The organism is Staphylococcus caledonicus, assembly GCF_016238465.1.
Taxonomy (GTDB): Bacteria; Bacillota; Bacilli; order Staphylococcales; family Staphylococcaceae; genus Staphylococcus; species Staphylococcus caledonicus.
This window is the reverse complement of the sequence record NZ_JABTXV010000001.1, coordinates 1,210,375-1,268,045: the sequence shown is the minus strand read 5'-3', so window position 1 is coordinate 1,268,045 and position 57,671 is coordinate 1,210,375. Positions and strand designations below refer to the sequence as shown.

Below are 57,671 nucleotides of genomic sequence, written 5' to 3'. Positions count from 1 at the left end.
TGTATAATGTAGGCTAATACGACGACCTACACCATATTTACCGCCAGTCCAGCCTGTATTTACTAAGTATACATCTACATCATGTTCATCGATAAGTTCACCTAATAAATCAGCATATTTAATTGGATTCAATGGTAAGAATGGAGCACCGAAACATGTAGAGAATGATGGTTCTGGTTCTGTTACACCACGTTCTGTACCTGCTAATTTAGAAGTGAAACCACTTAGGAAGTGATACATAGCTTGAGCTTTCGTTAATTTTGAAATAGGTGGAAGTACACCAAAGGCATCAGCAGTTAAGAAAATAATTGTATTAGGGTGTGCTGCTTTAGATGGTAATACGATATTATCGATATGATGAATAGGGTAAGCTGCACGTGTATTTTCAGTATGTGTATTATCGTCAAAGTCTACACGGCCACGTTCGTCTACAACAGTATTTTCTAAAATTGTACCGTATTGAATCGCGTCATAGATTTGAGGTTCTTTTTCTTTAGAAAGGTTAATCGCTTTTGCATAGCAACCACCTTCAATGTTAAAGATACCGTTTTTATTCCAACCATGTTCGTCGTCACCAATTAATTTACGATCTGGTGAAGCAGATAATGTTGTTTTACCAGTACCTGATAATCCGAAGAATAAAGCTACATCGCCTTTATTACCAACGTTAGCTGAGCAATGCATACTCATAATATCTTGCATAGGTAATAAATAGTTCATAACTGAGAAGATACCTTTTTTCATTTCACCAGCGTATTCTGTACCACCAATTAAAATGACTTTATGTTTAAATGAAATAATAACAAACGTTTCAGATTTAGTGCCGTCTACTTCTGGGTCAGCTTTGAAATATGGTGCTGAAACGATTGTGAAGTTAGCTTTAATATTTTGAGCTTCTTCTTTAGATTCAGGGCGGATGAACATATTTTGTGCGAACAAGTTATGCCATGCAAGTTCATTGATTACTGTTAATTTTAATTGTGTATCTTTATCACTACCAGCGTAGCCGTTGAATACATAAAGTTCATCTTTTTGATCGAGGTAAGTTAAAACTTTATTGTAAAGTTTTAAGAATGTTTCTTCATCGATGGGTTGGTTAATATCGCCCCAAGCAATATTGTCTTTGTAAGAAGGTTCAGTTACGATGAATTTATCTTTTGGAGAACGTCCTGTATATTTACCAGTGCTTGCGTTAACAGCACCTAGTTCTGTTAATTCGCCTTCGTTGTTGTTTAAAATCTTGTAATAAAGTTGAGTAGTAGAAAGTTGAAATAATGAACTTTCTTTTTCTAATAAGTGTTTAATTTTAGGTGTTTCGCTATATGTATCTACTGACATACCTTTCCCTCCAACATCAAATTATAAATATTTCGTGTAAGCCTTTACATTAAAGTAGTATAACACAATACAACGATTATTCCACATGGAAAAGACAAAAAATCATTAAAAAACAAAATTGACATTGATAAGTGAATTCGGTAGTATAGTTCTTAGCGGATTCTCTTATCCTGAGTGGTGGAGGGACATGGACCCAATGAAACCCAGCAACCTCTTTTTTATTAAAGAAAGGTGCCAAACCGTTTGCAGACAAATATGGTCTGAACGATAAGAGCGAATGGACGTATCTGAGCCTTCTCTCTATCTTATTAGTGAAGAAGGCTTTTTTATTTTTTTAGCTCATAATTTTAAAGAGAATTTTCGTAAATATAAGAAAAAAGGAGCCAATCATGACTTATAATAAACGTTTATTTACTTCAGAATCAGTTACAGAAGGCCACCCGGACAAAATTGCTGACCAAGTCTCTGATGCTATTTTAGATGAAATCTTAAAGGATGACCCAAATGCTCGTGTTGCGTGTGAAACTTCAGTAACTACTGGCATGGCTTTAATTTCAGGGGAAATTTCAACTTCTACATATGTGGATATTCCTAAAGTTGTACGCGAAACAATTAAAAATATTGGTTATACACGTGCTAAATATGGCTACGATTATCAAACAATGGCTGTACTAACAGCTATTGATGAACAATCTCCTGACATCGCTCAAGGAGTAGACAAAGCATACGAATATAGAAATGATATTTCAGAAGAAGAAATTGAAGCGACTGGTGCAGGAGACCAAGGTTTAATGTTTGGTTATGCGACTAACGAAACAGAAACATATATGCCTCTACCAATATTCTTATCACATCAACTTGCGAAACGTTTATCAGATGTACGTAAAGATGGCATTTTAAAATATTTACGTCCAGATGGTAAAGTTCAAGTAACAGTTGAATATGATCACAATGATAAACCTAAACGTATCGACACAATCGTTGTATCATCACAACATGCGGATGATATTGAATTAGAACAAATTCAAAGCGATATTAAAGAACATGTCATTTATCCTACAGTTCCAGAAGGACTTATTGATGAAGATACTAAATTCTTTATTAATCCAACAGGCCGATTTGTAATTGGTGGACCTCAAGGTGACGCTGGTTTAACTGGGCGTAAAATCATTGTAGATACATATGGTGGTTATGCACGTCATGGCGGTGGTTGTTTCAGTGGTAAAGATCCAACAAAAGTTGACCGCTCAGCAGCATATGCAGCACGCTATGTCGCGAAGAATATCGTAGCAGCCGGATTAGCTGATCAATGTGAAGTACAATTAGCCTATGCGATTGGTGTAGCTGAACCCGTTTCAATAGCGATTGATACATTTAACACTGGTAAAGTGACAGAAGCACAACTCGTAGAAGCAGTGAGAGCAAACTTTGATTTACGTCCAGCAGGCATTATCAAAATGTTAGATTTAAAACACCCAATCTACAAACAAACTGCAGCTTATGGTCATTTCGGTCGTACTGATGTATTATTACCATGGGAGAAATTAGATAAAGTTAATGTACTAAAAGATGCGGTACAAGCTTAATTAACGCTTTAAGCAATTTGATATGCTAATTGTCGAAATTATAGATATTTTCTATTATAATGAACATAATTGACAGTTTAAAAGGAGCGTTGTTTTAATGAATTCATTCGGACCAGTCGAGATTGGTTTAATTGTAGCGGTAGTAATTGCTATTATCTGCCTAATATTATTCTTAGTTGCTTTGAAAAGTAAAAATAATATTCAACAAAAAACCAAAGAAGAGTATGAGCATAAAGAGAAAGAAATGAGAGCTACTCACGAAGAAGCTCTTGAAAAAGAACGAATTGAGAATAAAAAGCAAGTGACGAAACAAAAAGAAGATTTCGACGCAACCGTAAGTGGTAAAAACCGTGAAATCGATGCACTTAAAGTATTCTCAAAAAATAAAAGCGAATATATTACTGATATGCGTTTAATTGGTATACGTGATCGCCTAGTTAATGAAAAACGTATCAGACGTGAAGATATGCATATTATGGCGAACATCTTCTTACCAAGTAATGAATTTAACGATGTTCAACGTATTAGTCACCTTGTATTAACACGTACAGGACTTTACATTATTGATTCTCAACTGTTAAAAGGTCATGTTTATAATGGTATTAGTGGTAACCAATTCCAAGAGTTACCTTTAATGGAGCAAGTGTTTAATACGTTAGATTTAGACGCTACATCTCCACAAACATTAGTGCTAGATCAAAACGACGATAAACACTCATTATCATTTGTAAATTATTCCGACCAACTTGCAGCAATTGAAAAGTTAGCGACAGATTTACAAACTCAATTAGGTGCTAAATATACACCAACATCTATTTTATATTTCAATCCTAAATATGAAGGCGATGTCACTATTTCAAACTATGCACAAAGCTCAAGTGTCAAAGTATTAGTTGGTTCTGAACAGTTAGATGAATTCTTTAATAAGTTCGTCTTCCACGGACGTATCCAATATAATGTAGATGAACTACAAGATGTGATGGATAAAATTGAAACATTTAATTAAATAACTAATGACTACACATATGATAGGCTAAAGATGATTTCGAACAGAATTTATCTTTAGCCTATTTTTAATACAAAAAAACAGTTTTTATATACTATTATTTAGGGAATATGAAACTATAATAATGTAAGAAGAGGAGTGAATACTATGGAGACAATTGAATTCTATAATGGCCATAAAATGCCTAAGGTTGGTTTAGGTACATTTAGAGTTGCTAATAATGAAGAATGTAAAGAAGCAGTGAAACATGCTATTGAAGCGGGATATCGTAGTATTGATACAGCTAAAGTATATGGTAATGAAGAACAAGTAGGGCTAGGTATTAAAGAAGCACTCGAGTCTACTGGTTTAAACCGTGAAGATTTATTTATCACTTCTAAATTGTATTTTGAAGATTTCGGTCGTGAAAATGTGGCACAAGCATATGAAACAAGTATAAAAAAATTAGGCTTAGATTATTTAGATTTATATTTAGTACATTGGCCCGGGACTAACGAGGCACTCATGATAGATACATGGAAAGGTATGGAAGATTTATATAAAGATAATAAAGTAAAAAATATTGGGGTAAGTAATTTTAATGCTGACCATTTTGAAGCTTTACTCGCACAAGTTTCTATTAAACCAGTCATTAACCAAGTTGAATTTCACCCTTACTTTACGCAAAAAGAACTTCGAAAATATTTAGAAGTACAAAACATTTATATGGAATCATGGTCACCATTTATGAACGCTCAAATTTTAAATGATGAAACATTAAAAGAAGTGGCCAATGAACTAGATGTTTCTACTGCACAAGTGATTGTACGTTGGAACATTCAGCACGGGGTCATCGTCATTCCTAAATCAGTTACACCTAGTAGAATAGAAGAAAATATCAATGTCTTTAATTTTGAATTATCTGAGGAGCAAATGAAGAAAATTGATAATTTAAATAAGGATAAACGAGTGGGACCAGATCCAAATACATTTGAAGGTAAATAAGTAAACGAAAACACTTCATAATTAGCGACGATGATAGCGTTAATTATGAAGTGTTTAATTTATCGAATATCCTATATAGCAAGCGATAAAGCCCACAATAAATTGCAATAGTGTATAGCTTATAAAACGCAATGGCTTAAATTTCGACGTCATCATTTGAACAAGTTCATAAGACATCGTTGAGAAGGTAGTTAATCCACCTAAAAATCCTGTCACGACAAGCATACTGAACCATTGATAGTGTAGCGTCACGCCAACTACTAAACCAATTAAGAAACTGCCACACACATTCACTATTAACGTAGCAATAGGGAAGTTTGGAGACCATTTCTCCTTAATATAGTCAGATAGCCACGCTCTCACCACTGCACCTAAACCGCCACCTAACATAACTAGTAAACCATTAATCATCATGTGCGACCTCCTAGTTTAACACCAAGCCAACACATTACTATACCAGCGATATAACTCGTTAGTCCGTATATTAGCAACAAACTAAACGACTCATGATGGAACATTTTCACAAGTTCAAATTGAAATGTTGAAAATGTGGTAAGCGCACCTAATAATCCAGTTGTTATTCCTTTTTTTATCAAAGGATATTTTTGAAATAATTGTATAGCAACAGTGGACAGGTAACCCATTAAAAAAGCACCTACTAAATTAGCAATAAGTGTGCCAATGGGTAAGGAAGATGTGGGATTAAGCGTAGATATTAAAAATCTAAGCAATGCGCCAACCATACCACCTATAAAAATAAAAACGTACTGCATTTGTATATCACCTTTACTCAATATTGTGAAATAGTGCTTAACATGAATTATGATAAAACGCCAAATGTACTAATGGAAGCGTAAATGTGGAATAAAATCACTATAAGAATAATAAAAGGTAATAGTTTGCTACAAATTCTAAGCCAACCACGTTGTTGTTTATCTAAATGTTTAATTGCTTTATCTGAAAATATAATTGCAACGATTAAAATAATGACATTGACGATACTACACGCTATTAATAGGTATTTAACAGATGTAATTTGTTGACTTAAAAATGGATTAAATGTATTAAAGTAAAAACTAATGATTAATAATACGACTGAAATAAAGAAGTATTTTTTTGATTTCGACATATATATCCTCCTACTCGATATCACTAAACAATATTACCATATTTAGAGAAAGATATAATAGTGTCATTAATGTTTCTTTTCATAGGGAATTCATTTTCAAAAGAGCAAAACATTCGCTAACAGTCTTTAAGAATGATATAAATAAATTATAAATGTTTAATTTATACGGAATAGTAAATACATCATGTGAGACAGGACATTATATACATAGCAATTTAATTCCATGATGATGGAATTTGACTATATTCGTAATGTGACATATAGGAGGAAATTAATATGGCTAAAGGTAATCTTAAAGTAGAAGTATTTGCAGATGGTGCAGATATCGAACAAATGAAATCAGCTTATAAAAATAAAGAGGTTGATGGTTTCACAACGAATCCTAGTTTAATGGCTAAAGCAGGTGTGACTGACTATAAAGCATTTGCTGAGGAAGCGGTTCGTGAAATTCCAGATGCTTCAATTTCATTTGAAGTCTTTTCAGATGATTTAGAAACAATGGAGAAAGAAGCAGAAATCTTAAAACAATACGGCGATAACGTATTTGTTAAAATTCCTGTGGTTAACTCAAAAGGTGAATCAACAATTTCATTAATTAAAAAATTATCAGCTGATAATGTACGTTTAAACGTTACTGCAGTGTATACAATTGAACAAGTAAAAGAAATTACTGAAGCAGTTACTGCCGGCGTACCAACATATATCTCTGTATTTGCTGGTCGTATAGCTGATACTGGCGTAGATCCATTACCATTAATGAAAGAATCTGTTGAAGTGGCGCACAGTAAAGATGGTGTTAAATTATTATGGGCAAGTTGTCGTGAATTATTCAATGTCATCCAAGCAGATGAAATTGGTGCTGACATTATTACATGTCCAGCCGACGTTGTTAAAAAAGTAAATAACAACTTAGGACGCGACATTAATGAATTATCTGTAGACACTGTTCAAGGTTTCGCAAAAGATATCCAAAGTTCAGGTTTATCAATTCTATAAATTTTATAATTCATCTCCGTGAAGGGAGGTATTAAAGCATGTATTATGTAGCGCTTTACTATCGCTCCTTTCACGGAGTTTTTATTTGGAAAAATATATACTTTAAACGCTTGTGTCTGTTAACAAATCTCGTTAAGATTTACTCTAAGAGAGAAAAAGGAGAGACAACACGGTATGAAACAAGCAGCTTTTGAACAAAAAGTAAAAAAACAACTGTGGTTTTTAAATAAGAAAGAAAAGACATTATTGCAAGATAAATTATACGAGTATAGTCAAAATGACCATGTAGAAGAGAATACTAAAAAATATAACAAACCTATACAATTTGCGAATAACTTTTTAAAACAAAATATTTTTAAAGAAAAGAGTGTATCTAGTACATCTTTACTCATTTTATTAATAGGTATGGTGCTTATTTATGCATGTTTAATGGGAGTGTTTCTCGCAGGCTTTATTACAAGTCTGACAGCCATCCATTACTTTATAAATCCCCAGGTATCGATGTCAGTTATTAACGTAATCTTAATTTTAATTGGGTCAATACTCCTAGCATTAGTAAGTCTATTACTCATCAAATCGGTAACCGCATTATTTACTAAAAAGCTACTTGAATATAAATTTAATAAAATGAGGTAGTTTTTTGGACTAAATGCATTAAGAGTATGCATTCTTGCCATTTTTTATATACTAATGTATAAGGCTCAGTCACGTAAAATGACAAATTATTTTCAAAAGTAATAAGCGTTCCATCCTTATGTGAACTTAATCCTATCACGGTGAAGGCATTAATATAAACTTGTAGGGGAGCGCGTTGATGTTTAACAGGAAATAACACAACTTTTTCAGAAATATACAAAGGTACTAATTTATTAATTGTGAGCAGACGTTTCGCCAATTTTACTTGTTGTAAGTAAGATTTATGATGTTGCTCCAAATAATAGATAAGTACTTTTTTTATAGGAAAAGGAAGAACCATGTCATATGTGGTAAAGCAGCACTTAGTTTTAAGCGAACTACTTTTTAAAGTTTGGAGATATAATAAATTATAGGAATTATGAGGTAACATACTATACACCTTCATGATAGTAGTTACGGAGTTTCATAAGCGCATTCGTTTTATATTTTTTAATCATCGAAACTGATACATGCATAAATTGAGCTATTTCGTATTGTTTATAACCTTGAATATAATAATTAAGCCATCTATATTCACGAGGCGTAAGAAACAGTTTAACATCATTCAAATAACATGCATGATAATCTTCGGAAGAGATAGGTAAAGTGGACATCATTTGAGTATCCATAGTCATTGCTTCAAGTTTTAGATTTTCTTTTCTGAAAAGGTCAATAAGATAGAATTTTAAGCGAGTGTATAAAAAGGAAGCCATTGTAATGTGTGAAGTGGGATGATATAACGTGGATAAATGCCATAATTTAATTAATAACAATTGATAAAATTCATCATAATTATACTTGATGTGATATTGTTTTAACAAATAGTGAATAATTTTATGATGTTTAAGATATATTTCTTCAAAATTCAATGCTAAATTTTAATTCTCCTTGTTTATGTACATAAATTAAATTTTCCGGATAAGAAGATATTAAAATAAAAACAATGAAATATCATTTGCGTAATTTAAAAAATAGGTGTTAAATAGTAAACATAGAATAGCTAATATTAGTGAAAATTTGTCTAAATTCGTTTGTTTGAACGTGATTCGACATTTATATAGAATTGTACCTAACATTGGTAAATTAATTGAAACTATAGGCTAAAGGCCAATCTAAAATATGGGAGGTATAGCGTTGGATTATGCACATTTAAATCTTGAGCATTTTTTTGCAAGAAATGATGAGTTAGACATTATTAGAGATCGTTCAGAATTTGTAATGATTAATAATTTTACTAATGAAATGATGTACCGTGACGGTGAAATCGAAGGAACAATTGATTTGAATCAATATTTTTACAAGAATAGATCACAAGCAGCAAGTTTCATTATGATGGATTATCGCAATGAAAATAAATAATTTTATAAAATCGACGGACTCGTATTAAAGTAATGAAATTAATCTTGTTTCATTACTTTTTATTTTATTAAGTTTCAATTTGATTACTTTTATTTTATGAATTTGTAACATTGTAACTATAAAATTGTTTAAAGGTATTAATAATGTTAAACTTTATTATCATGAAAGACTTTAAATAAGATTACAACAATGACCTAAGAGGTGTGAATATGACGAAGCACAAGAAGGGCTCTATTATAAGTTTAGTAGGGTTGCTTATTGTTTTAGTAGTAGCGGGTTTTGTCTTTTTCTCAATGATTTCTGATCAAATATTTTTCAAGAACGTTGATGAAGAAGAAAGTGTAGAACATTTAGATGTTACATTAAATAAAGCTGCTGAGAAACAAATCGATAACTACACAAGTCAACAAGTCTCAAATAAAAATAATACAGCGTGGCGAGATGCGTCAGCTGGCGAAATTAAATCAGCAATGGATAGTAGTAAATTCATTGAAAATGACAAACAAAAATACCAATTTTTAGATTTATCAAAATATCAAGGTATTGATGAAAATCGTATTAAACGTATGTTATTTGATAGACCAATGTTGTTGAAACATACTGATGCATTTATCGAAGCGGCGAAAGAAAAGCATGTTAATGAAGTATATTTAATTTCTCACGCATTATTAGAAACAGGATCAGTTAAAAGTGAACTTGCGAATGGCGTAGAAATAGACGGTAAAAAATATTATAACTTCTATGGCGTCGGCGCTTTAGATAGTGACCCAATTAAAACTGGTGCAGAATACGCTAAAAAGCATGGTTGGGATACACCTGAAAAAGCAATTAAAGGTGGAGCCGATTTTATACATCAACATTTCTTATCACATAATGACCAAAATACATTATATAGCATGAGATGGAATCCTAAGAACCCAGGTGAACATCAATATGCCACTGATATTAAATGGGCAGAAAGTAATGCTCAAATTATCGCAGATTTCTATAAAGAAATGAAAACTGAAGGTAAATATTTTAAACTTTATGTTTATAAAGACGATAATAAACATAAATAACACAAAAACCAACGTATCTCTGTCAAATCGGACTGATGGGCTCAATTAAAGAGATTAAGTATATAAAGTATAGAGTATATAATTTTATGATTACCTAAATGACTATAGTCTTATAATCATAAGACATTTCTTAATTTATTTTATTAATATTTATTAAATGATGAGGAAAAGTGTATTGTTTTTTAGTATTTTAATATGGAATTATGTATAAATAATGTAGTATTGTTGGCGAGACTCCTGAGGGAATAGGATGAGTGTCGAGACCGTGGCTCGACCCATCCCCTAGGAAATGCGAGCCAAACAATACGAAGTGTTGATAAAAAGAGAAGCGTAGAGGCGATTCATGATTGAATCATCTCTACGCTATTATTTTGGGATTTATGTCCCAGACTCTTGTTTTTTTAAATGTTTATAGTTATTCGGCTTTATTTTTTCTACTTAACCAACTAAAAGCAATCACAAAAACTAAAGTAACTTTAATTAAAAATTTCATTTATTTCACCTCAATATCTAGATAATAACATATCCTAAATGGGTTAAAAATTATATAGAAAGGCTATATATAGTAAGTATAATTCATTTTATAGGTATTAAGTTATTGATATAATACTAGAATAGTTAAATAAATATAGAGTTCAACTGAAGGATGATGTTAAATATGCGTGTTGCAATTATTGGAACGGGCACAGCTGGAGTGAGTGTGCTTAGACAACTGGTGAAGTATGATGAATTTAAAAATCTACAAGTAGATGTATATGATAATGCTAAAAACATGGGACAGGGCGTCCCTTTTCAAAATGATAGTAGTCAGCTCTTGATTAATTTACCTACCAAAAATATGAGTTTAAATTTAGATGATGATGAAGAGTTCTGGAAATGGTACCAAGACCAAACTAAATTTAAATTTGACAATCCTCAATACTTACCACGATTTGTATTTGGGCATTATATGAAATCGTATCTTTCAAACTATGAACATACATATAATAATCTCACTATTATCAATAAAGAGGTTGATGAGATATTTACGAAATCAGAAGTAGATGAAACGACACTCAAATATTACGTGTGTACGTCAGAAGATATGAATGAATGGAAAGAATATGACTATATTTTCTTAACAACTGGAACATTTGCATATCATGACCCATATGAATTGAAAGGTAAAAAAGGTTACATACCAACGCCTTATCCTACATATAATACATTGGACGATGTATCTCAGTCTGATGAGATTGCAATTATTGGCACCGGCTTAGCAAGTCTCGATGTTGTACGATATGTGACTGCACATCATTCGAAATTGCCTATTACTATGACGAGTCGTTCGGCTTATCTGCCTAGTGTTAGAGGGAAGATGATTCCTATTACTTTTAAACACTTAACTAAAGAGAATTTTAACAAATTAAAAGCGCAACATTATGGCAATGTGCCACTAGAACGTGCGTTTGAACTGTTCCAGTCAGATTGTGAGCTTTATAAGATTGATTTAGAACATTTAGCACATCGTCGTACTGGAAATGTGATAGATGATTTAGAGTATGATTTACAGCACCCTGAAGAAGTAGGGGCTTTCCAAAGCTTAATTGAAAATGTTAAAGAGAATTTAAATTGGATTTGGAATAGTTTGAGTAACGAAGATCAAAAAGAATTCGATCAACGTTTTACAAAGATTATTCAATTAAATTCTAATCCTATGCCACCGAGAACTGCAGAATTGATTATTGAATTGATAAATAATGACTCACTTATTATAAAAAGAGGATTAGAAGATATTTCACATCAAGATGGTCATTTTAACTTGAAATTTAAAGACGATGATACAGAATATCACTATGATATTGTTATCAATGCTACCGGTGCAAAAACGCATTTAGCAGATTTAGATGAAGATGATCAGCTTATTTTAAATCTTGAAAATCATCGTATCGTACAACCTCATCCAATGGGTGGTATTCAAATCATTCCAGAAACGAACCAAGTTATAAGTCCAAGATATGGCACGCTTAATAATATGATTGCTATTGGCCACGTTACGAATGGTGTTAACAAATTACGTAATGGTGTGAAAATGATTGTTGATCAAGCTGTTAGTACAGTTGACTATCTTTACAAAATACAAAGTCATTTTGACCACAAATAGTAAATCTTTACACTTATTTAGCTGAACTATTCATTAAATAGCGAACTCTCACTTTTACATGGTTTCTACATTTGTAATTTATAAAAATTAAGGGTATGATTATTTTGTAGTAATTAATCTACATTAACTCAATAATCACAATTTCATAGTAATTCTTTCGGGGCGGGGTGCAATTCCCAACCGGCAGTAAATCAAGCCTGCGACCCGAGCATGTTGGTAACGACATGCTCGGTTGATCTAGTGAAACTCTAGAGCCGACAGTAAAAGTCTGGATGGGAGAAAGAATGAAGACGTCATTGAATAAAGACGTTTGTTAAGCGTGCACATTTATAAAATGTCGTAAGCTTATTTAAATATACATGTAGACTCCCTATGCCTAATAATTACATTACGGTATAGGGAGTTTTTAGTTATAGAGGTGATGAGTTGAGTAATTTTATGCAATACGCAATACAACTTGCGCAAATGGTTGAAGGTCAAACTGGTATTAATCCTCCAGTAGGATCAGTAGTAGTCAATGATGGACGCATCGTAGGTTTAGGTGCACATCTGATGCAAGGCGATAAACATGCCGAAGTTCAAGCATTGGATATGGCTCAAGACAAAGCAAAAGGCGGTACAATTTATATTTCATTAGAACCTTGTACGCACTATGGTTCAACACCGCCATGTGTCAATAAAATCATTGAATTTGGACTTAGCAAAGTAATATATGCAGTCAAAGACACTACTTTACCTTCTGAAGGAGATGCAATCTTACAAAAAGCTGGAATTGAAGTTGAATATCAACATTCAACTGAAGCGGCACAGTTATATGAAGACTTTTTCAAAGCAAAAAATGACAAAGTACCTGAAATAACTGTAAAAGTATCAGTAACCTTAGATGGTAAACAAGCGACTGATAATGGACAAAGTCAGTGGATTACTAACCCTGAAGTCAAACAAGACGTCTATCGCTTACGTCATACTCATGACGCAGTACTTACTGGCTATGGCACTGTTGAAGCGGATAATCCACAGTATACGACGCGAATTCAAGATGGAAAACATCCAACGCGCATTATCTTATCAAGAAAGGGAGATATTGATTTTTCGAAACAAATCTTTCATGATAATTTGAGTGAAGTTTGGATTTACACTGAAAATGAATCGCTAACAAGTCCAGATAATCATATTAAAATTATACATTTAGCAGATTGTAAATTAGATAATATTTTAACTGATATCTACGAACGAGGCGTAGGTAAACTATTAATTGAAGCAGGTCCTCGTGTTACTTCAGCATTTCTCCAATCTAAATACTTAGATCAACTTATTATTTATTACGCCCCGAAAATAATAGGTGGTCGTGGAACACATCAATTTTATCAAACAGATCATGTCATTGATTTAGACCAGGCCACACAATTTGAAATTATTTCTACTGAGTTAATCAATCAAAATATAAAAATGATAATGCGAAAGAAGTGAATAACAATGTTTACAGGTATCGTTGAAGAAATAGGTACTGTGAAAAACATTCGTACACAACAATCCGTAAGAACGCTAGACATTGCATGTCATAAGATTTTAGAAGATATGCAGATTGGTGATTCTATTAGCGTCAATGGCGCATGTCTAACTGTTATCAACTTCCAAGATACTTATTTTACTGTACAAGTAATTAAAGGTACGGAGGATAAAACATATTTATCTCAAATTAAGCAACATGATGAGGTGAATTTGGAGCGTGCAATGGCAGGAAATGGACGTTTTGGTGGACACTTTGTATTAGGTCACGTCGATCAAAAAGGAGTGGTGTCGCATATTAATGAAACGCCTAACTCTCGAATTGTGACAATCAAAGCACCTGATACGATTATAAAACAGTTGGTGAAGCAAGGGTCTATTACGGTTGATGGTGTAAGTCTTACCGTTTTCGACTTACATAGTAATAGCTTCGACATTCATTTAATCCCTGAAACGAGACGCTCTACGATACTCTCTGCCAAGAAGATTGGTGACAATGTGCATCTTGAGACGGATGTTTTATTTAAATACGTAGAAACTATACTTAATAGAAATGATACAGAATTAACAGTTGATAAATTAAAAGCGTTTGGATTTTAGGAGGCGTAACCGATGAAATTTGATGAAATTAGCGAAGCAATTGAAGCTTTAAAACGCGGTGAAAGTATTATCGTTGTAGATGATGAAGACCGTGAAAATGAAGGCGACCTAATTGCAGTTACTCAGTGGATGAATGATAATACAATAAATTTTATGGCACAAGAAGGGCGTGGCCTAATTTGCGCGCCAATCAGTACGCACATAGCTCAACGTTTAAACCTTATGCCAATGGTCGAACATAACACGGATGGTTTCGGTACTAATTTTACAGTTAGTATTGATCACGTGACGACTTCAACAGGAATTAGTGCCTTTGACCGTATGGCCACCGCTCGTGCTTTAATTGACTCAGAGTCTACTGCAGAAGATTTTCATAGACCGGGTCATTTATTCCCATTAATCGCTAAAGATAAAGGTGTGCTTGAAAGAACAGGTCATACAGAAGCGGCAGTGGATTTAGCTAAATTAAGTGATGCTGAGCCAGCAGGTGTGATTTGTGAAATCATGAATGATGATGGCACTATGGCTAAAGGCGAAGAACTTCAACGCTTCAAAGAACGTCATAATTTAAAAATGATTACAATTGAGAGTTTAGTTAAATTTCGTAAACATAATATGAATGAAGTGAAATTAAAAGCACGTGTACAAATGCCGACTGATAATGGTGACTTTGAAATGTATGGTTTCCAATCAGAATTTACTGATGAGGAAATAGTTGTACTTGCGAAAGGTGAACCTCGTGCCACTGAAAATGTTCGAATTCATTCAGCGTGTTTAACAGGGGATATCTTTCATAGTCAACGATGCGATTGTGGGGCTCAATTAGAAGCCTCAATGGATTATATTAATAAGCATGGTGGCTTAATTATCTACTTACCTCAAGAAGGTAGAGGTATTGGGTTAATTAATAAATTGAAAGCTTATGAATTAATCGAGCAAGGTCATGATACAGTTACAGCAAATTTAGCTTTAGGTTTTGATGAAGATTTAAGAGATTATCATATAGCTGCTCAAATTTTAAATTATTTTAATGTACAGCAAGTTAATTTATTAAGTAATAATCCTAAGAAATTTGAAGGCTTAACAGAATATGGAATTAAAGTAGCGCAACGCACAGAAATTATTGTGCCGGAAACTGCACATAATCATGTATATATGATGACTAAAAAAACTAAAATGGGACATTTATTATAGGAGGCTTTTAATATGAATTTTGAAGGTAAATTAGTAGGTACGGATCTAAAAGTTGCAATAGTAGTAAGTCGTTTTAATGATTTTATAACAAATCGTTTATTAGATGGAGCGAAAGACACATTAATTAGACATGGTGTAGATGACAATAATATTGATGTTGCATTTGTACCAGGTGCTTTTGAAATTCCATTAGTTGCTAAAAAATTAGCTCAAAAAAGCGAATATGATGCAGTAATTACTTTAGGATGTGTAATTAGAGGTGCTACATCTCATTATGATTACGTATGTAATGAAGTAGCAAAAGGTGTATCAAAAGCGAACGATGTATCTGATACTCCAGTTATCTTTGGTGTAGTAACTACTGAAAGTATTGAGCAAGCTGTTGAAAGAGCAGGTACTAAAGCAGGTAATAAAGGCGCAGATGCTGCAGTTAGCGCAATTGAAATGGCGAACTTGTTAAAACAATTTTAATCTAGAAGAAAATGATAAATGAATAGCCCTAAGATGGTTTCTTTAATCAGAAATCATTTTAGGGCTTTTTTAATAAGAGTATTAATAATTTGTTTTAAATTTAGCGTCTAAAGAATTTTACGGCACCTGAAATCGCTGCGAGCGCACCTAAACCAATAGCACTAGTTAGACCCACTTTTTTAAGTGTTTCAGTAGATACAAACTCTTGATATGCAAGCGCTAAGTTTTGAGGACGTTCAGCAAGTCGACGCATGAAGTAACCAAACCAGTCATTACCATACGGTACATAGACTGTGAAATGATAACCTTGATGTGCAATTTCTTCTGCTAATTCACTACGGAAACCATATAACATTTGGAATTCAAAGGCGTCTTTTTCAATATTATTATCTTTAACAAATTGTTTAACGTGATTAATAATTTTATCATCATGTGTAGCGATAGATGTAAAATTCTTCGCGTTTAGAAGTCGTTTTTCGATGATTTTTATGTAATTAGCATCGATTTCTTCTTTCGTTTGATAGGCAATGCTTTCATCTTCTTTATAAGCGCCTTTAACCAAACGTAAACGCAATTCAGGATATCTATCAATTAAATCTAGTCCATCGTATAAATAGGCTTGGATTACGGTACCTACATTTCTGAATTCACCTTTTAAGCGATCTAGTACTTTGATGATTTGTTGTAAACTGTCATATTTTTCAGTATCAATATTAATATGCATCTTATCAAATTCATCAGCTTTTAATAAAATTTCTCTTAAATTCTGGTAGGCTAATTCAGTATCAAATTCTCCACCTAATGAACTTAATTTAACTGACATATGTGCGTCTACATCATAATCTTTAACGGCTTGCATAACTTCTAGAATTTCGTTTTTAGCTTGAGTTGCTAAGGCTTCAGTGCCTACAAACTCACCAAGATTATCTACCGTTACTTCAATATTTTTATCATTAAGATACTCAATTGTATCAATTAATTGTTCGATTGTGTTACCCGCTACTACCTTATTTGCGCCCATTCTTGGACCTAATTTTCGAGCAGTTTCATTTAAATAGCTACTATTAGATAAGGCAATAAAAAAGTTTCTGAAAAGTGACATACTAAATTCCTCCATATTCCCCATAATCTATTATTTATTAATAAGTTTAGCACGAAAAAGAGCTATAAGAAAGCGTTTCCATTACTGTATACCCTAATTAAATAGGTAGAATTACAATTTAATTTCAAAATCTCTAATTTTAAAATGTAAATTCCTCTGAATCATACATACGCATGAGTGCCAATTAGATGTAATTATTTGATATAATACTTGTGTTGAAATATAAGTGAGAAGGGATTAATAATCATGTGGAAGTGGGAAACTGAACACGACGCTAAAGGCGTTGTCGTTATATTACATAATATTTTAGAGCATACGGGTCGTTATGCTTATGTCATTACAATGTTAAGACGCAATGGCTATCATGTTATTATGGGTGATTTGCCAGGGCAGGGACAAACTTCTCGTGCCAATAAAGGTCAACTTAAAAATTTCGAAATCTATCATGAAAAGCTTATCGAATGGGTAAGTGTAGCTAATGAATATAAAATCCCAACTTTCGTTATGGGTGTAGGATTAGGCGGTTTAATTGTGTTAAATATGCTTGAAAAGACAGAATTACCGATTGAAGGCATGATGTTAATTTCTCCAATGCTTGAATTAAAGAGAAATAACAAAACTCGTAAAAACATGTTCATTTCAAATATTGGCAAAGGAAATAAAGATGCACGATTTAAATTAGGTATTGATTATAGTGAATTAACACGTAACCCTGAAGTGATTGAAGAAACAGAACAAGATGGCTTAATGCTTAAAAAAGTTACATATAAATGGTACAACATCGTGATTGAAACGATGAAAGAAACGTCACAACATATCAAAGATATAAAACCAATGCCAACGTTACTAATGTACGGTACTGAAGATAAATTATTAGACGTCAGAGCTATCGCTAATTTAAAAACTCAATTAGCAACATCAGAATTATACTTTAAAGCTTGGCCCGGTTTATATCATGAAGTTCACAATGAACCTGAACGTGATCAAGTGATGCGCTACGTCTTAACTTTCCTTAATAATAGTGTTAATACTATGGGATTTATCGTTAAAGAAGATGAAATTGAGGATATTTTATAAATGTATTAGGGTCATCTTTTAAATCATACAGTTTGGAACATACATCCAGGTTCTGAACTGTATTTTTTTAACTTTTGTTTAATAAGTGACACGCCTCGATAATTAATTAAATTAATATATTCAATCTTTTAAATAGCTAAAAATATGGGAAAATCAGGAAAGTTGAATGTAAATTGTGATATTGGTATATTCTAAATATAAAAAATTATAAATTTATTTAGTTATATTTAATTATAATTAAATAGAATGGGTAAATAATTAATATATTATGGGTGATTGATTATTTAAACAGGTGTCTAAATCGTAAGGGAGGGGTCAACATTGAGTAATCAAGCTGAAGAAAGCGTCACTATGATATTACAATTAGAAGAATTGTGTAAAGAAATCAACTCTATTTTCAAAGTCATTTATGAATCGTATGATTTAACTAAGGAAGAAGTACTTATTTTGCTTACTTTATGGGATAAAGGGTCCATGACGTTAAAAGAAATGGATAGCTATGTGAGCATTAAATCATACAAACGTACCAGTACATATAACAATTTAGTTCATGCAGGGTGGATTAATAAAGAACGCCCACTTGATGATGAACGCACAGTAATTATTCATTTTAATGAAGAAAAGTCTCAATTTAAAACTGAGTTATTAGAATTTATTTCTAAAATGATTAAGAAAAAATATGAATCCTTAGAGAATAGCTTAAATTCTTTAATGGGCGTGTAAATGTTTTCAAGTTAAACTGAATATATATTTAAAGCTCTGATGAAATTTTAAAATTCAATCAGAGCTTGTTTAATATATTATGATTTAGTACGATAGGGCATTTAGCTTGAAACCTATATGTTAGTCAATGGCGATGCCTTAACGTTTTTCAATTGCACATATAAATGGGGCATGATTCACTTGATTAATAAATTGATATTTTAAGATATGTGCCTTATTTTGATTAAATTGTTCTAAATAATTGAGAATGGCATCACGTTCAACTTGTCCTTCTTCATGGCCATGATAAATGACTAAAACGATAATACCTTCTACATTAAGCACATTAAAAATACTGTCAATTGCTTTAATAGTAGTTTCAGGACGAGTAACGATTGATTTATCACCTTTAGGTAAATAACCAAGATTAAAAATCGCTGCATCTACCATGCCACTTTTAGTTACATCTAAGTGCTCGACTATATTTTCATGTCCATCTTGAATTAGTGTGACATTATTATAGTTTTTAACTTTTTCTGCCGTATTTTGAATAGCACTTTTTTGAATATCAAAGCCATACACGTGACCATGTGGTACGTGCTCGGCTAAAAAGAGTGTGTCATACCCATTGCCACACGTTGCATCAATAACAATGCTATCTTCCTGTATATGACTGGTTATTAATGTTTTTGAAAATGGAAGAATACGTTCTAATTTCATGATTTAACTTTTGACTCCGCTTTATAGAATTTACCTTGATATGACTCTCGACGTGCTAATTCATTATCAATTTCATTTAAAACTTCCCATTTATTGACACTCCACATAGGACCGACCATTAAGTCTATTGGGCCGTCTCCGGTAATACGATGAATAATCATTTCAGGTGGTAAAATTTCAAGTTGATTACAAACTAAGTTTGTATAATCATCTTGAGACATAAACTCAAGCATACCTTTTTCATATTGTTTAACCATAGGCGTGCCTTTTAATAGGTGGAGTAAATGAATTTTAATGCCTTGCACATCCATTTGAGCTACTTCTTTCGCTGTGTCCATCATCATATTATAATCTTCACCAGGTAGACCGTTAATAATGTGTGTACATACATTAATGTTATGTTTTCTTAATTTAGCTACACCTTCATAATAAGTCTTCATATCGTGTGCACGGTTAATTAAGTCTGAAGTTTCTTGATGTACGGTTTGTAAGCCTAGTTCGACCCATAGATACGTACGTTCATTTAATTCAGCTAAATATTCCACTACGTCATCTGGTAAACAATCTGGACGTGTTGCGATAGATAAGCCTACAACGCCTTCTTCTTTTAAGACAGGTTCATATTTTTCTTTTAAGACTTCAACTGGGGCATGTGTGTTAGTAAACGCTTGAAAATACGCGATATATTTACCTTCGCTCCATTTTTCATGCATGCGGTCTTTAATCTGTTGGAATTGCACTTCGATAGGATCTGCTCTATTACCCGCAAAATCACCGCTTCCGGCTGCAGAACAAAATGTACAGCCACCATGTGCTACAGTGCCATCACGATTGGGACAATCAAATCCTCCATCGAGTGCAACCTTAAATATTTTTTGATTAAATTTATTTTTCAAATGGTAGTTCCATGTATGATATCGTTTGTTTTCAAAGGCATACGGGAAATAATTACCCATAAGACATTTTCCTTTCTATCTAACTTAGTTCTAAGTAAAGATTTTAACATACTTTAATGTTATAGTGTTTATTGTACTTCGATAAATATATAAAGAGGGGACATTAAATATGAATATACCTAGATCAGTATGGTGGCTAGTTATTGGTATGGCACTAAATATAACTGGCTCTAGCTTTTTATGGCCTTTAAACACGATATATATGAAAGAAGAACTTGGTAAAAGCCTGACAATTGCTAGTATCGTTCTAATGATTAATTCATTTGGTATGGTAGTCGGAAATTTACTAGGTGGCACGTTGTTCGATAAGTTAGGCGGATATCGAACAATCATGATAGGTACTGTTACATGTTTAATAAGTACTACGTTGTTAAACTTCTTCCATGGATGGCCTTGGTATGCATTATGGTTAGTATTATTAGGCTTCGGTGGCGGTATGATTGTTCCCGCAATTTATGCGATGGCTGGAGCTGTTTGGCCAAACGGAGGAAGAACGACATTTAACGCTATTTATTTAGCGCAAAATATTGGTGTAGCTGCAGGCGCTGCGTTAGGCGGGTTTGTAGCTGAATTTAGTTTTAACTATATCTTCATTGCTAACTTAGTAATGTACGTACTATTTGGTATAGTAGCTACTACGCAATTCAATTTAGAGTATCATGCTAAAGTGAGAGTGCCAGATAGCCTTGATATTCATGGTAAAGAGAATAAAAAGCGTTTCGTAGCACTTCTTTTATTATGTGCTATGTTTAGTATTTGTTGGATAGCTTATATTCAATGGGAAAGTTCAATTGCATCATTTACGCAAGAACTTAATATCTCATTACCTCAATATAGTGTATTATGGACGGTTAACGGCATTATGATATTAGTTGCACAACCATTAATCAGACCTATAATTACATTATTAAAAGGTAACTTGAAATCTCAAATGATAGTTGGGATTTTTGTGTTTATGTTATCTTTTCTAGTTACAAGTTTTGCTGAACAATTTTCAGTGTTCTTAATTGGTATGATTATTCTTACATTTGGTGAAATGTTCATCTGGCCAGCTGTACCAGCAATCGCTAATTATTTAGCCCCAGAAGGTAAGCAAGGCCAATATCAAGGCGTAGTCAACTCCGCTTCTACAGTAGGTAAAGCGTTTGGTCCACTTATTGGTGGTATTTTAGTTGATGCCTTTAATATGAGCGTCATGTTCATTGGAATGATCGTACTGTTATTCGTAGGTTTATTCTTTGTATCAATTTTTGATAGCGGACTTCCAAAAGGTAAAAAGAGACAAAATTCTTAGCACACGATTAAAAGTTAGCTCAACCACTTGCAATTAAGACGCGAATCTCATAATATTAAAATGTATTGGAGTAGTAGCTTAAATACTTTTCGAAAGAGAGCTAGTGGTGGTGTAAACTAGTGTTAAGAATTAAGTGAACTTACCGTTAAATAATTAAATTTTAAACATCTCTTACTATTATAAAGTGCACATCTTGATGTGAAATAGGGTGGTACCGCGGCTCTGAGTCGTCCCTACACAAATTGTAATAGTTTGAGATGTTTTTATATTTTAGGAGGAAAATGCTTTGGGTTACAATCACAATGAAATTGAAAAAAAGTGGCAAGCTTATTGGGCTGACAACAAAACGTTTAAAGCCAATGACAATTTAGGTCAAAAGAAATTCTATGCGCTAGATATGTTTCCATATCCATCAGGGGCAGGGTTACATGTAGGACATCCAGAAGGTTATACAGCTACAGATATCGTCTCACGTTATAAACGTATGCAAGGGTATAACGTTTTACATCCAATGGGATGGGATGCATTTGGTTTACCAGCTGAGCAGTATGCATTAGATACTGGTAATGATCCAAGAGAATTTACAAAACAAAACGTACAAACATTTAAACGTCAAATTCAAGAATTAGGCTTTAGTTATGATTGGGATAGAGAAGTGAATACTACTGACCCTGAATACTATAAATGGACGCAATGGATCTTCATCCAATTATATAATAAAGGTTTAGCTTATGTAGATGAAGTAGCAGTAAACTGGTGCCCGGCTTTAGGTACTGTACTATCTAACGAAGAAGTTGTAGATGGTGTGTCTGAACGTGGTGGACACCCAGTATATAGAAGACCAATGAAACAATGGGTACTTAAAATTACAGAATACGCTGATCGACTAATTGAAGATTTAGAAGAATTAGATTGGCCTGATTCAATCAAAGATATGCAATATAACTGGATTGGCCGTTCTGAAGGCGCGCGCGTGTCTTTTGAAGTAGAAGGATACGGCGAAACAATAGATGTCTTCACTACACGTCCAGATACAATCTTTGGAACAATGTTCTTAGTATTAAGCCCAGAGCATGCATTAGTTAATACAATTACAGCAGATGAAAAACAAGAAGAAATTAAAAAATACCAAGAAGATGCTTCTAAAAAGTCTGATTTAGAACGTACTGATTTAGCTAAAGATAAATCTGGTGTCTTCACAGGTGCCTATGCGATTAATCCTTTATCTGGAGAAAAATTACCAATTTGGATTGCAGATTATGTATTATCTAGCTACGGCACAGGGGCAGTAATGGCGGTTCCTGGACATGACGAACGCGACCACGAATTTGCTACTAAGTTTGAATTACCTATCGTTGAAGTAATTGAAGGTGGCGACGTTGCCAAAGAAGCATATACTGGTGAAGGCGCACATATTAATTCTGGAGAACTTGATGGCTTAGACAATGAACAAGCGATTGCTAAAGCAATTGAGTTATTGGAAGCTAAAAATGCTGGTGAGAAAAAGGTTAACTATAAACTAAGAGACTGGTTATTTAGTAGACAACGTTATTGGGGCGAACCAATTCCAGTTATTCACTGGGAAGATGGTACTATGTCAACAGTGCCAGAAGAAGAACTTCCATTATTACTACCTGAAACGGATGAAATTAAACCTTCTGGTACAGGTGAATCACCATTGGCAAATATCGATGACTTTGTAAATGTCGTTGATGAAAAGACTGGTATGAAAGGTCGTCGTGAAACAAATACAATGCCACAATGGGCAGGTAGTTGTTGGTATTACTTAAGATATATCGACCCACATAATGACAAAATGTTAGCAGATCCTGAAAAATTAAAACATTGGTTACCAGTTGATTTATATATTGGTGGGGTAGAACACGCAGTACTTCACTTATTATATGCAAGATTCTGGCACAAAGTATTATATGATTTAGGCGTAGTACCAACAAAAGAACCTTTCCAAAAATTATTCAACCAAGGTATGATTCTTGGTGAAGGAAATGAAAAAATGAGTAAATCGAAAGGTAACGTGGTCAACCCTGATGATATCGTAGCATCCCACGGTGCCGATACGTTACGTCTTTACGAAATGTTTATGGGACCTTTAGATGCTTCTATCGCATGGAGTGAAAATGGCTTAGATGGTTCTAGACGTTTCTTAGACCGTGTATGGAGATTACTCATTAACGAAGATGGCACGTTATCTAGCAAAGTTGATGACACTAACGATAAATCTCTTGATAAAGTCTATAACCAAACAGTTAAGAAAGTTACGGAAGATTTTGAAACACTTAACTTTAATACAGCTATCAGTCAATTAATGGTCTTCATTAATGAATGTTATAAAGTGGATAGTATTTATAAATCTTATGTTGAAGGCTTTGTGAAAATGTTAGCACCAATTGCACCACACATTGGTGAAGAACTATGGAGTCGTCTTGGTAATAATGACACAATTACTTACCAACCATGGCCAACATATGATGAATCATTATTAGTTGATTCAGAAGTAGAAATCGTCGTTCAAGTGAACGGTAAAGTGAGAGCCAAATTACAAATTCCTAAAGACTTATCTAAAGAAGAAATGCAAGATTTAGCATTAGAAGATGAAAATGTTAAACTATCTATTGAGGGTAAAGAAATTAAAAAAATAATTGCAGTACCTCAAAAATTAGTGAATATCGTTGTTAAATAATTATTAAAGGAGTTTTATATATGGAAAGTATTTCAATAGATCAATTAAAAGAAAAATTACTAGGGTCTAATCCTGTGAATGTCATTGATGTGAGAACTGACGAAGAAACTGCATTAGGTATCATTCCTGGTGCGAAAACAATTCCAATGAATGAAATTCCTGATAACTTAAATCACTTTAACAAAAATGAAACATATTATATTATCTGTGCAGCTGGCGTTCGTAGCGCTAAAGTTGTGAACTATTTAGAAGACCAAGAAATTAATGCTGTCAATGTTGACGGCGGTATGAATGCATGGGGTTCTGAAGGAACTGAAATAGAAAGTATTTAATAGATTCTTCGATTAGATGATATAACATATAAAATAATAGCTCGACGATGACTTCAAAAGTGACTTTGAAAACATCGTCGAGCTATTTATATTTATCACTCAATTTGAAATTAACTTTTTGTAAGCAATAACTTAATCTTCTGGTTTGAATTTACCCGCTTCATTTCCGGCTACATGTCCCGTCACTAACGCACTCGTGATATTATAACCGCCAGTATAACCATGAATATCTAGTACTTCACCGCATAAAAATAAGCCGGCTTGTTTTTTAGACATCATTGTTTTTGGCCATAATTCTTTAAGAGACACACCTCCACCTGTAACAAAAGCTTTTTCAATAGGAAGGGTACCATTAACGGTAAACGTAAAGCCTTTCAAATTATCAATTAAGCGTGTTAATTGTTGATTTGAAAGATGATGGTAGGTGGTATCATTGTCGATTTCTGATTGCTCAAGCATAAAGAGCAAGTATCGTTCTTCTAACAATCCTCTTAAACTATTTTTTAAATATTTATCAGGTTCATCTTTTAATAATTTTAAGATTTTTTCTTCTAATTGAGCACGTTTCAAATCTGGAAACACATCTAATTGCATTTTTATATCTTGCTTCTTTTGATTTTTTTGTTCTTTATATACGAATTGACTGCATCGTAAAGCGGCAGGTCCACTTATACCAAAGTGTGTAAAGATCATATCCATTTGATGACTTATACGTTTTTTACCATTTTTCTTTAAGACAGATAACTCAACGTCTCTTAAACTTAAACCCTTGAGTTGTTTAGACTTAATAAAAGGTTCACTAGAAGTAATAGGTACTTCAGTTGGGAAAAGTTCTGTAATAGAATGGCCGAATTGTTCAGCAAAAACATAACCATCTCCGGTTGAACCAGTTTGAGGCACGCTAGTACCACCCGTGGCAATAACTAATGACGTGGATTCAAAAGTTTCATTTTGAGTGTGAACTATAAAATGACCATTTTCCGCAATAGCAACATTCTTAACAACTGTTTCTTCTTTAATTTCCACATTATTCGATTTAATCGTATTCACTAATGTATCGACCACGTCCTGAGCCTTGTTGGACATAGGGAACATACGTCCATGATCTTCTTCTTTAAGTTTTACCCCACGCGATTCAAAAAATTCAATGATTGATTCATTATCAAAAACTGAAAATGGGCTATATAAAAATTTGCCATTACCTGGAATATTTTCAATAATTTCTGCATAGGGGAGACGATTAGTAACATTACATCTGCCACCACCTGAAATTTTAAGTTTACGACCTAGACCTTTTTTCTTTTCTAATAAAAGGACTTTATCACTATGTTCACTCGCTGCGAAAGCGGCCATAAGACCACTTGGTCCTCCGCCAATTATAATTGTTTGATACATTGCGTGACCTCCGTTTGCAATTTGTCTTCATCGTCAGTATTTGGTATTAATTTGAATTCTAAATAAAATTAGTTATAATTTAAGATTGGTTCTGTAAATTAAATTATATATGTATATTCGATATAGTGTTAGTTAATAATTTTAATGAAACTGTTAAAGATATGGGAAACAATAAGTATTTTGTGATATATTTTATATTAATGCAAGCCGTTAGAATGTGCAGATTGTAAATTAATTATATCGATTATTAAAAAGGTAGGAAGATTAAATATGAGTGAAAATAAGGAAATGGTACGTGGCACCTTTCTGATTACATTGAGTATTTTAATTACAAAAGTATTAGGCGTACTGTTTGTAATACCATTCTATGCGATTATGGGCGCCAATGCTGAGGAAAAATTAGCTCCATTTAACTATGCATATGTTCCTTACAATATTGCTATTGCCGTTGCAACTGCTGGGATTCCATTAGCAGCTTCTAAGTTTGTAGCTAAATATAATGCGTTAGGAGCATATAAAGTAGGGCAAAAGCTCTATAGATCGAGTTTTATTATTATGAGTATATCAGGGGTTATAGGATTTTTAATTTTATTTGTGCTGGCACCTGATATTGCAAGAATCACCTTAGGCCAAAAAGAAGGCGTAGGTGGATGGACTATCCAGGATATCACATGGATTATTAGAATCATAAGTGTAGTTGTAGTCTTTATACCACTATTAGCTACATGGAGAGGTGTCTTTCAAGGTTATGAATCCATGGGCCCAACAGCAGTGTCTGAAGTAACAGAACAACTTGCAAGAATTATCTTTATTTTAATTGGCAGTTACTTAGTTATCAATGTATTCCATGGTTCTTATTTAAGTGCAAATGGCGTAGCAACATTTGCAGCTGCGATAGGTGCTATCGCCGGGTTACTTACACTTTGGTACTATTGGAAGAAACGTAAACCACATATAGATAAGATGGTTGAATCAGATCATACAGGTTTAGAAGTTTCCTATACCAAAATGTATAAAGAAATTATTTCATATAGTATTCCTTTCGTTATTGTTAGTTTGAATTTCCCACTATTCAACTTAGTAGACCAATTCACACATAATAATGCGCTTGATGCAGTAGGATTCCATGCAAATAAAGACTATTTCTTTACTATCTTAAACTTCACAACTAATAAAATTGTGATGATTCCGACATCATTAGCAGCAGGGTTTGCGGTAAGTTTAATTCCGTTTATCACAAAAACGTTTGCTGAAGGACGCTTAACGGAAATGCATCGTCAAATTCAAACTTCAATTGGCGTATTAATGTACATAACTGTGCCAGCAAGTTTAGGAATAATGGCGTTAGCTTCACCGTTATACACAGTCTTTTATCAATATAATCCAGATGGTAACAAGATCTTATTTTACTATGCGCCAGTCGCTATCTTAATATCTTTATTAAGTGTTACAGCTTCAATGTTACAAGGTATTAATAAGCAAAAATTAACCGTATTTATTATTCTTGGAGCGGTATTAGTGAAATTGATTTTAAATATTCCTTTCATCATGTTGTTCCACACGCCAGGCGCTGTGTTAAGTACAGCAATTGCCTTATTAGTAGCGAATATTGCAAATTTAATGGTTTTAAAAGTTCATGCGAAGTATCATTTTACAGATACATTTGTTCAAGTCGCTAAGATATTTATTTATAGTTTAATCATGATGATTAGCGTTGAAGTAGTATATTTAATCTTAAGTTTATTTATTCCAGTAGAACGTAAATTTGGCGCTTTAATCATCTTAATCTTAGGTGTCATTGTCGGTGGCTTAATTTATGGCACAATCACGATTAAGAATCGTTTAGCAGATGAATTTTTAGGTGACTTACCTGGTAAAATTCGTCGTAAAGTTGGGTTCTTACGATGAGATTAGATAAATTTCTGGCCAATATGGGTGTAGGTACGCGCACTGATGTTAAACAAATTTTAAAAAAAGGTAGCGTAACCGTTAATGATAAAATAGAAAAACCACCTAAAACTCAAATTAATCCAGATACTGATGTTATCTTTGTGAATGGTGAAAAAATTGCGTATATCAATAATGTTTATGTGATGTTAAATAAACCTAAAGGATATATTTCTGCCACTCACGATAATTCAGCTCAAACTGTTATCGATTTGATTCCGGAGTATCAACATTTAGATATATTTCCAGTTGGACGATTAGATAAAGATACTGAAGGATTACTTTTAATCACCAATGACGGCCAATTTAATCATGATTTGATGAGCCCATCTAAACACGTGTCGAAGACTTATGAAGTTGTGTCAGCGACTCCAATCACCAATGATGATATTCTTGCTTTTGAAAATGGTCTAGAACTATCAGACGGGCCGGTCAAACCAGCAGAATTAGTTAAAGTTAACGAAAACCTATCACATGTGACAATCTATGAAGGTAAGTACCATCAAGTAAAAAGGATGTTTCATGCTATCGAAAATGAGGTATTAGAATTAAAACGTCTTAAAATCGCTAATTTAGTGTTAGATGAAAAACTTCAATCAGGTGAGTATAGATTACTCACTGATGAAGAATTAAAACTATTACAGCAATAATAAAGGAGAAGGTGTTAACTATGGCTAAAAGTACAGGTTTATTAAGAATTGTTGCTGGAGTTGGAGCAGCAGTTGCAGCTGTCGTGTTATCTCGTAAAGAAAGCAGAGATAAATTAAAAGAACAATATAATAAATATAAAGAAGATCCAGAAGGTTATAAAGAAAATGCTAAAGGTTTAGCAAATCAAATCGGTTCAAAAGCGAATGAAACGATTCAAGAGGTAAGAAATAATCCTCAAGACTATGCTAACCGTTTAAAAAATGATCCAAAATCATTTATTGAACAAGAAAAATCAAAATTTACTGATTTAAATTCTAATCCTAATAAAACGGATGATTTAGAAGAAGGTAAATTTGATGATGAAGGTGGTACAACTGTTAATAATAATTTAAGAGTTGTCACTGAAGAAGATTTAAAAAATAATAAAAATGCATTAGAAGATAAAGATTAAATTTTATTATAGCGAAGATGTTTTTGAGTGAGAACTTAATGTTCTCGCTCTTTTTTTATAAAAACTAATAAATATTCTGACATCTCACTGTAATTTATCGTCATAGTTATGTAAAATAAAGTGTAAATCTATTGAAAAGGAAGTTGATCTCGAATGTGGAAAGAAAAAGTTCAAGAATATGAAAGTCAGATTATTGATGACTTAAAAGGTCTACTTTCAATTGAGAGTGTTAGAGATGATTCACAAGCTACTAGCGAAACGCCAGTTGGCCCAGGACCTCGTGAAGCACTTGACTATATGTATAAAATTGCCGAGAGAGATGGTTTTTCTACACATGATGTAGACCATATAGCAGGAAGAATTGAAGCGGGCGATGGCGATGATGTTTTAGGTGTATTATGCCATGTCGACGTGGTGCCAGCTGGAGACGGATGGGATTCTGATCCATTTACACCAGTTGTCACAGATGACGCTATCGTTGCTAGAGGGACACTTGATGATAAAGGTCCAACAATTGCTGCGTATTACGCAGTTAAGATTTTAAATGACATGAATGTAGATTGGAAAAAACGAATTCATATCATCATAGGTACAGATGAAGAATCTGATTGGAAATGTACAGAAAGATATTTCCAAACTGAAGAAATGCCAACATTAGGTTTTGCACCCGATGCAGAATTCCCAGCAATTCATGGGGAAAAAGGTATTACAACATTCGATTTAGTCCAAACGTCTACGTTTGAAGATTCTAATGAACCAGATGATGAGTTATTATCATTCGAATCTGGTCAACGCTATAACATGGTGCCTGATCATGCCAAAGCACGTGTGCTTGTAAAAGAAAATATGACAGATGTAGTCCAACACTTTGAACAATTTTTAGATGAACATAAATTACAAGGTGAAGGCGTCGTTGATAGTGGCGAATTAGTATTAACAGTTGAAGGTAAAGCCGTACACGGTATGGACCCATCATTAGGTGTCAACGCCGGCTTATACTTATTAGAATTCTTATCAACATTAAATCTAAATCAAACTGCCAAATCATTTGCAGAATTCAGTAATCGTTATCTACACGAATCTCATTTTGGTGAGAAAATGGGAATGAAATTCCATACTGATATTATGGGAGATGTGACTACCAACGTAGGCGTCATTTCTTATGACAACAAAAATGGAGGCAGATTCGGAATCAACTTACGTTATCCTCAAGGTTTTGAATTTGAAGAAGCCATTGAACGTTTTACTAAAGAAATTAAAGAACAAGGCTTCGATATTGAATTAGGTAAAGTTCAAAAACCACATTACGTTGATAAAAATGATCCATTTGTACAAACACTAGTAGAAGTGTATAGAAATCAAACAGGAGATATGTCAGAACCTTATACAATCGGTGGTGGCACATATGCTAGAAACCTTGATAAAGGTGTAGCATTCGGAGCAATGTTTGCAGATTCTGAAGATTTAATGCATCAAAAGAATGAATATATTACTAAAAAACAATTATTCAATGCAACAAGTATCTATTTAGAAGCAATTTATGCGCTATGTGTGGAGGGTTAAACTATGACAAAAGTATTTATTAACGGTGAATTTCTTAATCAAGAAGACGCTAAAGTATCGTACGAGGACCGAGGCTATGTATTCGGCGATGGTATTTACGAATATATTAGAGCCTATGATGGCAAGTTATTTACAGTTACCGAGCACTTTGAACGTTTTATTAGAAGTGCAGGAGAACTCCAAATAGACCTTGGATATACAGTAGAAGAATTAATCGACATTGTGAGACAACTCTTAGAAGTTAACGAAATTAAAAGTGGTGGCGTTTATATTCAAGCTACACGTGGGGTTGCGCCACGCGAACATAGCTTTCCGACTCCAGAAGTGAAACCAGTGTTAATGGCTTTTGCGAAAAGCTATGATCGGCCATATGAAGATTTGAAGAATGGCATTAATGCTGTAACTGTTGAAGATATTAGATGGTTACGTTGTGACATTAAAAGTTTGAATCTTTTAGGTAACGTACTTGCTAAAGAATATGCCGTAAAATATAACGCTAGTGAAGCAATTCAACATAGAGGCGAAACGGTCACTGAAGGTGCTTCAAGCAACGTATATGCGATTAAAGATGGTAAAATCTATACTCATCCCGTTAATAATTACATTTTAAATGGTATAACTCGTAAAGTGATTAAATGGATTTCTGAAGACTATGAACTTCCATTTATCGAAGAAACATTTGACGTTGAATTCTTGAAAAATGCAGATGAAATCATCATTTCTAGTACCTCAGCAGAAGTAATGCCTGTGATTAAATTAGATGGTGAAACTGTTGGGGATGGCAATGTAGGACCTATTACTCGTAAATTACAAGAAGGGTTCGACAAATATATTGAGACTAGAAGTAATTAATTAAGCATCTAAAGATTGGGACAAAAGTTTTTAGGGTTTAGGCAAAACTCAATGATAAGCAAAAACTTGAATGTAATTTCCTAATCTATAATTATACTTTATTCATTTTCAGCCAACGTTACAGGAGCGAAACGAAGACATCTTCGAAATTACTTTGGATTTTTGTTCCGCTCCCATAATTATGAATAAATTTTAAAATAATCATCTATTTAACTTTTTGATTTAACTAGCGAGAGACCAAGCTTTTGCTGCTAGTTTAAATCGAGTTGAATAAGATGATTATTTTTTATTGGTTTTAAACGAAAATTGTCCGGCAAATAGGGTAATAATATGATATACTGTTACTTAAAGATTTAACGGAATTTTAGCCATCTCAGACTAGTAAAATGTATCTTTTTGTTTCTCATTTTCAGTTGAAAAATAAGGCTAAAAATTATAAAATCATCAATGAGTGATTAAAGAGACGTCATTAATATTTAAACGTCTAAGGGACAATAAAAACTAATTATTTTAAAATTAATATCTATGAAAACATAGTGTAATCGCGTTATTCCAACAACGGGATATAACAAATTAGAATATATGGCTCTTGAAAACTATATTTCTCGAGCCATTTTCTAATTGAAAGTGAGGTGAACGAGTTGGAGCAGTTTTATCAGTTAGGGTGGACGCTTGACTCAGCTGGAGGAGCTTCAGGTGAAGCATATATGGCTGAACAAGATGGTCAGAAGTTATTCTTAAAACGTAATTCTAATCCATTTATAGCAGCGTTATCAGCAGAAGGCATTGTACCTAAATTAGTATGGACGAAACGTATTGAAACAGGCGAAGTCGTTACAGCTCAACATTGGAAGAACGGTAGAGAGTTAGAACCTTCTGAAATGTATCAAACTAGAGTAGCTGAATTATTGAAAAAAATACATGGTTCTAAACCATTACTTAATATGCTAAAACGCATGGAAATGGAACCTATTACACCGACAATTATGTTGAAAAAAATTAATACTTCATTATCCAGAGAGGTATTAACTCATCATATCGTGCGTAAAGCTTTAACTTATCTAGAAGAGCATATACCAAATTTAGATCCACGTTTCTTTACAGTAGTTCACGGTGATGTTGATCATAATAATTGGCTGTTATCTGACAGAGATGAATTGTACTTAGTGGATTGGGAAGGCGCAATGATTGCTGACCCTGCGATAGACATAGGCATGTTGCTCTACAACTACGTTCCCAAGAAGAAATGGTCTCAATGGTTTAGCACGTATGGTGTCGAAGAAACGATTGATTTAAATAAACGTATGAAATGGTATACAGTTATTCAATCTATTGGCATGGTGCAATGGTATGAAGAACAAAAGAGATTTAAAGATATGAACACTTGGTTAAAATTTTTAAATGAAGTTATGAATAGTAACTTATTTATTTAAGGAGATATCACGTATGAGAGTTCGCTACAAACCATGGGCGGAAGATTATTTAAAATCGCATCCGGATTTAGTGGATATGGACGGCACACATGCAGGAAAAATGACGGAATGGTTTGATAAACAACAACCTATCTATATTGAAATTGGCTCTGGTATGGGACAATTTATTACGACGTTAGCTGCTAAATATCCTGAGATTAATTTCGTGTCTATGGAACGAGAAAAAAGCGTTATGTATAAAGTTCTAGACAAAGTGAAAGAACAAAACCTCACAAATTTAAAAATGATTTGTAACGATGCGATTGAATTAAATGAATATTTTAAAGATAATGAAGTATCTCGAATTTATTTAAACTTCTCAGATCCATGGCCTAAGAAAAGACACGCTAAACGTCGCTTAACATATCATACGTTTCTAGCGTTGTATCAACAAATTCTTGAAGAAGATGGAGAAATTCATTTTAAAACAGATAACCGAGGATTGTTTGCCTTCAGTTTAGAAAGTATGTCGCAATACGGTATGTATTTTACTAAATTAAATTTAAATCTTCACGATGAAGATGACGAAGATAATATCTTAACTGAATATGAAAAGAAATTCTCTGATAAGGGATCACGTATCTATCGTATGGAAGCGAAGTTTCATAATAATATTAAACATTAGTTAAGCTAGATTCACATTAATTACATTGGAAGACGCCAATGATTAATGTACTAGCTTATTTTTTATAGCTTTAAGAGAACTAATAAAAGCACCAAGCAACGATCTAAAGTTGCCTGGTGCTTTTTGGTTGTTTAGCATTTCTCTCTATATTTTGCTTTTAAAAGATATCGAAAATTATAATTCTTGAATATTTAAGATTTCACCTGTTTTAGCGTCTGCGTAGAACACGTATTCAATATTCTTATTATGTTTGTTTTGTGTAATGCCACCTTGGTAAATTAATCTTTCTGAATAGAGGTTATTGTCGACAAATGGCTGATGAAGAATGTACGAGCCTTTTATGTCCATGAAATAAGATTTCGCTTCTTCTAATATCTTGCCAGGGTCTTTAACTCTGTTATTTTCAAAAAGAAAATAAAACACAATCGCTGTAGATAAACCAAGTGTTAGAGCTACAGGAATGGAGATGTATTTATAAGTTTGACGTGTCATAATCCTTACCTCTCTATAATTAGTTCATATCATTAGTTTACCATAATCAAAATGATATAATACATTTAAGGAGCGTGTTTATAAGATGCAAAATGACAAAACTTTAGAACGTATTAAAACGTTAACAGAATTGCATGGCGCACCAGGGTTTGAAGAACAAGTGCGTGCGTTTATGAAAAAAGAAATGACACCTTATGTAGATGAGTTTGTGACGAATCACATGGGTGGTTTTTTCGGTATTAAGAAGTCTAAGAAGGCAAATGCGAAACGTGTAATGATTGCTGCACATATGGATGAGATTGGATTCATGGTGACGAATATTACTTCTAATGGGATGTTACAATTTACCAATCTTGGTGGCGTAGCAAATGATATTTGGCAAGGTCAACGATTACAGGTTAAAAATAGAAAAGGTCAAAATGTAGTCGGAGTGGTTGCTAATATCCCTAAACATTTTAGAACTGGTAACGAAGCAGCGCCAGAAATTAAAGACTTAATGTTAGATATCGGAGCTGAAAGTGATAATGAAGTAAGAGAACGTGGTATCGAAATCGGTGACACGATTGTACCTTACGCGCCATTCACACAATTAACTGAACATCGTTTTAGTGCTAAGGCATGGGACAATCGTTATGGTTGTGTCATTGCAATTGAAATATTAGAATTACTCAAAGATGTTGAGTTAGATGTTGATTTATATGTAGGAGCTAATGTTCAAGAAGAAGTAGGTTTAAGAGGTGCTAAAGCTTCAGCTGAATTAATTCAACCCGATGTGGCATTTGTTGTCGATTGTTCTCCAGCGAATGATATTAAAGGTAAACAACAATTATCTGGAGAATTAGGTAAGGGGACATTGATTCGAATTAAAGACGGTACAATGATTCTTCAACCTACGTTCCGAGATTACTTATTAAATCTTACAGAACGCTATGATATCAACCATCAATATTATATTTCTCCAGGTGGTACAGACGGCGGAGAAATTCATAAAGCAAATCAAGGTATTCCAACAGCTGTTATCGGGGTATGTGCAAGATATATTCACAGTACCAATGCGATTTTTGATATTCGAGATTACTTCTCAGCCCGTCAGTTATTAAAACAAGCAATAATTAACTTAGATGATAATCAAATTAATACATTACAATTTCAAAATGAAGGAGAAAATTTATGATTAAATTAGAATCTGAACAACAATTTGAAGATTTAAAACAGGGTCACACAGTATTTGAATTTACTGCGGGATGGTGTCCAGACTGTCGCGTAATTGAACCAGATCTACCTAAATTAGAAGAAAAATACACAGATTTTAAATTTGTATCAGTTGATAGAGATGAGTTTATAGATTTAGCTATTGAAAATGATATTATGGGTATTCCAAGTTTTTTAGTATATAAACAAGGAGAACTTGTAGGAAGTTATATTGGTAAAGAACGTAAATCAATTGAACAAATTGATGAATTCTTAAATCAATATAGTTAACTTTCATTCGAAATAGTATTGTTTTATTTCAGAAATTATATGCGATAAACCTTTTAGTACTTTAATTGATTAAAATGAATTCGTATATTAGATGAATTTTTCTGTAATTGAATGCTTATTTATTGTAAAATATGATAAGGTGCGAATATAGGAGTGTTGTTAATTATGAACGTCTTTCAAATGAGAGATAAATTAAAGCAACGTTTAAGCCATTTAAACGTCGATTTTAAGTTCGACCGTGAGGAAGAAACCTTACGTATATACAGACAAGACAATCATAAAGGTGTAACAATTAAGTTAAACGCGATTGTTGCTAAATATGAAGAACAAAAAGAAAAAATCGTTGATGAAATTGTGTATTACGTCGAAGAAGCTGTAGCTCAAATGGATGATGAGGGACTTTCACGTATGAGTGATATCCAAGTCATGCCTGTTATTCGGGCAACTAGTTTTGATAAAAAGACGCAAGAAGGTCACAAATTTATTATAGATGAGCATACTGCAGAAACTAACATTTACTACGCACTTGATTTAGGAAAATCCTATCGTTTGATTGATGAAAGTATGCTTGAAACACTTGGATTAACTGCGCAACAAGTGAAAGAAATGTCTTTATTCAACGTGCGCAAATTACAAAATAAATTTAAAACAGATGAAGTAAAAGGTAATATTTTCTATTTTGTGAATTCCAATGATGGATATGATGCGAGTCGTATTTTAAACACTAAGTTTTTAGATGATATCTATCAACAATGTGAAGGTGAAATGCTAGTAGCCGTGCCACACCAAGATGTGTTAGTCATTGCAGATATTCGCAATAAAACAGGTTACGACGTGATGGCCCATTTAACTATGGAGTTCTTTACTAAAGGACTTGTGCCGATTACTTCCTTATCATTTGGTTATGAAAAAGGTCATTTCGAACCTATCTTCATCTTAGGTAAAAATAATAAACAAAAACGTGATCCTAATGTGATTCAACGTTTGGAAGCGAATCGTAAAAAATATAATAATAAGAAATAAAGCAAATAGAGGAGAATAACAATGAATTTATTTTACAATAAAGAAGGCGTAGGCGACGTTGCGTTTTTACAAATCGAGCCTACTGATGGTCCATTTGAGTACAACACTAAAAATGATGTAGTTACAATCACTCATGAAGATAAAATTGTAGGTTTTAACATTTTTAATTTTTCTAACTATCATCAAATTGAAAATAACGGCCATATTAAATTAACTTCTGAACTTGTAGAAGCATTACAACAAGCAATTTCAAAAGCCGGTATCGACTTTAAACTTGATGCAGACTTATCACCAAAATTTGTAGTTGGATATGTGAACACTAAAGAAAAGCATCCAGATGCAGATAAATTGAGTGTGCTTAAAGTAGATGTAGGTACTGAAACATTACAAATTGTATGTGGTGCACCAAACGTAGATGAAGGACAAAAAGTAGTTGTCGCTAAAGTAGGTGCTGTAATGCCAAGTGGAATGGTGATTAAAGATGCTAAACTACGAGGCGTTGATTCAAGTGGTATGATTTGTTCAATGAGAGAATTAGACTTACCAAATGCACCTCAAGAAAAAGGTATTATGGTTTTATCTGATGACTATGAAGTCGGCAAAGCATTTTTTGAATAAAAAAGGAAGGGGGTAAGTGTATGAGTTGGTTTGACGATTTATTTAACAACAATAATGATTCTGATGAAGAATTACTAAGACGTAAGAACAAACGACGTCAAGACTCAAAAATGCAAGATGATGATGCACTACTTCCTGAAAATAATGATATTTATGATCGTCCTAAGGGCAAGTTTCGCTTTCCGATAGATATCGGTAGAGATACTGAAGATTACGAAGATGCTATTTATTATGATAGTGAAAGTGAAGAACCAGATTTTACAGAGTCACATCAACTTACTGATGATTATGATAATAATTATGCTTCTCATCATTCGAGTAAGGATAATGATATTAATCATTATGACAATGATTCAAATGAGACGCGTAGACGACGTAGAAGAACACACACTAATCATGATGATACTGGCATACCTTCATTTAAAAATAGAACACCTCAAAGTCGTACTTCGTCTTCACGTAGGAGCGATTATAATACTCATACAACAAGTACAAGTGCATCGAAGACAAAAGATACAAAGCACTCAGGAAGTTCTCAAAATCATAATCGTTTTAAATTACAATCAGAGCGCTTTAAATCAGATTATAAAATGAATTTTGATTTTACATATCATCGACCAAGCTTTAAAACGTCTGAAGTACCTTCAGCGATATTTGGAACTAAAAAACGACGACCAATTGAAAACGGAGTTATTCCTCCAGCTGACAATGACGTCAATAATGAGTCAACATCATCTAAAAAAGATGACAATGTAACGTTATCTTCTCATAGTCATAATTATGAAAAGAATAACGCACAATTGAACAACGACTCTACGTCTTCTACACAGAAAAGTAATAGTAGTAAAGTTGAACATCAGAATGATGTTAACAATGAAATTGAGTCATCTAAAAGTAAAACACCAAGTTACTCTCAAAGAGATAACACGGTCAATATTGAAAATATCTATGCTTCCCAAATTGTTGAAGAAATTAGACGTGAGAGAGAGCGTAAAGCTCAACAGAAACGTAGATTTAAGCAAGCGTTGCAACATAAGCGCCAACAAGTGGATGAAGAAGAAGATGGTATTCAAAAAGCTATTGATGAAATGTACGCGAAACAAGCCCAGCAATATATTGGTGAAAGTTCTCTAGATCATGATGAAGATAATGCGAGTCATTTTGATGAAGAACATGAAAATGCATTGGGTACTGATACTGAGCAACTCAATGAAAATAACCACGATGAAAATTTACAACAAGACAGTGAAGATGACGCACACTATAATTATGAAGAAGTTGATTTGAATCAAGTTACTAGTGTACAACAAGTGAATGATGAAGATGTAAAAGTTAGTGATGTCAATGCAAGTGAAGTGGCAGATGAGCATAATGAGGAATTTAACTCACCTGAAACAACTGACTCAGTGTCTAATGAGGTTGAAGATAATCAAGATGTTGTGGAAGCTACAGACTTTGATAATGAAACAAATCAACATGAAGATTCTCACAGTGATATAGATGAGGCGAACTATCGTGAAATTGAAAATAGCGAAGAGAATAGGGATGAAGATTTAGAGGTTCAATCCCATCCTTCAACTACTGATACTGCCGATAATAATGTTGATTTTGTGCAAAATGCGGTTGAATCAGATACTGAATATGCACCTAAACACCGTGAAGAAATGAATCATCAAGAACAAGCAGCTGTTACTGAAGATAGACATCAACCTAAACATAGTGTCGATAATCGTGAATATCATGATGAAGCGGAAGAAGAGCACTCACAAGACGCTGATATTAACCACGCAACATCTAGTGTTGAACCTAATAAAGAAGAAAGTATTAGTGTAGATAACGAAGATAATGTGGCTAATCAAAATGAAGATAGCGAGTCTAACGACATTAAAAATAATGAGACTGAAATAAAAGAACAGACAAGTACACCTAAACGTAATATTAAACCAGGAAGTAAACCGTTTAATGTTGTGATGACACCATCTGATAAGAAAAAAATGATGGATGCAAAAAAAGATAAACGAACACGTTCTAAAGTTGATGTACCTGAGTTAAAACCAGAAACTAAATTTGACTCTACTCATGCATCTACAGATACTAAATCACATTCTTCATCTTCTACTAAAAATGATACTGCAGACATCGACACACAATCGTTAAATAATGAGGATAATCATATATTAAATGATCAGTTAGAAGCATCACATGAAGATAATCATTTAATGGATAATGATTCTAATATTATTGAAAATCACGTTGAACAAGAAGATAACAATGAGGGAGAAACAATCTCAGATACGATTGCTCAACCTCATGATGAAGTTGAAGAGAGTCATTTTCAAAATGAAAGTGAAGAGACATCTATAAATCATAGTGAAACAGGTCAACATCAACAACAAGATTCTGTCCAAACATCACCTCAAACTGGTGCTAAAAGTACAATTAGAAGAGGGCCTAATATTAAATTGCCAAGTTTAGATTTATTAGAAGCGCCTGAAGAATATGATGTCGATGAAACATGGATAGATGAGAAAAAACAAGAATTGAATGACGCGTTTTATTATTTTAACGTTCCAGCAGAAGTTCAAAATGTGACTAGAGGACCGAGTGTAACAAGATTTGAACTCGCAGTGGAAAAAGGCGTAAAAGTGTCGCGTATTACAGCGTTACAAGATGATATTAAAATGGCTTTAGCGGCTAAAGATATTCGAATTGAGGCGCCAATCCCTGGAACGAGTCTTGTAGGCATCGAAGTTCCTAACCAGAACCCGACTAAAGTTAATTTGAAGTCGATACTTGAAACTCAGAAATTTAAAAATGCCGATTCTAAATTAACTGTAGCAATGGGTAATCGTATCAATAACGAACCACTATTAATGGATATCGCGAAGACACCACATGCCTTAATCGCTGGTGCCACAGGTTCAGGTAAATCAGTGTGTATCAATAGTATCTTAATGTCATTACTCTATAAGAATCACCCTGAAGAGTTAAGATTATTACTTATTGATCCGAAAATGGTGGAACTTGCTCCTTATAATGATTTACCACATTTAGTATCACCTGTGATTACTGATGTAAAAGCAGCTACGCAAAGCTTGAAATGGGCTGTGGATGAGATGGAGCGCCGTTATAAATTATTTGCGCAATATCATGTTAGAAATATCACAGCATTTAATAAGAAAGCTTCATATGAGCAAAGAATGCCAAAAATTGTTATTGTAATTGATGAGTTAGCTGATTTAATGATGATGGCACCTCAAGAAGTTGAACAATCTATTGCACGTATTGCACAAAAAGCACGTGCTTGTGGTATACACATGTTAGTAGCTACACAAAGACCTTCAGTAAACGTTATTACTGGTTTAATTAAAGCTAACATTCCAACACGTATAGCATTTATGGTTTCATCTAGTGTTGATTCTAGAACTATATTGGATAGTGGCGGCGCTGAACGCTTATTAGGTTACGGCGATATGCTTTATCTTGGTAGTGGAATGAACAAGCCTATACGTGTACAAGGCACATTTGTTTCTGATGAAGAAATTGATGATGTAGTTGACTTTATTAAAGATCAAAGAGAGCCGAATTATTTATTTGAGGAAAAGGAACTATTGAAGAAGAACCAAACTCAAGCACAGGATGAACTTTTTGATGATGTGTGCGAATTTATGGTTCATGAAGGACATATATCCACTTCATTAATTCAACGACATTTCCAAATTGGTTATAATCGTGCTGCACGCATTGTGGATCAATTAGAACAACTAGATTATATATCTGGCGCTAATGGTTCTAAACCAAGAGATGTATTTATTACTGAGGCAGATTTACAGAAAGATTAATTTAAAAGGAGTTTATGTATATGACGCATTATCATTTTGTTGGTATAAAAGGTGCAGGAATGAGTTCTTTAGCACAAATCATGCATGATTTAGGGCATGAAGTGCAAGGCTCAGATATTGAAAAATATGTATTTACAGAAGTAGCATTAAAAAATAAAGGAATTAAAATTCTACCATTTAGTGCTGATAATATTAAAGAAGGCATGGTAGTTATTCAAGGTAATGCGTTTCCTGATATACACGAAGAAATCGTTAAAGCTCATGAATTAAAATTAGATATTATTCGTTACCATGATTTCTTAGGTCATGCTATTAATCAGTACACATCTGTAGCCGTAACTGGCGCACATGGTAAAACCTCAACAACTGGATTGTTGTCTCACGTTATGAACGGAGACAAAAAGACTTCTTTCTTAATCGGTGATGGTACTGGTATGGGATTACCAGCGAGTGATTACTTTGCTTTTGAAGCATGTGAGTATCGCCGTCACTTCTTAAGTTATCACCCTGATTATGCGATTATGACTAACATTGATTACGATCATCCAGACTATTTTAAAGATATAGATGACGTAGCAAGTGCTTTCCAAAGTATGGCGCACAATGTTAAAAAGGCAATTATTGCATGGGGCGATGACGAACATTTAAGAAAATTACAAGCAGACGTACCCATTTATTATTACAGTTTAAATAATAAAGACGACGTTTACGCTGAAAATATTCAAATCACTGATAAAGGTACAGAATTTGATGTTTATATTGATGGAGAATATTACGATCATTTCTTAACACCTCAATACGGTGATCATAATATTCAAAATGCATTAGCCGTGATTACAATTAGTTATTTAGAAAAAATGGACGTCAACAACATTAAAGAAGCACTTGAAACATTCGGTGGTGTAAAACGTCGCTTTAATGAAACTTTTGTGTCTAAACAAGTACTTGTAGACGATTATGCTCACCATCCAAGAGAAATTAGTGCTACAATTGAAACAGCACGTAAGAAATACCCTAATAAAGATATTGTAGCTGTCTTTCAACCGCATACATTTTCTAGAACACAAGCTTTCTTAGACGATTTTGCTGAATCGTTAAGTAAAGCTGACCAAGTATTCTTATGTGAGATTTTTGGTTCAATTCGTGAAAATAATGGAGAATTAACTATCCAAGATTTAATAAATCGTATTGACGGATCTACTTTAATCGATGAAAATAATATTGACGTATTAGAAGAATTTGAAAATGCCGTAATTTTATTTATGGGCGCAGGAGACATTCAAAAACTTCAACGTGCCTACGAAGAAAAAGTCGGCATGACAAATGAATTTTAATATGTTTATATATAAATATGCTGGGTATTTATAATTAATGACTTTTATATTAAAAGCTAATTAGGAGGCGTTTTTAATGGATTGGATTTTACCAATTGCTGGAATTATTGCCGCGATTGCATTCTTAGTATTATGTATTGGAATCGTAGTGGTTTTACTTTCAGTTAAAAAGAATTTAGATCACGTGGCTAAAACACTTGATGGTGTTGAAGGCCAAATACAAGGTATTACTCGTGAATCAACGGATTTACTTCACAAAGCAAATCGCTTAACTGAGGATATCCAAGGCAAAGTTGAACGTTTAAATTCAGTTGTTGATGGTGTTAAAGGTATCGGCGACTCAGTTCAAACTTTAAATGGTTCAGTTGATCGTGTAACTAACTCAATTACACACAACATTTCTCAAAATGAAGATAAGATTTCTCAAGTAGTTCAATGGTCAAATGTTGCAATGGAAATTGCTGACAAATGGCAAAATAGACACTACCGTAGAGGAAGTGCAAACTACAGAAGTGGTTCTGTAGGTAATGATGCAAATCATTCAACACAGAATTATACTACTAACGTAGATAAAAACTTTTAATACGATTTAAACATATGCACTTAAATGAGGTTTGTACTTGTTTAAGTGCATTTCTTATAGGAGGAATTAGCATGAGTAAGAAATATAATAGAGATGCATATGAATCAAATAACTCAGGCAACGACTTGCATGGGCAAGGCGCAAACCAACAAGATGGTGCAGCACAGTCAAATGCCACAAAACGTTATGATAGAGATGCATTCGAAACAAATAATACAGGCAATGACTTACATGGTAGAGGCGCAAACCAACAAGATGATGTAGCACAGTCAAATGCCACAAAACATTACGACCGAGATGCGTTTGAAACAAATAACACGGGTGAAGATTTACGTGATAATGGCGTTAACCAAGTTAATGGAAAAGCACGCCAAGGCTTAAATACAAAACATTACAATAGAGATGAGATGGAAACAAATAATACTGGTAAAGATTTACATGGTAAAGGTGTAAATCAACAAAACAGTAGTCATGTTCAACATTCTCAATATAGCCAACATAAAAATAGCTCTCATAGCTCACGTAAAGACTTTGTAGTTAGCTTTATAACAGGTGCTTTAATTGGTTCTGCAGTCGGTTTATTTTATAAAAATAAAGCGGAAGAAAAAGTAGACCAAGCTAAAGCAAAAGAAGAAGAGTTTAGAACACGTTATAACGATATTAAACAACAAGCTGAAGGTAGCATTGAAAATGTTAAACAAAAAATAGAAGATTTTAGAAATAAAAAAGATGCTAAAGTTTCTTCTGAAGAACTTAAAGCACAACAAAATGCAATTAAAACAGAAACTTCAGATGATTTAGCAGATCAATCACCACAAGCGCAAGAAATTCAAGAAGCTAAAGCAGAAGCAACAACAGACAATAGTCATTTAAGAGATAACCAAGAAAATAGCGCAGAAGAAATTGTTGCACAACAAAACGCGATAAAAGCAGAAACATCTAGTGACTTAGCGGATCAATCACCACAAGCACAAGAAATTCAAGAAGCTAAAGCAGAAGCAACAGAATCAAATAATCACCAAAAAGATAATCAAGAGAATAGCGCAGAAGAAATTGTTGCACAACAAAATGCAATAAAAGCGGAAACATCAGATGATTTAGCGGATCAATCACCACAAGCACAAGATATCCAAGAAGCTAAAGCGGAAGCAACAACTGATAATTCTAATGACACAAGTGCTACAGAATTAGCTGCACAACAAAATGCAATAAAAGCAGAAACATCAGATGATTTAGCAGATCAATCACCACAAGCGCAAGAAATTCAAGAAGCTAAAGCAGAAACAACTACTAAAAATAACACTCAAAATGCTAAAGATTCAAAAGAGGTAAGCAAATCTGAATTAACTGCACAACAAAATGCAGTGAAAACAGAAGCAGCTGAAAATAACTTAGCAGACCCATCAGTAACTAATGAAACACCAAGAAATGCTAAACAATCATCTGCTGATAGATTAGCTTCAGCAGCAAAAGCTAAACAAGAAAAATTAAGCAATGATAAATCAGTAGCTAGTAAAACAAAATCTTTATTAGCAGAAACACCAATTGCGAAATCTACTAATAAAAAAGTGCCAAATTTAGTTACAAAAGAAACAAAAGATTTTAACAAAGGTGAAGCTAAATCTAAGAATAATCAAGCACATTCTTCAGCTAAATTTGACAATGGTGTCGTTACTCATGATACTAAAGATCAAGCATCAAAGACTAAATCTCAATCAAACAATAAACAATCAAATAGTAACAAACCAAAAACTCAAAATAAGAAAAATGTTCAAAATAATAAAACAGCTAAGCAAAAACAAAGAACTGAAAAAGCTAAAAGTAAAATAGACAAACGTACGTTTAATGATTAATAACTAATATTTAGAGCAATGCGATTGAATTTGCATTGCTCTTTTTTCAATTTTTAATGTAAAATAAGATTTATATAAAGATAGAATTCTCAAAATTCTGAAAACTAAATGCGTTGAACGGTTGAACATTCGGAATGTAATTGTTAAAATATTATCTAAATATAATTATTTTATCGCTTTAAAGTAATATAAATAAGTAAGTAAAATTTATTGAGGTGAGCAGTAGTGTCAACAAAGTTAGAACAATATAGAAATGAAATCATTTCTATTAATAATCAAATTTTAGATTTACTCTCTATAAGAGGGGAACTAGCGCAAAAAATTGGCGAAGAGAAGATTAAACAAGGTACAAAAGTTTATGACCCACAACGCGAAAAAGAGATGATTAATCATCTAATGGATCGTAACCAAGGTCCATTTAATGATAATGTCATTAAACAATTATTCAAAGAGATATTTAAAGCCTCCACTGATTTACAGAAATCAGAACATGAAAAACATTTATATGTATCTAGAAAACTTAAACCTGAAGATACAATAGTTAAATTTGACAATGGTGGAATAATTGGAGATGGCAATAAATCGTTTGTATTTGGCCCATGTTCAGTTGAATCTCAAGAACAAGTAGATGCTGTAGCAAAAGATTTACAAGCTAAAGGAGAAAAATTCATTCGCGGTGGCGCATTTAAACCACGTACCTCTCCGTATGATTTCCAAGGTTTAGGTGTTGAAGGACTTAAAATACTGAAGAATGTAAAAGATAAATTTGGTTTAAATGTAGTCAGCGAAATAGTTAATCCTGCAGATTTTGAAGTGGCAGATGACTATTTAGATGTCTTCCAAATTGGGGCACGTAACATGCAAAATTTTGAATTATTAAAAGAAGCAGGACGTACCAATAAACCTATTTTATTAAAACGGGGCTTATCAGCTACTATTGAAGAATTTACATTTGCTGCTGAGTACATTGCATCTCAAGGCAACAAAAATATTATTCTTTGTGAACGCGGTATCCGTACATACGAAAAAGCGACACGAAATACCCTCGATATTTCAGCAGTACCAATCCTAAAACAAGGCACACACTTACCTGTTATGGTCGACGTGACACATAGTACTGGTCGTAAAGATATTATGCTCCCAACAGCTAAAGCAGCTCTAGCAGTAGGCGCAGACGGAGTAATGGCAGAAGTTCATCCGAATCCAGCAGTAGCACTAAGTGATAGTGGCCAACAAATGGATTTAAATGAATTTAATGAATTTTATAGTGAATTAAAGCCACTCGCTGAATTATATAATTCAAAAAAATTAAAATAACTCACGCTAAAATTATTATAATGACCAATATCAAGCTATTCATTTTACTGAAAGAGATAAATGTTCTATACTATTATTTCTGGGAAAATGGATAGCTATTTTCTATTTCTATAGTTTGAAGACTATAATTTGATTATATAAATCTAGTTAAATTTAATTATGACATAAGTGAGTTTGCGACTAAAACAATTATTTAGCGTAAAATATTGACATAAATGTGAATTAATAATTAACGTATTTCGTACGAATAGATTTTATGATAAACTTTGAAAATAAAATGAAAACACTTTATAATAGATACTAAAGCGCTTACAAGGAGGAAATTATGACAGTAACTATATATGATGTTGCTAGAGAAGCTCGAGTGTCAATGGCAACTGTCTCACGAGTAGTCAATGGTAACCAGAACGTGAAACCTGAAACCCGTAAAAAGGTTAATGATGTAATTAAAAAATTAAATTATAGACCTAATGCTGTGGCAAGAGGACTAGCTAGTAAACGTACGACAACAGTAGGCGTTATTATTCCAGATATTTCTAATATTTATTATTCTCAATTAGCGCGTGGTATTGAAGATATTGCGACAATGTATAAATATCATTCGATTATTTCAAATTCAGATAATGATCCTGAAAAAGAAAAAGAAATCTTTAATAACTTATTAAGTAAGCAAGTGGATGGCATTATCTTCCTAGGCGGTACTATTTCTGATGAAATTAAAAGCTTAATTAATCAATCATCAGTACCTGTTGTAGTATCAGGCACTAATGGTAAAGATGATAACATCGCTTCCGTAAACATTGATTTTAAAGAAGCAGCTAAGGAAATTACCGAAGAGTTAATCCAATCTGGTGCGAAAGAGTTTACATTAGTAAGTGGTGATTATTCTAAAAAAGCACAAGATGATGTACTTAGTGGCTTGAAAGAAGTATTAAATCAACATCAACTTAAATTAAATGATACCGTTCAACTTTCAGGTTCAGAAAGTTATAAAGATGGTATTAGAGTATTTGAAGAAATCAAAGATAATTTACCTGATGCGATTCTATCTATTAGTGATGAACAGGCTATAGGAATTATGCACAGTGCTTTAGACGCTGGAGTTAAAGTACCAGAAGACTTGCAAATTATTACTTTTAATAATACACGTTTAGTAGAAATGGTTAGACCTAAATTATCAAGTGTCATCCAACCATTATATGACATTGGTGCAGTAGGCATGCGTTTATTAACTAAATATATGAATGATGAAGAAATTGAAGAACCAAACGTTATTTTACCTCATAGAATTGAATATAGAGGTACAACTAAATAATTCGACAGCAATAGGCTGACTTGAAAAAGCATAAATATACTTTTTCATTCCTAATAACAATCGTAGGAGCGTAACGATAAAATCTTGAAATTAAATAAGATTTTGTCGTCGCTCCTTTTTTATGTAATTATCCTACTAAAATTAGTTAAATTTTACACAAATCATTGGAAACGCTCTCAAAAATTCGACATCGCTTTCATAGTTAGTTATTATTAGTATGTAAGATTTAAAGAAGAGATTAAGACATTAACTGAATTTGTCACAATCTCATTCTTACATAAAAATAATAACTAATATTTACAAGGGGTTGAAATAAGTTGGCACATTTATCAGATTTAGATATTGCTAATCAATCAGAACTAAAACCAATTGGAGAAATTGCTAAAAACGCTGGAATTCCAGAAGAAGCACTTGAACAATATGGACATTACAAAGCGAAGATTGATATTAATCAAGTTAAACCTAGAGAAAACAAAGGGAAAGTTGTATTAGTCACTGCAATGAGCCCAACTCCAGCCGGAGAAGGTAAATCAACAGTAACAGTAGGTTTAGCTGATGCATTTAATGAATTAAATAAAAACGTTATGGTTGCTTTACGTGAACCAGCGTTAGGACCAACTTTCGGTATTAAAGGTGGCGCTACAGGTGGCGGTTACGCACAAGTGTTACCTATGGAAGATATTAATTTACACTTTAACGGTGACTTCCATGCCATTACAACAGCAAACAATGCGTTATCAGCATTCGTTGACAACCACATCCACCAAGGTAATGATCTAGGTATCGATGTTCGTCGTATCGAATGGAAACGTGTATTAGATATGAATGACCGTGCGTTACGTCATGTTACAGTAGGTCTAGGTGGACCAACAAACGGTGTACCACGTGAAGACGGATTTAACATCACTGTTGCATCAGAAATTATGGCTATCTTATGTTTAGCACGTAATATTAACGACTTAAAAGATAAAATCAGCCGTATTACAATTGGTTATACACGTGATCGTAAACCAGTTACAGTTGCTGACCTTAAAGTTGAAGGTGCTTTAGCAATGATCTTAAAAGATGCTATTAAACCTAACTTAGTACAAACAATCGAAGGCACACCAGCATTAGTTCATGGTGGACCATTCGCTAACATTGCACACGGTTGTAACTCAATCTTAGCAACTGAAACTGCTCGTGATTTATCAGATATCGTAGTTACAGAAGCAGGATTCGGTTCAGACTTAGGTGCTGAAAAATTCATCGATATTAAAGCACGTGAAGCAGGCTTTGAACCATCAGCAGTCGTTTTAGTCGCAACAGTTCGTGCGCTTAAAATGCATGGTGGCGTAGCTAAAGATGATTTAAAAGAAGAAAACGTTGAAGCAGTTAAAGCTGGTATTGTGAACTTAGAACGTCACGTTAACAATATCCGTAAATTCGGCGTTGAACCAGTTATCGCTTTAAATGCGTTTATTCACGATACAGACGCTGAAACTGAAGCGGTTAAAGCTTGGGCTAAAGAAAATAATGTACGTATCGCTTTAACTGAAGTTTGGGAAAAAGGTGGTAAAGGTGGCGTAGACCTTGCTAACCAAGTACTTGAAGTTATCGAACAACCAAACGACTTCAAATTCTTATATGATTTAGATCAATCATTAGAAGAAAAAATCGAAACAATCGTTAAAGATATCTATGGTGGTTCTTCAGTTACTTTCAGTAAAAAAGCTAAAAGACAACTTAAAGAATTCACTGATAACGGTTGGGGCAAATATCCAATCTGTATGGCAAAAACACAATATTCATTTAGTGATGATGCCACAGCATTAGGTGCACCAAGTGGTTTCGATATCACTATTAGAGAATTAGAAGCTAAAACAGGTGCAGGTTTCATCGTAGCGTTAACAGGTGCAATCATGACTATGCCTGGTTTACCTAAAAAACCAGCAGCATTAAACATGGACGTTACAGATGACGGCCACGCTGTAGGTTTATTCTAATTAAAATATGTTATAAGAGTAGTAGGGTGATAAGCTCTACTACTTTTTTTATTTTGAAAAAAGGTGAGAGATATGTCGCCATATTTTATGCTGATTGTTTAGCATTACCCTTTAAATTTGGGTTAGTAAGTAAATGCTTATAAATATTAAATTGTTTAGCTTGTTCATATTCTTTTTTACTAATAACTTCTTCAATTAACATTCTCTTTAATACATAATGTTGACGATGAATACTTACTTGAACTTCACTAGAAGATTTTAAACTACCATCCATATCATACGGCGTATACATATAAGGACTTTGCAATAATCCAACAAGATAGGCCGACTGAGCCACATTTAATTGAGAAGGTGGCATACCAAATAAACTGTAAGAAGCAGAGGCTATTCCAGTAATATTGTTGCCATTATAATCACGGCCAAAAGGAACGATATTTAAATATGTATAAATAATTTCATCTTTTGATAATAAGTTTTCAAGACGCATAGCGAGTATAAGTTCGTTTGCTTTACGACTATAAGTCTTTTTACTAGATAAAACTTGGTTTTTCACTAATTGTGGCGTAATCGTACTGCCACCGGTACTTTGGTCTAAATTGAATACATCTTGAACCATAGCGCGAACTAACGCCTTTGGAAGAACACCATTATGTTTGAAGAATAATGTGTCTTCAGATGAAGTGAGCGCTTTTATAACATTAGGACTAACGTGATGAGGGCCTACAATTAAAGAGTTTTCAGATTGGTCATACTCTTGTAAGACATTCTTGCTATCGTGATTTAATACATTATCACCTGCAAAGTGTAAGACCCTTTCCTTCAATTCACTATCAGATAGTTGAGAAGCTTGTTGCGTTAAGGAATGAAAATAAACGACCGATGCTACAAAGGCAATCAGTGTAATAAATAAGCCAACGCCAAATAAGCCCACAAGAATATACTTAATTCGTTTGTAGACTTTTTCAAAACGATTTAATTTGTTATCTGATTTATAATTGGCTAGTTTGTCGTTCATCTTAATCCTCCTGAAATTTAAATATAGTATATCATATTCGGTAAGTTGACTTTTAATGAAGTGTTACTTATAATTAATACCAATTCAATATATATTGGATAAGAGGAGAAGTAGTATATCTGTGATTTATAGAGAGTTAGTGGTGGCTGTAAACTAACAATTGCTTTTATATGAATACACCTCAATGGTATTATCCTACGTTTAATTAATGAACGTATCATTAAGAGAGCGAATAACTACGATGAATTGAGTAGTTGTTTAAGTATGGTGGTAACGTGCACAAGCGCCCTTACATTGTTTAGCGATGTAAGGGTGTTTTTTATTTTCTGAAAATTAATATATTAACTATCTTATAAATTACACAGGAGGAATTGAATATGGATAATGCATTATTAGAAGAATTACAATGGAGAGGGTTAATTTACCAACAAACTGATGAGCAAGGTATCGAAGAATTATTAAATAAAGAACAAATCTCATTATACTGTGGCGCTGACCCAACGGCTGACAGTTTACATATTGGTCATTTATTACCATTTATGACATTGCGTCGTTTCCAAGAACATGGTCATCGTCCAATCGTTCTTATTGGTGGAGGCACTGGCATGATTGGTGACCCTTCAGGTAAATCTGAAGAACGTGTATTACAAACTGAAGAACAAGTTGAAGCAAATGTACAAGGTATCAGTGCACAAATGCATAAATTATTTGAATTTGGGACTGATAAAGGCGCAGTATTAGTTAACAATAGAGATTGGTTAAGTCAAATTTCTTTAATTAGCTTCCTTCGTGATTACGGTAAACATGTCGGCGTCAATTACATGTTAGGTAAAGATTCAATCCAATCACGCTTAGAAAACGGTATCTCTTATACAGAATTTACTTACACAATCTTACAAGCGATTGACTTCGGTTACTTAAACCGTGAATTAAATTGTAAGATGCAAGTAGGTGGTTCTGACCAATGGGGTAACATTACGAGTGGTATTGAATTAATGCGTCGTATGTACGGTCAAACTGAAGCTTACGGTTTAACTATTCCATTAGTAACTAAGTCAGACGGTAAAAAGTTTGGTAAATCTGAATCCGGCGCAGTATGGTTAGATGCTGAAAAAACTAGTCCATATGAATTTTATCAATTCTGGATTAACCAATCTGATGAAGATGTAATTAAGTTCTTAAAATACTTTACTTTCTTAGATAAAGAAGAAATTGATCGTTTAGAACAATCAAAAGAAGAACAACCTCACTTACGTGAAGCTCAAAAAGCCTTAGCTGAAAATGTCACTGAATTTATCCATGGTAAAGATGCTTTAAACGATGCTATTCGTATTTCTCAGGCATTATTCAGTGGTGATTTAAAATCATTATCTGCGCAAGAACTAAAAGAAGGCTTTAAAGATGTACCTCAAGTCGAATTATCATCTGAAACAACAAATATTATTGAAGCCTTAATTGAAACAGGTATTTCATCATCAAAACGTCAAGCACGTGAAGATGTTAATAATGGCGCGATTTATATTAATGGTAAACGCCAACAGTCAGTAGATTATGAACTAAGTGAAGCTGATAAAATTGACAATGAATTTACAATCATCCGTCGCGGTAAGAAAAAATACTTTATGGTTAACTACAAATAATTCTTATATTGATTAACTTTTAACAAATCAAAACGTATGATGAATGTAGGTTATAATAGACTTAATTTTCATAATTAAAAGAGTGATAAGATGGCTAAAAATAAAGAAGAAATACTTATGAGTAGTTTCAGAGATTTATTTAATAAGATTGGATGGCTTAACAAGGATAAGATGGAAGAAGCGCTACAAGGTTATAAACCGAGCGAAGTCCATTGTATTGAAGCAATTGCTGAATATCATCAGCCTAATGTACGTTATTTAGCAGATACACTTTATATGACACGTGGTGCTATTAGTAAGTTGACTAAACGTCTCCAACAAAAAGAACTCGTGGAAAGTTTTAAAAGTGAAGAAAATAAAAAAGAGATTTACTTTAAATTGACTAATAAAGGTAAAGAAGTTTATCAAACGCATTCACGATTACATCAACAATTTCAACAACGGGATCAAGAAGTTTTTGATAGTATGACTGATGAGGAATTTGATAATATGATGGCTTTTATTAATAGATATAATCAACACTTAGATCATCAAATTCAAGTTGAACAACGTATTCCATAAATTCTTGAACATGGGTAATTGTCATTCTAGAGTATTAAAATTCCCAATTAAATTATAGTTGGGAATTTTTTATATCTTATTATTGTTGACAAGGAAACAAAAAGAGAGTATATTTTGTTGACGAAGAAACAATATTAAGGAGTAAGTTTATGACAGATACAGATAATACTCAACTTTCAAAATCAACTATGACGGCTGCATGGGCTATTGCACTTGGAGCTATAGCACCAATGCTTGATTCTACAATGATCAATATAGCAATTAAACAACTTAACCAAACCTTTGGGACAACGTTAGATAGCGTTCAATGGGGGATTACAGGTTATGTACTTGCCTTAGCAATGATAATTCCAGTTGCTGGATGGTTAATTAATCATTTTAATGGTAAACAAGTTTTTATTAGTGCCTCTATATTGTTCGGCGTAGCTTCATTATTTGTAGGTGTTAGTTGGAATATTGAAACATTTATATTATTTCGAGTTATTCAAGGATTAAGTGGAGGCATTATAACTACCGTTATGTTTAGTCTGTTAATTAAAACCACAGGACAGGAACATATTGGGAAGGTCATGGCAATTGTGAGTACGCCTATGATATTAGGCCCTATACTCGGTCCAGTCATAGGCGGTTTTATTATTCATTATGCTACATGGCGATGGATGTTCTTTATTAATATAGTGGTTGTGGTTATAGCCATCATGCTACAAATTAAATTTCTACCCAATTTTAAGCCATTTAATAAGGACAAATCACTCGATGTAATAGGTGTCGTAGTTCTCGCGTTGATAAGTTTGGTTTTTATTTATGGGTTGACTAAAGCTACCGATTATCATCATTTTCTAAATACTGAAACTATCATTTATGTAAGCGTAGGTCTCGGTTTAGTGATTATTTATTATCTTTATAACCGTAATAAAAAGAATGACACTATCTTACCATTATCTTTATTTAAGAAAAGAAATTATACCGCTTCATTTATCGGTTTGTTTCTATTTAATGTAGGTATAATGGGACCTATGGTTATCATACCTTTATATTTCCAAACCTTTAAGCACTATACCGCAATTGGTGCTGCGTTGGCACTTATTCCTCAAGGACTTGGTATGCTTCTTACACGTCCTTATATAGGTAAAGCCATCGACAAATACGGCGCTAAATGGGTTGTTATCATTAGCTTAGTTATCGTAATGTTTGGTTCAATTCCTTTACTAGTGATTACTCAACATACCAGTATACTTTGGTTAGCGCTTATTTTATTTATTCGTGGATGTAGCGTAGGGGGGTATTAATCTAGGATTAACTACTGATGCTTACATGGGACTTGATGATAATGAAATTGCCGAAGCGGGCGTAGGTGTAAATATGATTGAAAATATTGGTTCAAGTTTCGGTACTGCCTTTATTGCTACAATCTTAGTAATGGTAGTTCATCAGTTAGGTTCTTCAGTTGAAAATAATCTTACGGCATACCATGCCGGTTTCTTAGTGTCAGTCATCGCATTAATCATTATTGTGATTCCATCACTCTTTCTTACTCATAAAAGAAAAGATTTAGCAAAATAATAAAAATGCACATCAGGCTATGAAATATAGCTAGATGTGCATTTTCTGTATTGATATTATTGTATAAATTGACTACTACCATTACTACCAAATTCTGAGTTAGATGATGACTCTGAATTTATAGAAGTGGATTTTTGATTTTTCAATTTAACTGTAACTTCTTTTGTTTTACCGTCACGTTCCACTGTTAATTTAGCAGTTTCGCCTGGTTTTTTATTTTGATATAAATAAGTTCTTAAATCAGTATCTTCTTCAACTTTTTCACCGTCAATTTTAGTGATGATATCGCCAACTTTTAAATCGCTTGAACTATCAACTTTTCCAACGTAAATGCCAGTTTTACGATCAGTATTGAGTTCTTTCTTATATGAATCTGGAATATCACTTAAGTTTAGTAAGCCGATACCAATTGATGCACGTTCGATTTTACCGTTTTTCACTAACTGTTCTATGGTAACTTTAACTTCATTACTTGGAATTGCAAAACCGATACCTTCCACCTGTTCGGCAGCAATTTTCATTGAGTTAATACCGACTAGGTTACCGTTAATATCAATCAGTGCACCACCAGAGTTACCTGGGTTAATTGCAGCGTCAGTTTGTAGTACATTAACTTTTGTACCGCCTGAAGTTGTATTAGATTCAATCGTACGTTCATTTGCGGAAATAATACCAGAAGTAACTGAGTTCGCAAACTCTAGGCCGAGCGGGTTACCCATCGCAAATACGCTATCTCCGGTTTGAACTTTTGAAGAATTGGCAAATTTAATTGCTTTGATTCCTTTAGTATTATCAATTTTTAATACTGCAATATCTGATACCGCATCTTTACCAATGAGCTTAGCTTTGACTTGCTTACCACTATGTAATTGAACTTTGATTTCTGAAGCACCACTAATTACGTGATTATTAGTCACGATATAAGCTGAATTATCATTCTTTTGGTAAATCACACCAGATCCAACCCCAGCTTGTTCAGCTTTAGAAGAAGATTTACCTTGTAATAAGTCATTGAAGCTAGTAGCTTTTTGCATATTAATCACGCCTACAATAGCAGGGGACACGTCTTTAATCATCGCATTGACGGATTTATATTTCTCACTTTTACCATCAAGCACGTTGCCACCTTTACTATTAGTCGCTTCTTGAACTTGTGAGCCATTATCATTTAAGCCAAACATTCCCAACATTTTACTTGCACCTAACACTAATAATGCGCCGATAATCCCTGCAATTAAAGCGACCAAGATAGTTTTAAACCATGGGAATTTAGGTTTCCTTGGTTGAGATTGTTGGTAATTGAAATGTGCTGATTGATTATCTTGATTGTAGTCAGACATTTTAAACCTCCATTATTAAATAAATTATTACCTTAATTATGAATTTTTTTTGGAAAATTTGCTAGTAAAGTACTATCAGACTTTAGATGTATCTTTGTGAAATCTTGTTCAAAAATGTGGATAGTGATAAAATCAAGAAAGCGTAGAAAACAAGAAGCAGGTGGCAAAAAATGTATAAATTTGTAAGTGGATTTTTAGATATTATTTTAGTGAAAATGGCTAAATCTTTATATGTATTAGGTAAAGAGAACATACCTAAAGATAATAAGTATGTAGTAACATGTACGCATGAAAGCTATAACGAGGTTATTATGTTAGGTGTCGCACTTTACCCAAATGAAATTCATTATATGGCGAAAAAAGAATTATTTAATAACAAATGGTTCGGTAAATTCTTAACGTCTTTAAATGCATTTCCAGTAAACCGTGAAAATCCTGGACCAAGTACGTTAAAACGCCCAGTGAATTTATTAAGAGAAAATAAAACTGTAGGGATTTTCCCAGCAGGACATCGTACATCTGTTGAAGGTGCACCTTTAAAACGTGGTGCCTCAACCATCGCATTACTTGGTAAAGCACCTATTTTACCAGCAGCATACGTAGGTCCAAAAAAATTACAAGGCTTAATCACAGGCCAAGCCTTAATTAAATTTGGTAAACCTATCTATCCATCAGATATTCCAAAAGAATTAAAACGTAATGAAAAAATCGATTTCTTAACAAAAGAAATTGAAACACGTACAGCTCAATTACAAAAAGAACTTCGTCTTATTCAAGATGGGTTAAATGACTAAGTTTAATCAAAGAAGATTTCTCACGTTAGAAGTCTTCTTTTTATATGAATAAATATCTATATAACAACAACTAAATTAGAAAGAAGGTGAGGATTTGCGAGAGTTAGAGAAATACGCAAAGGTTACATATATTTCAATTTTTGTATTGATAGTATTTTGGCTATTAATGAGTATTGTTATTCAAGGTATACTATATCCACCAACTAAGAGTGTGAGTTCAACTTATGATGCGTTAATTTACTATTCACATTTAAAAGGGTACTATGGCTTCGACCACGTAACTAAAGGAATAAGTTATTTGTTGGGATTGATTATACCTATATATATCTTTATTAAATTTAAACCTAAGATTGGATACATAAACAGTAATACTTTCATAATGTTAGTATTTGGATTATTATACTTTTTGATAAATGGAATGTCTTTAATAGTGCAAGGCATTACTGCTGAATATACTATTAATAGTGTAAAAAATGATAATATACATCATAGTCATGATTTTGCTGTAAATTTATTTAACTGGGTGATTAAAGACGGTGGTATTTCATTCAGTACATACATAACGTGTAGTATATGTCTTTTAATATGGATATATGCTACATCATCATTTTTGAAAAATAGTAGAAATAAGGTTTTATCAATGATTGTTAATGTAATCAAAGTGGTGATTATATCACTTGTTATCATCGCCACAATAGCTAGTATTTATCAAAACATTAGTTTAGCTAATACTTTCTTTTCAATAATAGATATATTGGCACTAATATGGATATTTATCTTGTTATTTAATAAAAGCGAAGCGGTTGAGAATAGTTAAAAATTTGAATGTAGCTAGAGTAAGTTTTTTATAAAAACTAAATCGATTAAAATTATTAATTTCCCTATCTTTTACGAGATTAGGGAATTTTTTTATGTTTAAAAACTAAAATAAGTTAATTATTTTATGTAAATAGACATGATGTGTCACGCTTGTTTGGTATTATCAAAGCGTACATCAAGATTACTTTTTATATTCAAATAGGTGAA

51 protein-coding genes, 1 pseudogene, 2 riboswitches and 1 other annotated feature (1 of these 55 running past the window's edge) are annotated in these 57,671 nt (G+C 33.2%); of the genes and pseudogenes, 40 read left to right on the top strand and 12 right to left on the bottom strand.

Going from position 1 to position 57,671, the window contains the following annotated elements; genetic code table 11:
• Positions 1-1,338, bottom strand: the 5' portion of a protein-coding gene (gene pckA, locus HS848_RS06285; RefSeq protein ID WP_107507589.1) for a phosphoenolpyruvate carboxykinase (ATP). Its footprint begins 255 nt before the window's first position; only the first 1,338 of its 1,593 coding nucleotides appear in the window; its start codon is at positions 1,336-1,338; the stop codon falls past the left edge of the window.
• A 162-nt stretch (positions 1,339-1,500) separates the two neighbouring features.
• Positions 1,501-1,612: riboswitch (SAM riboswitch) on the top strand.
• A 115-nt stretch (positions 1,613-1,727) separates the two neighbouring features.
• Here pckA and metK point away from each other — a divergent pair.
• The 3 genes from metK (at position 1,728) to HS848_RS06270 (ending at position 4,914) form a co-directional block, all read left to right on the top strand.
• On the top strand, positions 1,728-2,924 hold the full coding sequence (metK, locus tag HS848_RS06280; protein WP_198611638.1) for a methionine adenosyltransferase: 1,197 nt from the start codon (positions 1,728-1,730) through the stop codon (positions 2,922-2,924).
• A 97-nt stretch (positions 2,925-3,021) separates the two neighbouring features.
• Positions 3,022-3,930: an NERD domain-containing protein gene (locus tag HS848_RS06275; RefSeq protein WP_198611637.1), complete on the top strand. Its 909-nt coding sequence runs from the start codon at positions 3,022-3,024 to the stop codon at positions 3,928-3,930.
• 147 nt (positions 3,931-4,077) lie between these two features.
• On the top strand, positions 4,078-4,914 hold the full coding sequence (locus tag HS848_RS06270; RefSeq protein ID WP_198611636.1) for an aldo/keto reductase: 837 nt from the start codon (positions 4,078-4,080) through the stop codon (positions 4,912-4,914).
• A 54-nt stretch (positions 4,915-4,968) separates the two neighbouring features.
• On the opposite strand, the gene crcB (HS848_RS06265) is transcribed toward HS848_RS06270, so the two are convergent.
• Genes crcB (HS848_RS06265) through HS848_RS06255 form a run of 3 tightly spaced genes read right to left on the bottom strand, consistent with a single transcriptional unit; the run spans position 4,969 to position 6,043 of the window.
• The gene (crcB, locus tag HS848_RS06265; RefSeq protein ID WP_198611697.1) at positions 4,969-5,325 is read right to left on the bottom strand and encodes a fluoride efflux transporter CrcB; all 357 of its coding nucleotides are present in this window, start codon (positions 5,323-5,325) and stop codon (positions 4,969-4,971) included.
• Positions 5,325-5,687, bottom strand: a complete 363-nt coding sequence (gene crcB, locus HS848_RS06260; RefSeq protein ID WP_198611635.1) for a fluoride efflux transporter CrcB — start codon at positions 5,685-5,687, stop codon at positions 5,325-5,327. Before crcB (HS848_RS06260) ends, crcB (HS848_RS06265) begins: the two co-directional genes overlap by 1 nt.
• Before the next feature lie 47 nt (positions 5,688-5,734).
• Positions 5,735-6,043 (bottom strand): hypothetical protein, encoded by a 309-nt coding sequence (locus HS848_RS06255; protein ID WP_198611634.1) that lies wholly within the window; start codon positions 6,041-6,043, stop codon positions 5,735-5,737.
• A 276-nt stretch (positions 6,044-6,319) separates the two neighbouring features.
• Here HS848_RS06255 and HS848_RS06250 point away from each other — a divergent pair, with 276 nt between their 5' ends.
• Both HS848_RS06250 and HS848_RS06245 read left to right on the top strand, forming a co-directional pair.
• Positions 6,320-7,039, top strand: coding sequence for a transaldolase (locus HS848_RS06250; RefSeq protein WP_103167143.1), 720 nt, complete (start codon positions 6,320-6,322; stop codon positions 7,037-7,039).
• A gap of 174 nt (positions 7,040-7,213) precedes the next feature.
• The gene (locus HS848_RS06245; RefSeq protein WP_198611633.1) at positions 7,214-7,675 is read left to right on the top strand and encodes a hypothetical protein; all 462 of its coding nucleotides are present in this window, start codon (positions 7,214-7,216) and stop codon (positions 7,673-7,675) included.
• 431 nt (positions 7,676-8,106) lie between these two features.
• On the opposite strand, the gene HS848_RS06235 is transcribed toward HS848_RS06245, so the two are convergent.
• Entirely contained in the window at positions 8,107-8,583 is a 477-nt protein-coding gene (locus tag HS848_RS06235; RefSeq protein ID WP_198611631.1) for a sigma-70 family RNA polymerase sigma factor, read from the bottom strand.
• 265 nt (positions 8,584-8,848) lie between these two features.
• On the opposite strand from HS848_RS06235, the gene HS848_RS06230 reads away from it, so the two are divergent.
• From HS848_RS06230 to ribH, 7 genes are all read left to right on the top strand, one after another.
• Positions 8,849-9,073: a hypothetical protein gene (locus HS848_RS06230; RefSeq protein ID WP_103167139.1), complete on the top strand. Its 225-nt coding sequence runs from the start codon at positions 8,849-8,851 to the stop codon at positions 9,071-9,073.
• Positions 9,074-9,282: 209 nt separating this feature from the next.
• A complete protein-coding gene (locus HS848_RS06225; protein WP_107507579.1) occupies positions 9,283-10,131 on the top strand; it encodes an N-acetylglucosaminidase in 849 nt (282 codons plus the stop codon).
• Positions 10,132-10,789: 658 nt separating this feature from the next.
• Complete coding sequence (locus tag HS848_RS06220; protein ID WP_198611630.1) at positions 10,790-12,274, top strand: FAD/NAD(P)-binding protein; 1,485 nt, start codon at positions 10,790-10,792, stop codon at positions 12,272-12,274.
• 149 nt (positions 12,275-12,423) lie between these two features.
• A riboswitch (FMN riboswitch) is annotated at positions 12,424-12,562 on the top strand.
• Positions 12,563-12,700: 138 nt separating this feature from the next.
• Complete coding sequence (gene ribD, locus HS848_RS06215) at positions 12,701-13,744, top strand: bifunctional diaminohydroxyphosphoribosylaminopyrimidine deaminase/5-amino-6-(5-phosphoribosylamino)uracil reductase RibD (protein WP_198611629.1); 1,044 nt, start codon at positions 12,701-12,703, stop codon at positions 13,742-13,744.
• A gap of 6 nt (positions 13,745-13,750) precedes the next feature.
• Entirely contained in the window at positions 13,751-14,383 is a 633-nt protein-coding gene (locus tag HS848_RS06210; RefSeq protein WP_198611628.1) for a riboflavin synthase, read from the top strand.
• Positions 14,384-14,395: 12 nt separating this feature from the next.
• Positions 14,396-15,577, top strand: a complete 1,182-nt coding sequence (gene ribB / locus HS848_RS06205; protein ID WP_198611627.1) for a 3,4-dihydroxy-2-butanone-4-phosphate synthase — start codon at positions 14,396-14,398, stop codon at positions 15,575-15,577.
• Between the two features lie 12 nt (positions 15,578-15,589).
• Positions 15,590-16,048 (top strand): 6,7-dimethyl-8-ribityllumazine synthase, encoded by a 459-nt coding sequence (ribH, locus tag HS848_RS06200; protein ID WP_198611626.1) that lies wholly within the window; start codon positions 15,590-15,592, stop codon positions 16,046-16,048.
• Positions 16,049-16,148: 100 nt separating this feature from the next.
• On the opposite strand, the gene HS848_RS06195 is transcribed toward ribH, so the two are convergent.
• A complete protein-coding gene (locus HS848_RS06195; RefSeq protein ID WP_198611625.1) occupies positions 16,149-17,150 on the bottom strand; it encodes a proline dehydrogenase family protein in 1,002 nt (333 codons plus the stop codon).
• Positions 17,151-17,396: 246 nt separating this feature from the next.
• Between HS848_RS06195 and HS848_RS06190 the strand changes: the two genes are divergently transcribed.
• The gene (locus tag HS848_RS06190) at positions 17,397-18,227 is read left to right on the top strand and encodes an alpha/beta fold hydrolase (protein ID WP_198611624.1); all 831 of its coding nucleotides are present in this window, start codon (positions 17,397-17,399) and stop codon (positions 18,225-18,227) included.
• Positions 18,228-18,548: 321 nt separating this feature from the next.
• The gene (locus HS848_RS06185; RefSeq protein ID WP_408642061.1) at positions 18,549-18,950 is read left to right on the top strand and encodes a transcriptional regulator, SarA/Rot family; all 402 of its coding nucleotides are present in this window, start codon (positions 18,549-18,551) and stop codon (positions 18,948-18,950) included.
• 138 nt (positions 18,951-19,088) lie between these two features.
• Here the strand turns inward: HS848_RS06185 and HS848_RS06180 are convergent, their stop codons facing one another.
• Entirely contained in the window at positions 19,089-19,649 is a 561-nt protein-coding gene (locus tag HS848_RS06180) for a class I SAM-dependent methyltransferase (RefSeq protein WP_198611623.1), read from the bottom strand.
• Positions 19,646-20,605, bottom strand: coding sequence for a TIGR01212 family radical SAM protein (locus HS848_RS06175; RefSeq protein ID WP_198611622.1), 960 nt, complete (start codon positions 20,603-20,605; stop codon positions 19,646-19,648). Before HS848_RS06175 ends, HS848_RS06180 begins: the two co-directional genes overlap by 4 nt.
• Before the next feature lie 109 nt (positions 20,606-20,714).
• Here HS848_RS06175 and HS848_RS06170 point away from each other — a divergent pair, with 109 nt between their 5' ends.
• From HS848_RS06170 to HS848_RS06160, 3 genes are all read left to right on the top strand, one after another.
• Entirely contained in the window at positions 20,715-21,899 is a 1,185-nt protein-coding gene (locus tag HS848_RS06170) for an MDR family MFS transporter (protein WP_198611621.1), read from the top strand.
• A 51-nt stretch (positions 21,900-21,950) separates the two neighbouring features.
• Positions 21,951-22,137, top strand: a binding site (T-box leader).
• Positions 22,138-22,185: 48 nt separating this feature from the next.
• Entirely contained in the window at positions 22,186-24,600 is a 2,415-nt protein-coding gene (gene leuS / locus HS848_RS06165) for a leucine--tRNA ligase (RefSeq protein ID WP_198611620.1), read from the top strand.
• 20 nt (positions 24,601-24,620) lie between these two features.
• Positions 24,621-24,932: a rhodanese-like domain-containing protein gene (locus tag HS848_RS06160; RefSeq protein ID WP_107507566.1), complete on the top strand. Its 312-nt coding sequence runs from the start codon at positions 24,621-24,623 to the stop codon at positions 24,930-24,932.
• 132 nt (positions 24,933-25,064) lie between these two features.
• On the opposite strand, the gene HS848_RS06155 is transcribed toward HS848_RS06160, so the two are convergent.
• On the bottom strand, positions 25,065-26,327 hold the full coding sequence (locus tag HS848_RS06155) for a BaiN/RdsA family NAD(P)/FAD-dependent oxidoreductase (RefSeq protein ID WP_198611619.1): 1,263 nt from the start codon (positions 26,325-26,327) through the stop codon (positions 25,065-25,067).
• A gap of 270 nt (positions 26,328-26,597) precedes the next feature.
• On the opposite strand from HS848_RS06155, the gene HS848_RS06150 reads away from it, so the two are divergent.
• The 7 genes from HS848_RS06150 to trmB all read left to right on the top strand — a co-directional run bounded on the left by HS848_RS06150 (position 26,598) and on the right by trmB (position 33,888).
• Complete coding sequence (locus tag HS848_RS06150; protein ID WP_198611618.1) at positions 26,598-28,235, top strand: putative polysaccharide biosynthesis protein; 1,638 nt, start codon at positions 26,598-26,600, stop codon at positions 28,233-28,235.
• On the top strand, positions 28,232-28,924 hold the full coding sequence (locus HS848_RS06145; protein ID WP_198611617.1) for a pseudouridine synthase: 693 nt from the start codon (positions 28,232-28,234) through the stop codon (positions 28,922-28,924). The genes HS848_RS06150 and HS848_RS06145 overlap by 4 nt, the downstream gene beginning before the upstream one ends.
• Before the next feature lie 20 nt (positions 28,925-28,944).
• On the top strand, positions 28,945-29,376 hold the full coding sequence (locus tag HS848_RS06140) for a YtxH domain-containing protein (protein ID WP_198611616.1): 432 nt from the start codon (positions 28,945-28,947) through the stop codon (positions 29,374-29,376).
• 153 nt (positions 29,377-29,529) lie between these two features.
• Complete coding sequence (locus tag HS848_RS06135; protein WP_198611615.1) at positions 29,530-30,939, top strand: Cys-Gly-3M3SH dipeptidase; 1,410 nt, start codon at positions 29,530-29,532, stop codon at positions 30,937-30,939.
• Between the two features lie 3 nt (positions 30,940-30,942).
• On the top strand, positions 30,943-31,791 hold the full coding sequence (dat, locus tag HS848_RS06130; RefSeq protein ID WP_198611614.1) for a D-amino-acid transaminase: 849 nt from the start codon (positions 30,943-30,945) through the stop codon (positions 31,789-31,791).
• 641 nt (positions 31,792-32,432) lie between these two features.
• The gene (locus HS848_RS06125) at positions 32,433-33,224 is read left to right on the top strand and encodes a phosphotransferase family protein (protein WP_107507559.1); all 792 of its coding nucleotides are present in this window, start codon (positions 32,433-32,435) and stop codon (positions 33,222-33,224) included.
• Between the two features lie 13 nt (positions 33,225-33,237).
• Positions 33,238-33,888, top strand: coding sequence for a tRNA (guanosine(46)-N7)-methyltransferase TrmB (trmB, locus tag HS848_RS06120; RefSeq protein ID WP_107507558.1), 651 nt, complete (start codon positions 33,238-33,240; stop codon positions 33,886-33,888).
• 174 nt (positions 33,889-34,062) lie between these two features.
• On the opposite strand, the gene HS848_RS06115 is transcribed toward trmB, so the two are convergent.
• On the bottom strand, positions 34,063-34,380 hold the full coding sequence (locus HS848_RS06115; protein WP_198611613.1) for a PepSY domain-containing protein: 318 nt from the start codon (positions 34,378-34,380) through the stop codon (positions 34,063-34,065).
• Positions 34,381-34,465: 85 nt separating this feature from the next.
• Here HS848_RS06115 and HS848_RS06110 point away from each other — a divergent pair, with 85 nt between their 5' ends.
• From HS848_RS06110 to HS848_RS06060, 11 genes are all read left to right on the top strand, one after another.
• Positions 34,466-35,554 (top strand): M42 family metallopeptidase, encoded by a 1,089-nt coding sequence (locus HS848_RS06110; RefSeq protein ID WP_198611612.1) that lies wholly within the window; start codon positions 34,466-34,468, stop codon positions 35,552-35,554.
• Entirely contained in the window at positions 35,551-35,862 is a 312-nt protein-coding gene (locus HS848_RS06105) for a thioredoxin family protein (protein ID WP_107507555.1), read from the top strand. The genes HS848_RS06110 and HS848_RS06105 overlap by 4 nt, the downstream gene beginning before the upstream one ends.
• Positions 35,863-36,027: 165 nt before the next feature.
• On the top strand, positions 36,028-36,885 hold the full coding sequence (locus HS848_RS06100; protein ID WP_107507554.1) for a DUF1444 domain-containing protein: 858 nt from the start codon (positions 36,028-36,030) through the stop codon (positions 36,883-36,885).
• Positions 36,886-36,906: 21 nt separating this feature from the next.
• Positions 36,907-37,503: a YtpR family tRNA-binding protein gene (ytpR, locus tag HS848_RS06095; RefSeq protein WP_198611611.1), complete on the top strand. Its 597-nt coding sequence runs from the start codon at positions 36,907-36,909 to the stop codon at positions 37,501-37,503.
• A 20-nt stretch (positions 37,504-37,523) separates the two neighbouring features.
• A complete protein-coding gene (locus HS848_RS06090) occupies positions 37,524-41,345 on the top strand; it encodes a DNA translocase FtsK (protein ID WP_198611610.1) in 3,822 nt (1,273 codons plus the stop codon).
• A 20-nt stretch (positions 41,346-41,365) separates the two neighbouring features.
• Positions 41,366-42,679 carry a UDP-N-acetylmuramate--L-alanine ligase gene (murC, locus tag HS848_RS06085; RefSeq protein ID WP_198611609.1) on the top strand — a complete coding sequence of 438 codons (1,314 nt, stop codon included), beginning with the start codon at positions 41,366-41,368 and terminating at the stop codon, positions 42,677-42,679.
• Between the two features lie 76 nt (positions 42,680-42,755).
• The gene (locus HS848_RS06080) at positions 42,756-43,262 is read left to right on the top strand and encodes a DUF948 domain-containing protein (RefSeq protein ID WP_107505912.1); all 507 of its coding nucleotides are present in this window, start codon (positions 42,756-42,758) and stop codon (positions 43,260-43,262) included.
• Positions 43,263-43,333: 71 nt separating this feature from the next.
• Positions 43,334-45,115 (top strand): coiled-coil domain-containing protein, encoded by a 1,782-nt coding sequence (locus HS848_RS06075; RefSeq protein WP_232806073.1) that lies wholly within the window; start codon positions 43,334-43,336, stop codon positions 45,113-45,115.
• 225 nt (positions 45,116-45,340) lie between these two features.
• Positions 45,341-46,432, top strand: a complete 1,092-nt coding sequence (locus HS848_RS06070; RefSeq protein WP_198611608.1) for a bifunctional 3-deoxy-7-phosphoheptulonate synthase/chorismate mutase — start codon at positions 45,341-45,343, stop codon at positions 46,430-46,432.
• Positions 46,433-46,757: 325 nt separating this feature from the next.
• Entirely contained in the window at positions 46,758-47,747 is a 990-nt protein-coding gene (gene ccpA / locus HS848_RS06065) for a catabolite control protein A (protein ID WP_198611607.1), read from the top strand.
• A 317-nt stretch (positions 47,748-48,064) separates the two neighbouring features.
• The gene (locus tag HS848_RS06060) at positions 48,065-49,732 is read left to right on the top strand and encodes a formate--tetrahydrofolate ligase (protein ID WP_198611606.1); all 1,668 of its coding nucleotides are present in this window, start codon (positions 48,065-48,067) and stop codon (positions 49,730-49,732) included.
• Positions 49,733-49,817: 85 nt separating this feature from the next.
• Here the strand turns inward: HS848_RS06060 and HS848_RS06055 are convergent, their stop codons facing one another.
• The gene (locus tag HS848_RS06055) at positions 49,818-50,747 is read right to left on the bottom strand and encodes a transglycosylase domain-containing protein (protein WP_198611605.1); all 930 of its coding nucleotides are present in this window, start codon (positions 50,745-50,747) and stop codon (positions 49,818-49,820) included.
• 377 nt (positions 50,748-51,124) lie between these two features.
• Between HS848_RS06055 and tyrS the strand changes: the two genes are divergently transcribed.
• The 3 genes and pseudogenes from tyrS (at position 51,125) to HS848_RS06040 (ending at position 54,511) form a co-directional block, all read left to right on the top strand.
• Positions 51,125-52,387, top strand: coding sequence for a tyrosine--tRNA ligase (gene tyrS / locus HS848_RS06050; protein ID WP_198611604.1), 1,263 nt, complete (start codon positions 51,125-51,127; stop codon positions 52,385-52,387).
• Between the two features lie 90 nt (positions 52,388-52,477).
• Positions 52,478-52,948, top strand: coding sequence for a MarR family transcriptional regulator (locus HS848_RS06045; RefSeq protein WP_198611603.1), 471 nt, complete (start codon positions 52,478-52,480; stop codon positions 52,946-52,948).
• 149 nt (positions 52,949-53,097) lie between these two features.
• Positions 53,098-54,511 (top strand): annotated as a pseudogene (locus tag HS848_RS06040) (MDR family MFS transporter).
• Between the two features lie 56 nt (positions 54,512-54,567).
• Here HS848_RS06040 and HS848_RS06035 read toward each other — a convergent pair.
• A complete protein-coding gene (locus tag HS848_RS06035; RefSeq protein WP_198611602.1) occupies positions 54,568-55,851 on the bottom strand; it encodes a S1C family serine protease in 1,284 nt (427 codons plus the stop codon).
• Between the two features lie 170 nt (positions 55,852-56,021).
• Here HS848_RS06035 and HS848_RS06030 point away from each other — a divergent pair, with 170 nt between their 5' ends.
• Both HS848_RS06030 and HS848_RS06025 read left to right on the top strand, forming a co-directional pair.
• Positions 56,022-56,645: a lysophospholipid acyltransferase family protein gene (locus HS848_RS06030; protein WP_198611601.1), complete on the top strand. Its 624-nt coding sequence runs from the start codon at positions 56,022-56,024 to the stop codon at positions 56,643-56,645.
• Between the two features lie 94 nt (positions 56,646-56,739).
• The gene (locus HS848_RS06025) at positions 56,740-57,462 is read left to right on the top strand and encodes a hypothetical protein (RefSeq protein WP_198611600.1); all 723 of its coding nucleotides are present in this window, start codon (positions 56,740-56,742) and stop codon (positions 57,460-57,462) included.
• The last annotated feature ends 209 nt before the right edge of the window (positions 57,463-57,671 follow it).

Excerpts from the sequence above, each read along its gene's own strand:
- metK (WP_198611638.1), top strand. The coding sequence starts at position 1,728 with ATGACTTATAATAAACGTTTATTTACTTCAGAATCAGTTACAGAAGGC.
- HS848_RS06275 (WP_198611637.1), top strand. The coding sequence starts at position 3,022 with ATGAATTCATTCGGACCAGTCGAGATTGGTTTAATTGTAGCGGTAGTA.
- HS848_RS06270 (WP_198611636.1), top strand. The coding sequence starts at position 4,078 with ATGGAGACAATTGAATTCTATAATGGCCATAAAATGCCTAAGGTTGGT.
- crcB (WP_198611697.1), bottom strand. The coding sequence starts at position 5,325 with ATGATTAATGGTTTACTAGTTATGTTAGGTGGCGGTTTAGGTGCAGTG.
- crcB (WP_198611635.1), bottom strand. The coding sequence starts at position 5,687 with ATGCAGTACGTTTTTATTTTTATAGGTGGTATGGTTGGCGCATTGCTT.
- HS848_RS06255 (WP_198611634.1), bottom strand. The coding sequence starts at position 6,043 with ATGTCGAAATCAAAAAAATACTTCTTTATTTCAGTCGTATTATTAATC.
- HS848_RS06250 (WP_103167143.1), top strand. The coding sequence starts at position 6,320 with ATGGCTAAAGGTAATCTTAAAGTAGAAGTATTTGCAGATGGTGCAGAT.
- HS848_RS06245 (WP_198611633.1), top strand. The coding sequence starts at position 7,214 with ATGAAACAAGCAGCTTTTGAACAAAAAGTAAAAAAACAACTGTGGTTT.
- HS848_RS06225 (WP_107507579.1), top strand. The coding sequence starts at position 9,283 with ATGACGAAGCACAAGAAGGGCTCTATTATAAGTTTAGTAGGGTTGCTT.
- HS848_RS06220 (WP_198611630.1), top strand. The coding sequence starts at position 10,790 with ATGCGTGTTGCAATTATTGGAACGGGCACAGCTGGAGTGAGTGTGCTT.
- HS848_RS06210 (WP_198611628.1), top strand. The coding sequence starts at position 13,751 with ATGTTTACAGGTATCGTTGAAGAAATAGGTACTGTGAAAAACATTCGT.
- ribB (WP_198611627.1), top strand. The coding sequence starts at position 14,396 with ATGAAATTTGATGAAATTAGCGAAGCAATTGAAGCTTTAAAACGCGGT.
- ribH (WP_198611626.1), top strand. The coding sequence starts at position 15,590 with ATGAATTTTGAAGGTAAATTAGTAGGTACGGATCTAAAAGTTGCAATA.
- HS848_RS06195 (WP_198611625.1), bottom strand. The coding sequence starts at position 17,150 with ATGTCACTTTTCAGAAACTTTTTTATTGCCTTATCTAATAGTAGCTAT.
- HS848_RS06190 (WP_198611624.1), top strand. The coding sequence starts at position 17,397 with ATGTGGAAGTGGGAAACTGAACACGACGCTAAAGGCGTTGTCGTTATA.
- HS848_RS06180 (WP_198611623.1), bottom strand. The coding sequence starts at position 19,649 with ATGAAATTAGAACGTATTCTTCCATTTTCAAAAACATTAATAACCAGT.
- HS848_RS06175 (WP_198611622.1), bottom strand. The coding sequence starts at position 20,605 with ATGGGTAATTATTTCCCGTATGCCTTTGAAAACAAACGATATCATACA.
- HS848_RS06170 (WP_198611621.1), top strand. The coding sequence starts at position 20,715 with ATGAATATACCTAGATCAGTATGGTGGCTAGTTATTGGTATGGCACTA.
- HS848_RS06160 (WP_107507566.1), top strand. The coding sequence starts at position 24,621 with ATGGAAAGTATTTCAATAGATCAATTAAAAGAAAAATTACTAGGGTCT.
- HS848_RS06155 (WP_198611619.1), bottom strand. The coding sequence starts at position 26,327 with ATGTATCAAACAATTATAATTGGCGGAGGACCAAGTGGTCTTATGGCC.
- HS848_RS06150 (WP_198611618.1), top strand. The coding sequence starts at position 26,598 with ATGAGTGAAAATAAGGAAATGGTACGTGGCACCTTTCTGATTACATTG.
- HS848_RS06145 (WP_198611617.1), top strand. The coding sequence starts at position 28,232 with ATGAGATTAGATAAATTTCTGGCCAATATGGGTGTAGGTACGCGCACT.
- HS848_RS06140 (WP_198611616.1), top strand. The coding sequence starts at position 28,945 with ATGGCTAAAAGTACAGGTTTATTAAGAATTGTTGCTGGAGTTGGAGCA.
- HS848_RS06135 (WP_198611615.1), top strand. The coding sequence starts at position 29,530 with ATGTGGAAAGAAAAAGTTCAAGAATATGAAAGTCAGATTATTGATGAC.
- dat (WP_198611614.1), top strand. The coding sequence starts at position 30,943 with ATGACAAAAGTATTTATTAACGGTGAATTTCTTAATCAAGAAGACGCT.
- trmB (WP_107507558.1), top strand. The coding sequence starts at position 33,238 with ATGAGAGTTCGCTACAAACCATGGGCGGAAGATTATTTAAAATCGCAT.
- HS848_RS06115 (WP_198611613.1), bottom strand. The coding sequence starts at position 34,380 with ATGACACGTCAAACTTATAAATACATCTCCATTCCTGTAGCTCTAACA.
- HS848_RS06110 (WP_198611612.1), top strand. The coding sequence starts at position 34,466 with ATGCAAAATGACAAAACTTTAGAACGTATTAAAACGTTAACAGAATTG.
- HS848_RS06105 (WP_107507555.1), top strand. The coding sequence starts at position 35,551 with ATGATTAAATTAGAATCTGAACAACAATTTGAAGATTTAAAACAGGGT.
- HS848_RS06100 (WP_107507554.1), top strand. The coding sequence starts at position 36,028 with ATGAACGTCTTTCAAATGAGAGATAAATTAAAGCAACGTTTAAGCCAT.
- ytpR (WP_198611611.1), top strand. The coding sequence starts at position 36,907 with ATGAATTTATTTTACAATAAAGAAGGCGTAGGCGACGTTGCGTTTTTA.
- HS848_RS06090 (WP_198611610.1), top strand. The coding sequence starts at position 37,524 with ATGAGTTGGTTTGACGATTTATTTAACAACAATAATGATTCTGATGAA.
- murC (WP_198611609.1), top strand. The coding sequence starts at position 41,366 with ATGACGCATTATCATTTTGTTGGTATAAAAGGTGCAGGAATGAGTTCT.
- HS848_RS06080 (WP_107505912.1), top strand. The coding sequence starts at position 42,756 with ATGGATTGGATTTTACCAATTGCTGGAATTATTGCCGCGATTGCATTC.
- HS848_RS06075 (WP_232806073.1), top strand. The coding sequence starts at position 43,334 with ATGAGTAAGAAATATAATAGAGATGCATATGAATCAAATAACTCAGGC.
- ccpA (WP_198611607.1), top strand. The coding sequence starts at position 46,758 with ATGACAGTAACTATATATGATGTTGCTAGAGAAGCTCGAGTGTCAATG.
- HS848_RS06055 (WP_198611605.1), bottom strand. The coding sequence starts at position 50,747 with ATGAACGACAAACTAGCCAATTATAAATCAGATAACAAATTAAATCGT.
- tyrS (WP_198611604.1), top strand. The coding sequence starts at position 51,125 with ATGGATAATGCATTATTAGAAGAATTACAATGGAGAGGGTTAATTTAC.
- HS848_RS06045 (WP_198611603.1), top strand. The coding sequence starts at position 52,478 with ATGGCTAAAAATAAAGAAGAAATACTTATGAGTAGTTTCAGAGATTTA.
- HS848_RS06035 (WP_198611602.1), bottom strand. The coding sequence starts at position 55,851 with ATGTCTGACTACAATCAAGATAATCAATCAGCACATTTCAATTACCAA.
- HS848_RS06030 (WP_198611601.1), top strand. The coding sequence starts at position 56,022 with ATGTATAAATTTGTAAGTGGATTTTTAGATATTATTTTAGTGAAAATG.